General features: G+C 59.1%; 53 protein-coding genes and 3 pseudogenes (1 of these 56 cut by a window edge). 31 read left to right on the top strand and 25 right to left on the bottom strand.

The window, feature by feature from the left end:
* The 5 genes from DVK00_RS14655 to DVK00_RS21395 form a co-directional block, all read left to right on the top strand.
* Positions 1-10, top strand: partial view of a hypothetical protein gene (locus DVK00_RS14655; protein WP_121577928.1) — the 3' portion only. It extends 1367 nt beyond the left edge of the window; the window shows 10 of its 1377 coding nt (coding positions 1368-1377); the start codon falls outside the window, past its left edge; it ends in the stop codon at positions 8-10.
* Positions 11-70: 60 nt separating this feature from the next.
* A complete protein-coding gene (locus DVK00_RS14650) occupies positions 71-292 on the top strand; it encodes a hypothetical protein (RefSeq protein WP_121577927.1) in 222 nt (73 codons plus the stop codon).
* 24 nt (positions 293-316) lie between these two features.
* Positions 317-559, top strand: a complete 243-nt coding sequence (locus DVK00_RS14645) for a hypothetical protein (protein ID WP_121577926.1) — start codon at positions 317-319, stop codon at positions 557-559.
* Between the two features lie 53 nt (positions 560-612).
* Positions 613-1773, top strand: a complete 1161-nt coding sequence (locus tag DVK00_RS14640) for a hypothetical protein (protein ID WP_121577925.1) — start codon at positions 613-615, stop codon at positions 1771-1773.
* Positions 1774-1957: 184 nt separating this feature from the next.
* Positions 1958-2098: a hypothetical protein gene (locus tag DVK00_RS21395; RefSeq protein WP_158598765.1), complete on the top strand. Its 141-nt coding sequence runs from the start codon at positions 1958-1960 to the stop codon at positions 2096-2098.
* Between the two features lie 175 nt (positions 2099-2273).
* Here DVK00_RS21395 and DVK00_RS14635 read toward each other — a convergent pair whose 3' ends face one another.
* Positions 2274-2468 carry a hypothetical protein gene (locus tag DVK00_RS14635; protein WP_232794580.1) on the bottom strand — a complete coding sequence of 65 codons (195 nt, stop codon included), beginning with the start codon at positions 2466-2468 and terminating at the stop codon, positions 2274-2276.
* A gap of 243 nt (positions 2469-2711) precedes the next feature.
* Between DVK00_RS14635 and DVK00_RS14630 the strand changes: the two genes are divergently transcribed.
* Entirely contained in the window at positions 2712-3695 is a 984-nt protein-coding gene (locus DVK00_RS14630; RefSeq protein ID WP_101351627.1) for a DUF3592 domain-containing protein, read from the top strand.
* 805 nt (positions 3696-4500) lie between these two features.
* Here DVK00_RS14630 and DVK00_RS14620 read toward each other — a convergent pair.
* The gene (locus DVK00_RS14620; protein ID WP_101351625.1) at positions 4501-4797 is read right to left on the bottom strand and encodes a hypothetical protein; all 297 of its coding nucleotides are present in this window, start codon (positions 4795-4797) and stop codon (positions 4501-4503) included.
* A 475-nt stretch (positions 4798-5272) separates the two neighbouring features.
* On the opposite strand from DVK00_RS14620, the gene DVK00_RS14615 reads away from it, so the two are divergent.
* The 4 genes from DVK00_RS14615 to DVK00_RS14600 all read left to right on the top strand — a co-directional run bounded on the left by DVK00_RS14615 (position 5273) and on the right by DVK00_RS14600 (position 8821).
* Positions 5273-6082 (top strand): DUF6498-containing protein, encoded by an 810-nt coding sequence (locus DVK00_RS14615; RefSeq protein ID WP_121577924.1) that lies wholly within the window; start codon positions 5273-5275, stop codon positions 6080-6082.
* Positions 6083-6900: 818 nt separating this feature from the next.
* The gene (locus DVK00_RS14610; RefSeq protein WP_101351623.1) at positions 6901-7389 is read left to right on the top strand and encodes a hypothetical protein; all 489 of its coding nucleotides are present in this window, start codon (positions 6901-6903) and stop codon (positions 7387-7389) included.
* A 260-nt stretch (positions 7390-7649) separates the two neighbouring features.
* Entirely contained in the window at positions 7650-8030 is a 381-nt protein-coding gene (locus DVK00_RS14605) for a hypothetical protein (RefSeq protein ID WP_101351622.1), read from the top strand.
* Between the two features lie 329 nt (positions 8031-8359).
* A complete protein-coding gene (locus DVK00_RS14600) occupies positions 8360-8821 on the top strand; it encodes a DUF3592 domain-containing protein (protein ID WP_121577923.1) in 462 nt (153 codons plus the stop codon).
* 733 nt (positions 8822-9554) lie between these two features.
* Here DVK00_RS14600 and DVK00_RS14595 read toward each other — a convergent pair.
* On the bottom strand, positions 9555-9815 hold the full coding sequence (locus DVK00_RS14595; protein WP_101351620.1) for a hypothetical protein: 261 nt from the start codon (positions 9813-9815) through the stop codon (positions 9555-9557).
* Between the two features lie 48 nt (positions 9816-9863).
* Here DVK00_RS14595 and DVK00_RS21390 point away from each other — a divergent pair, with 48 nt between their 5' ends.
* Entirely contained in the window at positions 9864-10037 is a 174-nt protein-coding gene (locus DVK00_RS21390; RefSeq protein WP_158598817.1) for a hypothetical protein, read from the top strand.
* Between the two features lie 154 nt (positions 10038-10191).
* On the opposite strand, the pseudogene DVK00_RS22465 reads toward DVK00_RS21390, so the two are convergent.
* Positions 10192-11832: pseudogene (locus DVK00_RS22465) on the bottom strand (transposase).
* A gap of 64 nt (positions 11833-11896) precedes the next feature.
* Complete coding sequence (locus DVK00_RS14585; protein ID WP_199722335.1) at positions 11897-12727, bottom strand: TrmB family transcriptional regulator; 831 nt, start codon at positions 12725-12727, stop codon at positions 11897-11899.
* 291 nt (positions 12728-13018) lie between these two features.
* Between DVK00_RS14585 and DVK00_RS14580 the strand changes: the two genes are divergently transcribed.
* Together DVK00_RS14580 and DVK00_RS14575 are read left to right on the top strand one after the other, a co-directional pair.
* Positions 13019-13825, top strand: coding sequence for a TrmB family transcriptional regulator (locus tag DVK00_RS14580; RefSeq protein ID WP_101351619.1), 807 nt, complete (start codon positions 13019-13021; stop codon positions 13823-13825).
* 225 nt (positions 13826-14050) lie between these two features.
* A complete protein-coding gene (locus DVK00_RS14575; RefSeq protein WP_233560804.1) occupies positions 14051-14269 on the top strand; it encodes a HalOD1 output domain-containing protein in 219 nt (72 codons plus the stop codon).
* Positions 14270-15248: 979 nt separating this feature from the next.
* Here the strand turns inward: DVK00_RS14575 and DVK00_RS21385 are convergent.
* The 3 genes from DVK00_RS21385 to DVK00_RS14560 form a co-directional block, all read right to left on the bottom strand.
* Positions 15249-15401: a hypothetical protein gene (locus DVK00_RS21385; RefSeq protein WP_157829447.1), complete on the bottom strand. Its 153-nt coding sequence runs from the start codon at positions 15399-15401 to the stop codon at positions 15249-15251.
* A gap of 1701 nt (positions 15402-17102) precedes the next feature.
* Positions 17103-17258, bottom strand: a complete 156-nt coding sequence (locus tag DVK00_RS21380; RefSeq protein ID WP_158598816.1) for a hypothetical protein — start codon at positions 17256-17258, stop codon at positions 17103-17105.
* A gap of 332 nt (positions 17259-17590) precedes the next feature.
* Entirely contained in the window at positions 17591-17782 is a 192-nt protein-coding gene (locus DVK00_RS14560; RefSeq protein WP_121537251.1) for a molybdopterin-dependent oxidoreductase, read from the bottom strand.
* A 147-nt stretch (positions 17783-17929) separates the two neighbouring features.
* Between DVK00_RS14560 and DVK00_RS14555 the strand changes: the two genes are divergently transcribed.
* The 7 genes and pseudogenes from DVK00_RS14555 to DVK00_RS14530 all read left to right on the top strand — a co-directional run bounded on the left by DVK00_RS14555 (position 17930) and on the right by DVK00_RS14530 (position 22734).
* Positions 17930-19024, top strand: a complete 1095-nt coding sequence (locus DVK00_RS14555; protein WP_121577922.1) for a DUF2249 domain-containing protein — start codon at positions 17930-17932, stop codon at positions 19022-19024.
* Positions 19025-19054: 30 nt separating this feature from the next.
* Positions 19055-19207, top strand: coding sequence for a DUF542 domain-containing protein (locus tag DVK00_RS14550; protein WP_101351616.1), 153 nt, complete (start codon positions 19055-19057; stop codon positions 19205-19207).
* A 14-nt stretch (positions 19208-19221) separates the two neighbouring features.
* A pseudogene (locus tag DVK00_RS22395) lies at positions 19222-19536 on the top strand (iron-sulfur cluster repair di-iron protein); the annotation flags it as partial.
* Between the two features lie 24 nt (positions 19537-19560).
* Positions 19561-19776: pseudogene (locus DVK00_RS22390) on the top strand (transposase); the annotation flags it as partial.
* 406 nt (positions 19777-20182) lie between these two features.
* Positions 20183-21394 (top strand): tyrosine-type recombinase/integrase, encoded by a 1212-nt coding sequence (locus DVK00_RS14540; RefSeq protein WP_233560803.1) that lies wholly within the window; start codon positions 20183-20185, stop codon positions 21392-21394.
* Positions 21395-21508: 114 nt separating this feature from the next.
* Complete coding sequence (locus DVK00_RS14535; protein WP_101351613.1) at positions 21509-22354, top strand: ParA family protein; 846 nt, start codon at positions 21509-21511, stop codon at positions 22352-22354.
* Positions 22351-22734 carry a hypothetical protein gene (locus tag DVK00_RS14530; protein ID WP_101351612.1) on the top strand — a complete coding sequence of 128 codons (384 nt, stop codon included), beginning with the start codon at positions 22351-22353 and terminating at the stop codon, positions 22732-22734. Before DVK00_RS14535 ends, DVK00_RS14530 begins: the two co-directional genes overlap by 4 nt.
* A 527-nt stretch (positions 22735-23261) precedes the next feature.
* Here the strand turns inward: DVK00_RS14530 and DVK00_RS14525 are convergent.
* Both DVK00_RS14525 and DVK00_RS14520 read right to left on the bottom strand, forming a co-directional pair.
* Positions 23262-24299 (bottom strand): hypothetical protein, encoded by a 1038-nt coding sequence (locus DVK00_RS14525; protein ID WP_233560802.1) that lies wholly within the window; start codon positions 24297-24299, stop codon positions 23262-23264.
* 263 nt (positions 24300-24562) lie between these two features.
* The gene (locus DVK00_RS14520) at positions 24563-24967 is read right to left on the bottom strand and encodes a DUF4864 domain-containing protein (RefSeq protein WP_121513165.1); all 405 of its coding nucleotides are present in this window, start codon (positions 24965-24967) and stop codon (positions 24563-24565) included.
* Between the two features lie 123 nt (positions 24968-25090).
* On the opposite strand from DVK00_RS14520, the gene DVK00_RS14515 reads away from it, so the two are divergent.
* Positions 25091-25684, top strand: coding sequence for a PAS domain-containing protein (locus tag DVK00_RS14515; RefSeq protein WP_101351609.1), 594 nt, complete (start codon positions 25091-25093; stop codon positions 25682-25684).
* A gap of 12 nt (positions 25685-25696) precedes the next feature.
* On the opposite strand, the gene DVK00_RS14510 is transcribed toward DVK00_RS14515, so the two are convergent.
* From DVK00_RS14510 to DVK00_RS14480, 7 genes are all read right to left on the bottom strand, one after another.
* A complete protein-coding gene (locus tag DVK00_RS14510; protein WP_101351608.1) occupies positions 25697-26689 on the bottom strand; it encodes a DUF3592 domain-containing protein in 993 nt (330 codons plus the stop codon).
* 101 nt (positions 26690-26790) lie between these two features.
* A complete protein-coding gene (locus DVK00_RS14505) occupies positions 26791-28419 on the bottom strand; it encodes a hydantoinase B/oxoprolinase family protein (protein ID WP_121577918.1) in 1629 nt (542 codons plus the stop codon).
* Complete coding sequence (locus DVK00_RS14500; RefSeq protein ID WP_121537241.1) at positions 28416-30410, bottom strand: hydantoinase/oxoprolinase family protein; 1995 nt, start codon at positions 30408-30410, stop codon at positions 28416-28418. The genes DVK00_RS14505 and DVK00_RS14500 overlap by 4 nt, the downstream gene beginning before the upstream one ends.
* Entirely contained in the window at positions 30411-31619 is a 1209-nt protein-coding gene (locus tag DVK00_RS14495; protein ID WP_101351605.1) for an Nramp family divalent metal transporter, read from the bottom strand. It abuts the gene before it with no gap.
* 173 nt (positions 31620-31792) lie between these two features.
* Positions 31793-32338 (bottom strand): ribbon-helix-helix protein, CopG family, encoded by a 546-nt coding sequence (locus DVK00_RS14490; RefSeq protein ID WP_121513163.1) that lies wholly within the window; start codon positions 32336-32338, stop codon positions 31793-31795.
* A 102-nt stretch (positions 32339-32440) separates the two neighbouring features.
* Positions 32441-33694: a Glu/Leu/Phe/Val dehydrogenase gene (locus DVK00_RS14485; RefSeq protein WP_121577917.1), complete on the bottom strand. Its 1254-nt coding sequence runs from the start codon at positions 33692-33694 to the stop codon at positions 32441-32443.
* Positions 33695-33814: 120 nt separating this feature from the next.
* Entirely contained in the window at positions 33815-34096 is a 282-nt protein-coding gene (locus tag DVK00_RS14480) for a hypothetical protein (protein WP_233560801.1), read from the bottom strand.
* 343 nt (positions 34097-34439) lie between these two features.
* On the opposite strand from DVK00_RS14480, the gene DVK00_RS14475 reads away from it, so the two are divergent.
* The 3 genes from DVK00_RS14475 (at position 34440) to gdhB (ending at position 38869) form a co-directional block, all read left to right on the top strand.
* On the top strand, positions 34440-37307 hold the full coding sequence (locus DVK00_RS14475) for a bacterio-opsin activator domain-containing protein (protein WP_121577915.1): 2868 nt from the start codon (positions 34440-34442) through the stop codon (positions 37305-37307).
* A gap of 126 nt (positions 37308-37433) precedes the next feature.
* On the top strand, positions 37434-37577 hold the full coding sequence (locus DVK00_RS14470) for a rubrerythrin-like domain-containing protein (RefSeq protein WP_121513159.1): 144 nt from the start codon (positions 37434-37436) through the stop codon (positions 37575-37577).
* Between the two features lie 2 nt (positions 37578-37579).
* Positions 37580-38869: a glutamate dehydrogenase GdhB gene (gene gdhB / locus DVK00_RS14465; protein WP_101351600.1), complete on the top strand. Its 1290-nt coding sequence runs from the start codon at positions 37580-37582 to the stop codon at positions 38867-38869.
* Between the two features lie 73 nt (positions 38870-38942).
* Here gdhB and DVK00_RS14460 read toward each other — a convergent pair whose 3' ends face one another.
* Entirely contained in the window at positions 38943-42842 is a 3900-nt protein-coding gene (locus DVK00_RS14460; protein WP_121577914.1) for a PAS domain-containing protein, read from the bottom strand.
* A gap of 221 nt (positions 42843-43063) precedes the next feature.
* On the opposite strand from DVK00_RS14460, the gene DVK00_RS14455 reads away from it, so the two are divergent.
* Positions 43064-45010: an ATP-binding protein gene (locus DVK00_RS14455; RefSeq protein ID WP_101351922.1), complete on the top strand. Its 1947-nt coding sequence runs from the start codon at positions 43064-43066 to the stop codon at positions 45008-45010.
* An 890-nt stretch (positions 45011-45900) separates the two neighbouring features.
* Entirely contained in the window at positions 45901-47010 is a 1110-nt protein-coding gene (locus tag DVK00_RS14450; RefSeq protein ID WP_101351598.1) for a guanosine monophosphate reductase, read from the top strand.
* A gap of 120 nt (positions 47011-47130) precedes the next feature.
* On the opposite strand, the gene DVK00_RS14445 is transcribed toward DVK00_RS14450, so the two are convergent.
* Both DVK00_RS14445 and fdhF read right to left on the bottom strand, forming a co-directional pair.
* Positions 47131-47409 carry a hypothetical protein gene (locus DVK00_RS14445; RefSeq protein WP_101351597.1) on the bottom strand — a complete coding sequence of 93 codons (279 nt, stop codon included), beginning with the start codon at positions 47407-47409 and terminating at the stop codon, positions 47131-47133.
* A 155-nt stretch (positions 47410-47564) separates the two neighbouring features.
* Positions 47565-49616 (bottom strand): formate dehydrogenase subunit alpha, encoded by a 2052-nt coding sequence (gene fdhF, locus DVK00_RS14440; protein ID WP_121577913.1) that lies wholly within the window; start codon positions 49614-49616, stop codon positions 47565-47567.
* 201 nt (positions 49617-49817) lie between these two features.
* Between fdhF and DVK00_RS14435 the strand changes: the two genes are divergently transcribed.
* The 3 genes from DVK00_RS14435 to DVK00_RS14425 are packed head-to-tail and all read left to right on the top strand — an operon-like array spanning position 49818 to position 53262.
* Positions 49818-51731 (top strand): NosD domain-containing protein, encoded by a 1914-nt coding sequence (locus tag DVK00_RS14435; protein WP_121577912.1) that lies wholly within the window; start codon positions 49818-49820, stop codon positions 51729-51731.
* Positions 51728-52453 carry an ABC transporter ATP-binding protein gene (locus DVK00_RS14430; RefSeq protein WP_101351594.1) on the top strand — a complete coding sequence of 242 codons (726 nt, stop codon included), beginning with the start codon at positions 51728-51730 and terminating at the stop codon, positions 52451-52453. The genes DVK00_RS14435 and DVK00_RS14430 overlap by 4 nt, the downstream gene beginning before the upstream one ends.
* The gene (locus tag DVK00_RS14425) at positions 52450-53262 is read left to right on the top strand and encodes an ABC transporter permease (protein ID WP_101351593.1); all 813 of its coding nucleotides are present in this window, start codon (positions 52450-52452) and stop codon (positions 53260-53262) included. Before DVK00_RS14430 ends, DVK00_RS14425 begins: the two co-directional genes overlap by 4 nt.
* Before the next feature lie 2 nt (positions 53263-53264).
* Here the strand turns inward: DVK00_RS14425 and DVK00_RS14420 are convergent, their stop codons facing one another.
* The 5 genes from DVK00_RS14420 to DVK00_RS14400 all read right to left on the bottom strand — a co-directional run bounded on the left by DVK00_RS14420 (position 53265) and on the right by DVK00_RS14400 (position 55806).
* Positions 53265-53792 (bottom strand): helix-turn-helix domain-containing protein, encoded by a 528-nt coding sequence (locus DVK00_RS14420; protein WP_121513154.1) that lies wholly within the window; start codon positions 53790-53792, stop codon positions 53265-53267.
* 70 nt (positions 53793-53862) lie between these two features.
* Entirely contained in the window at positions 53863-54429 is a 567-nt protein-coding gene (locus DVK00_RS14415) for a nitrous oxide reductase accessory protein NosL (protein ID WP_101351591.1), read from the bottom strand.
* A 58-nt stretch (positions 54430-54487) separates the two neighbouring features.
* Positions 54488-54808, bottom strand: coding sequence for a hypothetical protein (locus DVK00_RS14410; protein ID WP_101351590.1), 321 nt, complete (start codon positions 54806-54808; stop codon positions 54488-54490).
* A 135-nt stretch (positions 54809-54943) separates the two neighbouring features.
* Positions 54944-55168, bottom strand: coding sequence for a universal stress protein (locus DVK00_RS14405; RefSeq protein WP_232794593.1), 225 nt, complete (start codon positions 55166-55168; stop codon positions 54944-54946).
* A 158-nt stretch (positions 55169-55326) separates the two neighbouring features.
* A complete protein-coding gene (locus tag DVK00_RS14400; RefSeq protein WP_101351589.1) occupies positions 55327-55806 on the bottom strand; it encodes a pyridoxamine 5'-phosphate oxidase family protein in 480 nt (159 codons plus the stop codon).
* A 280-nt stretch (positions 55807-56086) separates the two neighbouring features.
* On the opposite strand from DVK00_RS14400, the gene DVK00_RS14395 reads away from it, so the two are divergent.
* On the top strand, positions 56087-56989 hold the full coding sequence (locus DVK00_RS14395; protein WP_101351588.1) for a universal stress protein: 903 nt from the start codon (positions 56087-56089) through the stop codon (positions 56987-56989).
* 127 nt (positions 56990-57116) lie between these two features.
* Positions 57117-57551, top strand: coding sequence for a pyridoxamine 5'-phosphate oxidase family protein (locus DVK00_RS14390; protein ID WP_101351587.1), 435 nt, complete (start codon positions 57117-57119; stop codon positions 57549-57551).
* Positions 57552-57671 lie beyond the last annotated feature (120 nt).

Genomic DNA, 57671 nt, shown 5'->3' with positions numbered 1-57671 from the left:
GTCCGATTGACTGTATTATTTCACATCCAGATAGGAAATATTAATATGGGAAAGAGAAAAGGTGAATTAGATGGCGGAGTCGGGGCCCGAGCGTCTGGAGGTGGAGTCAACGTACGGCCAGGTGCTGGCTGTACCATTCGTAGCTCCGCTGCTGGTCGTTGACGTCGGGCTTGAGAGCCTCATCCAGTGGATTAATGAGCAACTGTTCAACGCAGTGTTCGAACTCATCGAGATCCTGTTTTCAAGCGTTCTCTCCGAGATGCTGAAGCTAGAGCCGTCGATGCTTGATTAGTTCCAGAGTATGTGGGACCTCTCGATGGTGATCTACTTCTCGTTGTTGACTATTTTCGGCCTGTCCTATCTGGGACTGTTCCAGTTGTTCCCGGACAACGAGAAGATGGACCCGCACCGGTTCATGTCACGCGCGCTGGCAGCGACGCTCTCGCTGTTCATCGTCAATCCGCCTGGAACTGGCACACTGTTCAGTCGCGGGCCTTCGCGTGGGCGTTCTCGATATCCAACGCGAGCATCGATCTGTTCCTCAAAGGCGTCAATCTGAACGCTAGCTTGCCGAGCAATCCCGTCGCACAGACCTCCGTAGGGTCGTTCGTGATGTTGCTGTACGGAATCGGGATTTTGCTCGTCGTGGTGCTCTCTCAGATTGTGCTGTTCGTCGTTCTGGTCGCCCGGCAGGTCCTGGTGTATCTCACATACGGCCTCTTTCCGCTGTTGATCATCTTCTGGGTGGCTGACGTCGGGCCGCTCAAGTACGCCAAAGAACTCGCTGAGCAACTGTTCAAGGCCACGGGAATGTTGATTCCGGGCGGGATACTCGTTGCCGGGATCTTCGCCGTCGGCACGAAGTTCACCACCAGAACGCTCTCGACGTTCAGTGGCGGTGGCACGGGCGGAACGACGACGGCTGTCTTCGCCAGCGGGCCGAACCCACTGATTCAGATGGCAATGCCGGCCATGGCAATCGCTGCGATGTGCCTGCTAAGCAACGTGCAGCTCTTCATGATGTTTGCCGGCTCCCTCGGCGGTGCTGCAGGGGCCGCTGCCGGTAAAGTGTCAAAAGGCCTGTCCGCAGGCAAAAACAAAGTTACCGGTGCAGTCGGCATCGGCGGCATCGGCGGCACCGGCGGCACCGGCGGCACCGGCGGCACCGGCGGTTCAGGCCCGACGCCACCGTCTCAAACGGGCGTTGTCGCATCGACTGTCCCGATGGAGGGCGGTGCTACCGACTCCCAGTCAGGGTCATCCGTGACCGACAACACGGCTCAGGACCTCTCAGCCACGTCGGTGGCGGAATCAGGACAAGCCTCTCTGGAGCAATACGAAGACGGAACGACGCCAGATGCACCGGCAAATCCGACTTCAGACAGCGACAGGTACCAAGAGCCAACGGAGCCCTCGCTCAGTGAACTCGACGACCGCGAGGAGTTTGAGGCCGCAGTCTCCGACGACTGGTCGGACGAGCAAGTCGACGACCTCTGGGAACTCAAGGGCAAACACGAGGACGGCTCTGTGGGCCAGAGTCTGGCGGCTGAAGTGCTCAAATCTGGTGCGGCAAAGACAGTCGGCACAGTCGTTGGCGGCGCCGTTGGCGGGCTTCTAGGCGCGCTCGTTGGCGGCGATTCCTCTGTTCAGCTTCGGCGGCCGCACGACCCTGCTGACGGTATGTCGCCGCCGGGACGAGCTCTACATTGTCGATACTCTCTCCCTCTATCTCTGACGACAACGCGCTCGCACGCTCGCTCACACACTCGATGACTGCTTTGCGTTCGATACCGCGGAGTGCTCGTAGCCGCTCAGTAACGAGCCAAACGTCTGCAAGCGTGGCTATCATCTCCTCGTCGTCAAGATCATCGAAAGCGAGGTCGAACTGCCGGTCGGGGTAGTCAGCGAGGAGGTCAAAATCTGTCATACCGGCCCGAATTCGTTCGCGGATCTGCTGTTGGTCTCGTCGACGCTGGTGTTCGTCCTGCTCGGCAAACGCCATGCAAATCCGGGACCGCTGTGTCTTCGTCAGGAGCGAGGCGGGTTTGGCGACGGCGCTATCGTCATCGACCACGGGTGGACTGGGGACGCCACATAGCTGTGTCACTGTTGGACTGGAATGCCGTCACGGGTGTTTCCAGTTGTTCGACCGGTGGTGTGGTAGACACGATTAGCATCGTTAATTTGTGTCGTCTCAACAGGCAAAAACGACTGCGGGTCGCTCCGGACACGCCATCTTCTGATGAATAGTGTGTGACGGATTCATAATCCGATTAGTCACGCCATTCGTTGATGAATGTTGGGGCGATGACGCCAACGCCGATGAGCACGGCGAAGTGAACCCATTGCTTATCAGTTACAGCTGTTGTGCCGTACACCGATACGAGGCCGAGTATGACGAAGACTGCTGTAATCTTGGTTTCTGTGCTGACCAAGTTATTCGACTTTGTGGAGGGCTGTTCTGACACGTTCAATCGTTCAGCTGCATCGCACATATACTCTTTCTACAATTTCAGAGCCAGCAACTACCGCTGACCGAGCCCGATACAGGAAGCATAACCGTCTACTGAGCAACTGCGAATGATTCTGTGACATGCTCTTGGCGTGCAACAAATTACCCCGAATCCCGGGACAACTGTTAGATTGAGGATCGGGTATACGTGCGATAGACATCACTCTCATACTGTTGGATTGCCATACTCCTGACCGAAATGAAACTCCCCGTGGGAATCACGACCCTCCACCTCTCACGAAAGAGCGTGTACCTGCTGGTCTTGGCGGTCGCCCTCACTGGGGGCGGTGGGTACAGCTACGTCCAGCAGGGACAGGCGGTTAGCGGCGCAGTCACGGTCCAAGCAACGGTCGACAGCGCACAAGTGGAGCGGATAGATAGTCGGCGAAGCATCGATTACGAACCGGAGGTCAAGTACACGTACGAATATCAGGGCGAGACGTACACGAGCGAGCAGGTGTTCCCGGGGCCGACCATTCGAACCTACTCGGATCGGTCGAAAGCGCAGTCCGTCGTTCGGTCGTACGAGCCGGGGACGACAGTCCAAGCGTACGTCCGGCCATCGGCTCCGAGCAACGCGTTCCTGATCAGGGAGCGGACCCCGTGGCCGACGCGAGCGCTCGCCGTCGGGAGCGTCCTGCTCGGCCTCGTCGTGCTCGCCGGACTGGGGGAGAAACGTCCGGGGCGACACGAGCCCCGCCCGGAGCGCGAGGTGCGGTCGCCGCCGTCCCGAACGTGGGTCGAACGCAACGACGAGAGGCTCCGTCGGCTGTCGAAATGGACACTCCTCGTCTGCTTCGTGGCGTTCTGGCTCTCGATGGTCGGGTTGGCGTTCGGCATCCTGAGCCTGAGCGAGGGGTCGGCACAGACGGTCGAGGCCGACCTGCTCGGACCGGTCGGTATCCCGCTGCTCGCGGCGGCCGGCTTCTGGGTCGGCATGATCCTCTCGCTGTGTCTGTACGGTCTCCAGTCGTTCAGTCGGTACCGACGGCTCCGGCGGCGGCTCTCCGAGCCGAGGCCGCCGAGTCCGTTCAAGCACCCGAGTCGGCTCGTCACGATACTCGGGACCGACAGAAACGAGTTATCCGAGTACGGCCAGCGCGTCCGCATAACCGGCTGGGCGTTTGTAATCGCTGCAGGGATGATAGCCATAATCGTACGGCTCCTCTATAGAGCTGTCTGAGGCCTATCTGGAGCCGTCGTGGGACCTGCCGATAGCAGGTCCTAGCACGGGGTCGCGGTCCGTCAGCGGATCAAGTCAGGAGCAACCGCAACCCATGCCGAACAGCCCTGCAAGTCGTAAAAAAGATAGAGGTATCGCTGTCACACTCTGGCTGTCGCCACGACGAGTTGATAGCCGTTCTGGGTGGGCGTCGGCTGCAACGTCAGTCCAACCAGTCCGAACTCCCGGAGCACTCCGGGTGGGACGCCGTCGGTATCTCATAGTTTGGCGTGAGAAACAGCGGGCACTGACTCAATCGCTCGTGGTAGTCTGGTCAGTACGGTTGGCTTGGTCCAAGTCGGCAATAGCTCCTGCCATGCCGAGAAGCATGAGCCCGTACCCAGCAAGCCCCGCCGGGACTGATGTTTGGAGAAGTAGTGACCCAGTGAATGCTCCAAGGCCACCAATAATGGCCCCCAGTTTCCTTGTTGACCGAGTGGGGTTCCGACGAGAAAGAGACACCCACTGCTGCTTATGTGCCAAAATCATTGACGTTACCGCCCCATAGAGTGGGAGGAGCGAGAGCATGATCAGGTGGTCCGCTGTGGCGAACTGTACTGCAAGAGCCGTCACTGCGAGTCCAACGCCTACTGAGATGGTGTATCGGAGGAAAGGGCGCATAGACGAAATTACAGCTACCAGAAACAAGTACGATACGGAATTTGAATACAGGCTTTCCGATCTTACTGAGTTGTTGTTTCATTCCATGCTGATGCCTCAAGAACACACTCGGTCAGCAGCAGTGAGTTCGAATCGATCACCGCTCTTAGTTGATAAGGAGGTTGGGTGTGACAAACAAAATTACGAGCATGCTCACCAGCACGACGAGTGCTGTGACCCGCAAGATGCCAGCTGCCCGTCGTCGAGGTTTCGGCAGGGACTCGGCAATGCCGGAGAGGGCCATCCCAGCGCTCAGACACAGTCCAGCATAGAACGGTGCCGCCCCTTCGACGATGACGTAGTACCCTTGCTGCCCGGCCAGCAAAAGTGCGCCACAGAGGTACACCACTGCAAGCCCTCTGGAGGGCTCGCCGAACACGGTTTCATCGATAATGGAGGGCATCGAGCGTGTCATCTCCCGCGACGGTCAAATGTTGCGGGGATTCGCGTACCCGCCACTAGGCTGAGTCTGGATTTAGCGTGACCTGCTGATAGGGTGCTGGTTCACGTCGGTATCTCTCACGGCTACTCAATCTTTCCTTGAGTCAGGAAGAACACGACTACGCTCAGTCGGAAGCACACAGCATCCTGAACGGCTAACAACCAGCCAGGGCTCTACGAAATCTTCTCCCGCTTGAATGATTCGTCAATACGTTATATATGGATGAACCAAAGCATCCATATCGTCGATTTCAGAAATAAGCAGTCAGGGAGGAGAACGCTACAATGAGCGGTCACCAGTTCCAATAATTCAATATATACTGTGCTGAATTTACCTCTGGTTGCTGATATCACCCTTCTTTACAACGGCACTACCGAAAACGCCGTCGAGCAAGTGTGCTAAGTGAGAGACACATCAAACACATCATCGCAAGATAATGCAACAGCTGTTCCCTCCACGTACATCGCTACCTGATGCAAAGTTATTCTCGGTATTCGTGGTTAACGCCGTGCCTGTAGCCGGGTTACTTCTGTTCGAGACATCAGCGGCAGCACTGTTAGTGTTCTATTGGCTCGAACTCGGCGTGACTATGGTCTGGGCCATTGTACGAGCCATGTTTGCTGGGAAGCTTCCCAGCGAGGAGACTGACCGCGAGCCGTTCAGCGGGTCTCAGTGGGCGACGTTACGGGTTATCTTATCAAGCAGGTTCTTTGACGATAGTGATGCAGACTCAACATCTACCGGCTCCAGTTGGCGAGCGCGCCAGATTCCAATCCCAAGAACCGAGGTTGGTATCTATCTCGGGACCATTCCTGGGCTCATTATCGTTATTTTCTTACTCAGCGTAGTGTGGGCTGGATTCGGTGGGATAGTCGCTGGGCCAGTTGTTGCCGCGGCGAACATGACCGAAACTCCGGCATGGCCACTTACTGGTGCCGGTGTCGTCTTTCTGAGTGAAGGGTGGCAAACAGTTTCAGACTATTTTTACCGCGGCGGCTACCGTGAAAAATCAGTCTGGACAGCAGTCAAGGGGGTGTTTTACAGAGGACTCGTGATCGTTGGTGTTGGATTACTCGTGTTGCTGACTGTCCGTGAATCTATAGAGGGTACGCCAGTCAGTCTTGAGCGTGCGGCCAGTGTCCCACTATTGTTCACTGTTCTCGCCTCCAAGTTCCTGATCGATCTTGTCGCATACTATGTCAACGGGCTTGAGCAGTCATTTCAGGAGCTGCTGTTTCCTGATTGAGCTCGCCCTGTACTGCCCTAACTGGTTTGTTTCTCCCTGTATTGGCCGAACCACAACTTGTAGGGCAAGTCGTTATTCAACTCTCAGAGTTATCTTCTCTGTTGATGAGATGAATAGACTGCTCAGTAGACTCCGAGTTGATCGGTCGGCCAAGGCCAATACTGAGTCCTGAAATCAACGAATTTTTCATTTATATCTTGTATGTTGTTATTGATGTTGGGGCTCACTTTGGCTAGTTATGTGCCTATTTCGCCTCTTAAAATAGGGGCAAGCGACCCCATTGGAATAGTCCTGACTGTTGCTCTCGTGGTGGTTGTAAATCTCATTATTTATGTCCTGAAAAAAGCGTTGAAAACAGTATTATAAAACGACTTTCAGACAAGTGTAGAAAGCCCGAAACCGACGATGGTTCATGTCGAAAACTTCCGGCTCGACAAGCAACGTCGCTTAATACTGCGAGTACAGAGGTGCGAAATGTGTCCCTGGACAGAACTCTTGTGGGTACAGTCCTGTTCGGAGCTCTCACACTGAGTGTTTACGGATCTCTGCCCGGAGTAGCCGGTGGGGCCATCGCGACCGCAATAGGGGTGGCCGCGACGATCCGCGGAGTCGAAAACGTGAGCGATTGGTGGAGATTATTCACCACTGAGTCGGTGCCACTTCGTGAATCTATCACGACTGACGGGTTAGTTCGAGTCCACGGGACCGTTCGCCCGCCTCGATCAGGCGACACCCTCGTATCACCGATTCGGGGAGAAGAGTGCGTAGCATACGAGTATAACATTACCCGTCAAGTGCAGGGGACTGGAGACCCTTCTATGGACGCTGGTATGGAATACAGTCCGTTCATCGTTTCTGACGGGACGGCCGAGATATATGTCAATCCCACCGATGAGAGTCTCTCACTGAACCACGAGATAAACACGGTCACAGGTTCTGAACTGCTGGAACGAGTAGATGAAGCAAGACTCGATCTGGACCCGTCGGCGCACACGGACTCCGGCTTGTTCAATAATCCAGTCGAGTTAGTGGAGGGAACACTCGGTGTCGGCGAGAAAGTACACATCGTCGGGAAAGCACGCACAGCGCCGGAACAAAGGGCCGCAGGTGCAGATGCAGTCATGACACCGAAGGAGGGACACCTGATAGTGGCAAACGATGAGCCACAAAGTGCCGCGTTGAGAACGGGTGCTCGAGGACTCTTTCTGCTAGTTCTCGGCATCTTACTCAGTGGTTTCGGCTTAGTCGCTTTCATGACCAATGTCGGCAGTCTAATTGAGATATTGCAGGTTATCGGTAGTGTTTGAGTTGTGGTATCCTCGGCCCCTTGTGCTGGGTGCAAATGAACGCGTGTTGATCATCAACAGTCACGTCCACGTCGCGACTGTGGCAGTCTTTCTGGTTTTATCAGATCTTCTGAACGTCGTGTAAACTGGAAGGCGTAGGTCGATAAGAATGAGTCCGATTGGATGTGGCTGAAAAAAACACTTGGATGGCTGCGAAGACAGGGCACTTCTCAGCACATACAACAATTAATTAGCCCTCTCGCCCTATATGTCGAGACAGAATGCCAATCTCCAAGGAAGAATTCGAGTCGGGAACAGTAGAAGTGAGTGGTGACGAACCGATTGCCAACGACGAAGAGGGACCAATCGAAACTGAAAAAGACCTCATAACATCGTTCTTAAGCGAGCGCCCGGACAAAGCATTCACTGAACGGGAAATTGCTCTCGGCGTTGATTTTAGCCCTGTATTTATGGATCGGACGCAGAATCCACTTGGGGCGTTCGCTGACGGTCTGATCGACTTCGCCGGTGATGTTGCCGCCACGACAATCGTCGTCAATGATATTGACGAAGCACTCACCGAACTTGTTGAAGAAGGAATCGTGACGACCAAACAAATGGAGACGGAAAGCGGAACTTCAGTCTATTACAAACTGGCATAGCTCACAGTAAGGGCTCACTTGTTGCTGTCGGCCTATATACATCGCATCCACCCGAGCGAGAGTTCTGAGCACTCTCTATATTTGCACAGCATCGAGAAACTGCGGGCATTGAGGCGGTTGTTTGTGGTAATCTGGTCAGTACAGAGGTTGTATATGTCACTCTGTGAAGCTGTATGACGATCTGGATATTGAACCAGCCCGGGAGCGGGTGAAGGAGACAGACGACTTCCCGCCGCTGTCGCGGGTGGCCCAACCTCCCCGTGGATTAGTGCATTGCGCAGTGAGAACACACCGAAATCGGTATTTAGTATTCCTAAATAATTACAGATGTGTCAAAGCTGTCTCTGATAAGTATAACACTGGGGGTTATGCTGCTCGGAGCTGCTGGATATATCGCATACTCCCAACAGCAAAGCCTCTCATCCGGAGTACAGATTGAAGCCACCGTAGAGAGCAAAGATATCACCTATTCCTCAGACAATGGAGGTAGGTACACACCCCACGTTACGTACAGCTACACGTACAACGGAACCCAGTACACTTCTGAGAACATCAGACCGGGGATAGGAACAAAAACGTCCAACACAAGGACTGCCGCCGAAAACAGAATCAACCAGTATAATGTCGGGGAGACAACCACGGCCTATGTTGTGCGAGGCTCGCCCTCGAAATCGTATCTCAAAAAGAAGAGTAACCCGCTTCCACTTATGACTAACCCTCTGCCCGCTATAATCGGCGTTTTAGGCTTGGCCTTTGTCGGATTACCAGTCTACAAATCCGCGGCTTCTTAATTGCGAACTGCTCTGTCGAGGCGACACCCATCCACTCGGATACTGAATCTATGCTCTGTGCTCTGCTCTACGTCTCAAATGTCATTCGGAACGAGGTTATCACATCTTGAGGTCGGGCTCACATATGAGTGGCACGTATCGACCCATTTGAGCGGCACTGACTCCCACACCTTGCGATGGCTGATGCGCGCTCTGTATCCAGCAAGTTATGATGAACATCAATGCAATCTGTCAGAAATGTCAGCTGTCATTCGCAGGCCTACTGACCAGCCAATCCACGATCAATAGTTCTGCAATCAGCACCCTGTTGAGCGGTCCTACGCCCCCTTTCGACTAACCAACACTGGACCACTTCTGCCACCAAGTGTTGGTTAGCGGACCACCACCCCGGAAGTACAAGCTATCTTTATTACACCCTATCACAGGCCGCCAGAGTATCGCCTCCACAGCCACTCAAGTGCCCGAACTGCAAATCACACCCATCTCGATCCTCCAGAGCAAGCCCACTCAAACACGCATATTCTCGCACTACTCGTCCCCTCCCGGAAGTACAAGGGGGCTTTACATACAACTCGCCCGTCAGCCACAGATACGTACTCGCGCCGTTGTGGGGCCTGCCTCACCAGGCCCCGGCGCGGGGTCGCGAGCTGTCAGGAGTCGTCTCGGAAGCCATCGCAACCCATGCCAAATAGCTACGCAAGTCGTCAAAAAGACAGAGGTATCGCTGTCGCGCTCAGGCCGTCGCCACGACGTGTTGATGCTCGTTCTGGGCGGGTGTCGGTTGGAGCGTCAGCCCAGCCAGCGCCAGCTCCCGAAGCACCTCGGGCGGGACACCCTCAGTCTCGGGAAGCACGGCATCGAGCGTCCAGGCGTTGTGTTCCGAACGCACCGGCGGCGTCGTCTCGACCAGCACGGTCGGCACGGTCTCCCGCAGCGCCCGGGCAGCACGCTGGATACGCTTCCGGTTCTCGACCGTACAGCGGACCGAACTCATGCTTCCACCGCCCGGACGAGATCGTCGACAGACCTCGGACCCTCGTCGATGGACGACGTCGACGACGGCCCGGTCCCGATCCCCGAGGCCGCCGACGTCGACTCACGTCTCGATGTCCGGCTCGAAGAGTTCAGTGAGCTCAAGACCAACCAACAATCGGCGCTGCTTCGGTATCTGCGCCGTCTTACTCCTGAGGCTACAGTGGGTTTAGCGGGTCTGTGATGGGTGGTTTCGGGCGAGTTTTCGAGGCGAAGCTGCTTCGGATCTACTCTCGATAGTCTTTTTATGTCGTACTACTAACCAGACCGGTGAATTTCTAAGATCCCCGGCAGCGTTGCCACTCAGGAATCCGTATTGCCCCGGACAGAGTATCTCTCTATCCGATTCCGGTCTCCTTCTTCAGCAGCGTGAGCGTATTGTCACCCGTCAACTCGACCTAGAGAGCAAATCGACCGCTCGCCAAATCGAGTACAGGAGGCACGCGAACGCGAAGTCGAAGAACCGTAGCCCGAAATCATCTGAGGTGGTGGCAGCCATGAACCGTTTGATCGACCTGTACCCACTCTTGATCTCCCAGCGATAGCCGTACTCCGTGAGGTGACCACTCCCGCAATTCGTCATGAACACCGAGTACTGCCGGTGATCGTCGTGTTCGAAGTCTTCTTTTCGACGATAGATCAGTGTCGTCTTGTGCCACTCACTCTTCTCGAGATGGAGTTTGCGGTCAGTCTCGTACCGGTCCTGGTCACGCTGGAGCAATCGCTTCGCCTGAGCCTTCTCGCTGGTCTGCATTCGCTTGGGAACGACGTAGGAAAGGCCGCGCTGGCCGATCATCTCTAAGACGTGCTGGCTATCGAACTCCCGGTCCGTCAGCACGTTATCGACGTGAACGAGACCCTCAGCCGAATCGAGCAAGTCATCGACGATCTCCAGTCGTGTCTCCCCCTTTTGCACCGGCCGCGCGTCCAGCACAATCGGGACGGCATTGCCGACCAACTGCACCGTCGCCCGCTGGTAAGCGATTCGTCGGTCTTCTCCTTCGTCCCGATGATCTCGTCTTCGTAGCCCGTTCTATCGCCCGTGAATGGGTCAGCTTCGGTAATGTCGAGTGCGACGATCCCTGCTCGAAAGAACTGCTCTGTCTCGGCAACTTCGTTCAGGAGCCGAGTGATGGCCTGTCGGTACATCTCTCGCACTTGGTCAATCGAGCGGTCCCGAATCTGCTCCCGATGGGTGTGGCCCAGCGGCGTCCGATCCCGAGTCGACTCGTAGACGAAACTGCGAGCTCCCTCGTTCGCAGCCAGCCGTTCGCGAAGTCCGAGACATGTCTGCAGGCCCCAGTAGGCGTTCTCGTGGATCTCACACCCTCGCCACGGTCCAGCGAGAATGCTGGGAAGACGACGCGGCTGATGTGACCGCTGATCTTCGCTGCTTCTTCTAAAACAGTCTGGTCGTCTGGATCGGTCGCCCCAGACTCGTCGTTATGATACTGGAGGTTCCGTTCCGGGTCACGAGGAGCCGCAATACGGCATTCTGTGCGTTGATGAGGAGCGTCCGAGCCGTTCTCTCAACTGTCTCACGGAGGTCGGCACTGAAGCGCTTGTTCCAGCTGCGCCAGAGTGTCGACTGATCGGGCACGGAGTCGAACTCGAGCGAGCGACGGGTACCTGAGTGCTGCCGAAGACACTCGACGAGCGCTGTTTCGTGGTCCCAGCCGTACACCTCTTTCAGCAGGAACGCTCTGAAGAGCTGTGGCATCTCATATCGGGTCGGACCGGAGTACTGGTTGTGGGGATTGAAACCCACGTAGGAAAGTGGATACTGACAGACGAACGCCTTGACCGAGTCGTGGGCGTTTTGCTCGAACCAGATCCCAGAGCGGTCCGGAAATCCTCATGAGCGCCGTCAGTGAACGCTGGTCGTACAGTGGTGTCGAGTCGTAGGCCGGCCAGTCGAGATACTGTGTTGTCGCTATGGAACGGAAGATCTCCCGCCGAGAGACGGCAATCGGTGCCATCCGGGACATGTCTGCCGGTCTGGGCTTATTATCTGAGGTTCTCTCCGACGCTCACGAGCGGGACTCAGGTCTCCTCAGCTTCGGGATCGTTCACAGACAGCAATCCCGTCGCCATCAGCCGTCGCGTGATTGCGACCAGCCCGTTGTCGAATCCGCGGCCGAAGACGCCTTGTTCGTGCTCACGGCCGTCTGCCCCCGTTTCGGTGAACGAACTCACCAGAATCGCCTCGCGGTCGGCCAGTAACAGGCGACTGATTTCGGTATCGTCGCCTGGAAGCGGTGATCGGCTCAACCAATCCAATTCCGAGACGAACACTTTGACACTAGAGAGGGCATCTTGAACCGTGGCCTGGAGCTCTTCATCGACCGTCCCGATGATGACGTTCACACCTCGTTCCTGAGCCGACTGTAGTTGTTCGGCCAGCTGGTCGGTGAAAATACTCTTGTGGCCGACCACGAGGAGCAACTCCTCTGTCGCTCCCTCGACCAACTGCCGTGTCCGGCTCGTAATGCCCCGATTCCCTGAGATAGACCACACCTCGTGGGTAGCCTCTGTCGAGTCTCCCTCGTCAGCTGGGTCGAGTCCGCTCAGGGCGCTCCGGAGTGACTCGGTCCGCTCGGCGTACTTCGACTGGAGAGTGTTGACAGCCTCGTCGATGGAGACCGCTCGAAACACCTGCGGGTTCGAGTGCTGGGTCTCGACTAGTCCCTTCGATTCCAGGACGCGAATCGCGTCGTAGACGCGGGTCCGGGGCACCTCGGAGGTCTCGCTGATGTCCTTGGCCGTCCCACGCTGGCGACGTGCGAGCGCCACGAACGACTTGGCCTCGTACTCTTTGAGCCCGAGTTGCTGGAGCAATTCGATCGCTTGGTCTTGGTTTGAAACATCGTCCATTGGTCCCAACCTCGATTGCTACCTTCTGGTTCGTGCCCTGGGTGTTTAGTACGTCGCACGAGAGATACCGATGTCACTCAGATCCTCACAGAATATCCTCGTCTTTGAATGTTTTGCGCGTCTCAGAACCGGTACTATTCAGACATTCACTCAGTTAATCACAGTACTTCTTTGTGCGGGTAGCACGAGAGGTAGAGTGGCGTGTAGGCACAGATTTGGTCCCAACCTCTCTGTCGCTACACGTCAGAAACCACCATACCCGGTGGTTTTCACGTGATTGGTGACGAGCTAATGTCCGGCGACCCATCCGACCACGCACGATCCACGGCCGTCAAGCAGCTCAAAGCGCTTGGCCTCAGTACCTACGCCGCCCGGACATTCGTCGCCCTGGTCAGTCTGGGCGAAGGGACTGCACAGGACGTGAGCGACGTCGCTGACGTCCCCCGAACACGTGTCTACGACGCAGCTGACGAGCTTCATGACCGCGGTCTCGTCGACGTGAAACAGTCGAGTCCCAAGCGATATTGGGCCATTTCGACGGAGACGGCCGGCCGTCACTTCGAACAGGAATACGACCATCGAGTGATGGTCCTGACAGACGCGCTCGACCAGCTTGCATCAGCGAATCACAGCACTGAACAGCAGGGTGTCTGGACGGTAACCGGCCGGGATACCGTGACCGAACGCATCCTGGATTTCATCTCGTCCGCTGATGATGAGGTCGTGTATATGACTGCCGAGGAGCTACTGACCGACGAAATCACTGAGTGCCTCTCGACCGCCAGCGACCGTGAGGTCTCGATTCGGCTCGCAGAGATGTCACAATCCGTCGAATCCCGACTCGAAGGGAACGTACCTGACGCGCAACTGTTCGAATCGGTGTGGAACTGGTCGGATACGCCTGCTGGTCGCCTCCTCATGGTGGACCAGGAAAAGACGCTCGTGAGTGTGCTCGTCGACGGTAACGGTGAACACCCACCCGAACCGCGTGACGAAACTGCTATCTGGGGCGCAGGTCAGACGAATAGCCTCGTCATCGTGCTGAAGGCACTGTTCACCTGGCAACTCGACGACGACCGCGGGGCGGCCAATAGATAGTCACTCAGATTCTCACACCAATGTTATACGGACCCAGATAGTAGGGATGTAAACGGACGCCATAGCGGTTTCTCCGCTAATACTTCGTCCGACGACGACCGGTGACGGAAAATGCACGACAATACAGACGAGGGAGGTGACTCGGATCCGACCAACCACCCCGAAAGCACAGATACAAGCCCCACTACGGTTCGTCATAACTGGAGGAAATCGGGCTGCCCCAGTGTGGCGATTGTTGAAGCAGTTGCGGCGGCCACCAACCAGGAAACGACTGACCTGCCACCGTTACAGGAGGCGATCGAAGCCGATGCACTCGATACGCTGCTCGATGGCCGGTCGTCGTCGGTCGCAACCTCATTCCAGTACGCCGATACTGACGTCTCTGTGACCGGGGACGGCAGCATCGAAGTCCGAGTTGATGGACTCCCTCGGGAATCGGAGTGATACTCACAACTACCGAGTGATCGATTGGTGTGGTAATTTTGTAGAAACTACATTACATTAACTCGGCTATGATATCAAAACACCCACAACCCTATTCCTCTGGGGACCCTATCCATAGTACGGAACACAACATACACTGTGCGTTTAGCCCACTGTGAGGGCTACTTGAAACGGGAGTACCCGTCCACAGTTATCCATTTCTCTTCGCGGATCGGTTGCGCGGAACGCATCACCAAGTGAGGCGTTTCGCAACGAGAGCTATCAGTAAAAGTCGAGCAAAAAAAGAAGAGTCTGGCGGCACACTGAATGAACTGTTCGAAATACTCAGCCACGAGTACCGGCGTCGCATTCTCCTGGCCGTTGCCCAACAGAACCCGCGGGACGAGGACGACATCACATCGGAGACAGTCGCGGGAGAGCACGATGGCGACGCGCTCGAACATGTAAAGACGGGACTTCGATGGTCCCGACCAGCAACTCAAGAACACTCGAAATGGGGGGTGACACCTCGTCACCGAGGGCACTGACGAGCGACTGGAGGGCTTCGATGTCTGTTCTTGGCCGATGTCCATGCCGAGTTCGTCGATGAAGGCTATGTCGGTGCTGTGCTGTCGGTCTCGCTGTCGTCGGTGGGGTTCTCGTGGCATCGTGACTATAGCGTCTGTCCCCGGAATCGAGCCGGGCAGTGCTGACCACAGCACGGGCTATCGGCGACGTAATGAGAGCTATCTGGACGCGGTAGGTGGCTCGTGGCAACTCCGGGCCGTCCGGTGGCTTTGCCCCGTGGCAACAGACTGGATGGGACCATCAGCACTCTTCGGACACTGCTCCCGGGACCAGCGTGGTCAGGCTCTCACGGAGGCATCCTGTCCCAACCGACTGTCAGCTTCGCAGTCCTCCGGATTGACGCCGTAGGGGGTGCGTGGCCGGTCATCCTTTGATCACCGCTCGACGTTCGATGACAACGTCATGCGCGTAGTCACCGCGGCGGTACTGGTCGTAGTAGCTCTCGATGGTGGGGAACTCTGCCGTCCACTCGGTGTAATTCGTGGCAGTGAGAGACCAGCAACAGCGATTCGCTGTCGGTGGTCGTGATGGCGACGATCTCGCCGACTGCCGGGTGGGTAGTCATTGGTCCGCCTCCCTGCCAAACGGGCAATCGATGGAATGTTGATATCTACTTGGTAGTGTATCACCAGATAAATGACGGCCAAAACGACTTTTACGGATACTTAACAATGGCTGTGATGAGTTCCAGAGGCCGGAGTGACTATCAGTGAGCCTACTCAGGGGCAGTAGTTGATCCGGACCCGGAACTCGATTTGAGATTGACGATATCGGATGGTGGCGGAAGCGCTAACTGCAGCACGGCTGTCCCCCGGCTGGCCACCATTCTGTTGCCGGGCCGCCTGTGGCTGTGTCGTACCCGATGAGGGAACAAACCATGAGTCTAAGTCACAACTGTTTTTGATACTAAGTGTATACCGTTCGGTTGGGTTCTGGTCCCCGCTCCATCTCCCCCCAATCCACTCCGGATTCATCGATTGGTCTGGGTCCAGAACCCGTCGTCGTGGATGACGACTTCGGGTGGTGCGTTGCACACCACTTCCTACACCCCCAGCAGCCCACCACCTTTATACACCGACTCACACCCCCGGCGAGTCGGCTGTCTACGTGGCACTGAGACCGGTCGCTGTTGTTCTTGGGACTGGTCGAAGCACGATTCCAGCGCTTGCTTGCGGTTCGACGGAAACCGCAACCGATTTTATTCCGACTCCTGCTATCTTCAGCTGGGTTCTGGTCCCCGCTCAGCACCCCCATAGGACCGATCTGATTCAGCGAGTAGTTCGGGTCCAGAACCCGTCGTCGATTCAGTCGACGCTGGATGGGCTATGATACGTCGTTTCTCCGAGACCGTCCCTCATCTGTTCTCTGCGCTGACTGGGGTCTGTGTGTAGTCTGGGTCTCATCTGCAGAACTACGTCTGTGAGTGCGGTCATCGCTGGCGTCTGAGCGGGCAGCGAACCCGGTCGCTGGAGGCCTGAAACTGGATGACAGGGGCGAATGAAAATTAATTAGAGGGAATGCATAGCGTAGCCACGGGTTCTGATCCCCGCTACAGACTGGCGTCTAGGATGGTTTCGGTTGAGCCGTGCCGTGTGCGGGGTTCAGAACCCGCCCGTGCCTCTGACAGAGGAGTGGCAAGTTCTGTGCCCGTTGCCACCGACCTCCGCTTTCTGGCAAGCGGTCAAAAACCGCGTGGTATCTTGCTGACTTTGGGTGTCTGTAACGGCTGTCAGTGCCGTTGCCCTCCAGCAACGCGACGGTGGATTACACAGGCATGGGTCTGGCACCTTTCCCCAGCCTCTCCGTTGTTTCAGTCCTAGAGTCCGTTTTCTGAGGCACTTCGTGATATATTCTGCTTCTAACGTGAGTCGCAAATTACATTTACAATTACTGCATACAGAGTGAACGCCAGCACGAAGCAAACCGCTTTGTACTGGATACTTGTCAGAGGCACGAAAACTGGTCCGTCGTCGCATCCGGCGACGGGCCGTCTCGCGGCTCGGATGCCGGAATACCCTCGAACAGTAATGATTATTTATTGGGTCTACGTATATTCCGATAGGGTACCAGTCGGTCATCACCTGCCCAGTGATCACGTGCCTCTGACTACACCGACCGACTGGGTCCCCACTTCTGACCGCCGTTCGCCGTCGCTATGTGGGTTATAGGGGCATTATTGTGGACCCCCATCAGCACAGGTTGCGGTAGATCACACAGGCCTCTGAGCGTTCGGCCTGCCGTTGGAGGAGGTGTCTACCGGCGTCAGTTAGTGTATGCACGTTGATACGGGCGTCGATGGCTCGCTTGACGACATCTGTATATCCCAGGTTCGGGAGTCGCCGTTGACGACGAGGACGTCACCCACCTCGATGCGCTGGATCGTGTCGACAAGCGGTGGGTCAACGCCAGTGTCGACAGTCATCACAGCATTTCAGGGTGATATAACCAGCGCCACCAACGTTGCGCACCGGGCTGACCCGTGGGGAGAGAGCATGCCACTGAAACCGGCAGGCAATGACTCGCCCGGGATGGGAGAGCCTGTGACAGCACCACGACCTCGTGTGAGATGGCGGAGCCGTCTCGTGATCACGAGAGACGCGGCGCGTCTTTCGAACGACACCGTGAGACGAGCGAGAAACACTCGCAAATGACTCTTTCGGCGTTCCACGGGTCGGAACCCTCTACCAGCGATAGCCGCACTTAGCTGGTATTCCCCATGCGTGGGAAGCCGCGCCGTTCACGGCGCGGAGCATATCACTCGAGCGAAAGGTCCTTTGCCTGCCACCCTTCGACACAGGTGAAATCGTCCGTTATCTCGCCAGCAGGGAGTGCCAGCAACTCGTCCTGTGTGAACTGTACCGCTTCGGCGACGGCACCGGTAACCTCGAGTCGCCATCTCTCTGGATCAACGGTGTTTGGAACCGCATGCGATTCGAGTATGTCCATTGTTAGTAAGTCCCCGCTAGTACTTACTTAGCGGAGGGGAGACACGCCCAGCACTAACTTCTGTTGGGAACAGATTCGGCTCGGTAGCCCAAGTTCCCCGAACGCCTTCGACATAAGTCCCATCCGTCCAGTCAGGGACCATCAAGTATGGTGACGGAAACGGAACTCGACTTGCGGGCTTTGGCCGGAGACAGACTCCATGAGCACCTATTTGAGGCCCTAAACGATGCAGCAGCCGGTGACAAACTCGGTATCGTCACGGATCGAGATATCGATCCCGAGTTAGTTCGCTACCAGATTGCACAGGAACGGGTAATCGATTGGGAGTACGCGGATCCCGATGCAGTCCCCCGAGAGTTGACCCTGACTGTTGGTGGCCGATTCGACGATGAGGACTCCGCGACCATTGATGTACGTGATCTGAAACCACAGCGCCGTCACGAGGTACTACTAACGATCTTCGAGGAATTGGACGCGGATGAAGGGTTCGTACTCGTAAACGACCACGATCCAAAGCCGCTGTATCACGAGCTACGATCGATGCACGGCGACATAATCGAATGGGAGTACGTGAGTCGCGGCGACGACGGGTGGCGCGTCGAAATTTACAAGACTGCGGACTCCGAGACCGTCGACGAGGCCATCGTTACCCGGTACGATGTTCGCGAAATCCCGAAACAGGAACGCCACCCTACCATCCACCACCGCTACGGAATGATTCCCGACGGCGGAACGATGGAAATCATTGCTCCCCACGAGCCTCGGCCGCTGCACCAGGAGTTCCGCCAGCAATATGCTGACTCCTTCGAATGGGAGGTTGTTGAATCAGCACCCGGGCGCTGTCGTGTGCACATTACGAAAGGCGGTAGCCACGACGGTGCAAAAGACGTGGGCCAGTCTGACGATATGCAGGAGAATGCGACGTCGACGACAGTTGCTGAAGACAGAGAGATTACGCGAGAACTCGACGTTCGAGATTTGCCTCCTGCCCAGCGCCACGAGCAAATCTTCGAAGCCTACGCCAAACTCGACACTGGGGAAGCATTCATGCTCGTGAACGACCACGACCCCAAGCCGCTGTACCACCAGTTCGACGCTGAGGCGGGATCGGAGTTCCGCTGGGAGTACCGCCAGAAGGAGCCCGGCGAGTTCCGGGTACTGATCGGTAAGTCCGAGGCTGGCGACTCCAGCTTGGTTGTCGGACAGGGAGCCCCCGATGAGACGCCCGACGCGCCGTTCTGACTGACCCAGAGAGGCCATCGACTCCAACGTATGACTGACACTGATCCCGACCGAACACTTGCATCGCTCGTTGAGGAGGTGCCCACCTACGCCCGGGTGTTCGAGTCCCTCGGGCTGGACTACTGTTGTGACGGCGACCGGACGCTGGCGACGACTACGACTGGAGTGGACTCGCGGACCTAGCTGACCACGTCGTCGAGACCCACCACGACTATCTCCGTGAGGAACTGCCCGCGCTTGAGACCCTCGTGGCGAAGGTGAACCGGGTCCACGGGGAGACCCACCCCGAGCTGGCGGCGGTCGAATCGACGTTCCCCGACCTCGCGGCGGAGATGCACGAGCACACCGAAGAAGAGAAAGACGAGTTGTTCCCTGTCGTTGGGAAACTTGATCGCTCGGAGTCGCTTTCCGACGACGAAGCAGCCCGGCTCCGCGAAGCGATCCGGGGCTTCGAGGACGACCTCGCCGGAACGGCCGTCCGCCTCGACCGGATCGCCGAGCTGACCGGCGGCTACGACGTTCCCGAAGACGCCTGTGCGAGCTACCGGAGCATCAAGCGATTCATAGCAGCGACAACATCGAAGAATTTGCTCCTTCGGTTCTTTTAGTTCGCATTCGCCCGTCTGCTGTACTCGATTTGGCGGGTCGATCTCTTAGTCTAGGTCGAGTTGACGGGTAAGTACGGGCATTCCCCGATCGTGACTGCGGATACTACGCTCACATTGTTGAAGAAGGAGACTGGGATCGGGTAGTCACGGTCCAAGACGACAGAGGTAGAGTGGTGGTGAGTGGCAGCACTGGCCTGATTTCTTTAAATACACAAATCGAGTTGGGTTCCTAACTTGAAGCGGTGTCCTGACCCGAGTGTGTCGAGTTCGGTGGTTCAGCTGATATCGTGCATCCTGGCGGTGCTATAGTCCTGTAGTTCATCTTCTGGGGACAAATTTAGTATAGCTATATGCAGTTTATATTATTTCCGTCTCCAGATCCCGGTATCTGTCTTGTTATGGGTTTCTGCATGAGAAAACAACACAAGACAAATTATTAGTACTGCGACTGAAATACGATACATACGAAATTCCGGCGGCTCAGAGTACCCAGTAGGGACAGCACACTGCCCACCCACTCAGACCAATGACCGAAGTTCGCTATTCAACGATGGACTTGGCCGATTGCAAATCATTCTATCGTGAGGCCGTTGTGCCGGCGATGAAAGAGGATGGCTTCAATCCAACAGCTGAAACCCCCACATACGCATGGCTAAACCGACAGTTTCCGGGATTCATCAAGCACCTCCAGCGCCGGTTTGACCTATCTCCGGGGCAGTTCTACGATGAAATTGGGGTGCCGGAAGCACCGATTGAATCGGGGTCATTCGAGTTCCTGGCTGACAATACACAGCGAGCCGTCGAGGAATACCTCGCTGAACTTTCGACTCGACGAGGGCGCGCTGATGCGACAATCGAGACACGTCGGTCGATTTTGCGACGCTACATGAAAGTATATACCAATATCCACGATACAAAAGATCTGCTCGCACCGCTGGAGAATCCCGATGAACGTGTTGCAGAAATGGATAGGGTTGCAGCGACGTTTGACGCACTTGACCAACTAGATGAGGCTCTGACGACGCTCGCATCACGCCGTAAATACGTTCAGGACACACGGCAGTTCTACAAGCACTTGGTGATGTTCGGCACTGCCGCGTACAACCCGCTCGCTGACCTCGAAATCCGGTTTGGGTGGGATACGACTCCATCATGGGATAACCAAGCACTCGATAGAGACGCTGTCCAGCGCCTATATACAGCGGCGTCTGAGTTACGCGACCGATTCATTGTGGTTGCATGTTGCGGATGGGGGCTGCGGCCGAGTGAAGTCGCATCGCTCCACATCCGACAGCTCAACCTCGATCCGGATGATGACTCCCATCCGTACATAGAGTTCGGTGATGGCGAGCGGAAAAACGGCCCCGGGACGGTGGCTCTGCTGGCCGGTCTGGAGACCGTAGAGCGACGTATAGAGGCGCTTGCTGATCCAGAGTGGTCTGGATATCTTCTGCCCTCTCCATCCGCGGCTAGTGGTCATTTAACTGCTGAAACCGTCCGTCGTCGGTTCAAGTCAGTGGCTGAGGCCGCAGACATCACCGTTGATGGCGCCACGCCGACGCCGAAAACGGGTCGTCGATTCTGGTATACCACATACGGTGCTGCTGTCAGACGAGTTGCGGATCGGTTCGAAGATGTTGCGGCTGAGCAGGGTTCGGCATCCGCACAGGTCGTCCTTGATAACTATCTTTCCGAGTCTGAGGCCCGATCTCACCGGCGAGCAGAGATGCACGAGACACTCGCAGGGTTATTCACTGAGTAACCGCTCGCGGGAACGGAACAGTTGTGTGGAAGCAGAAAGGTACCTTCCGTAGCTATACCATATAGCTATACCGTCTGACTAATCTTTATATCTGTGCGGCGAATCCGATATAGTATGCTGACCTACACCGTGTACAGCGAGGCCGGCGGTGTCGGCAAGACAACGATGGCGGCGAACCTCGCTGTCGCCGACGCTCGCGCTGGTCACGACGTACTGGCAATAGATATGGATCCACAGGAGGGGAGCCTTTCATTCCTGTTCGATGTCGCGGACCGCCGAACGGACTCAGAGGCCGACAGTTTAGTTCGACACCTCGTCGAACGGCCACGGGGGCCGTTCGCTGATCTCATTGAAAGTTCCGAGGGCGTCGACGTCCTCCCTGCACACAACTCCCTGGAGGTCCTCTCAAAACATCTGCGGCGGCGCGAAGAAGAGGCAGCGGATTTCGGCGAAAACTGGAACCCGAACGTCCAACTGCTTCGTGTGCTAAAAGACGCGGGCGTTCCGTCCGAGTATGATACTGTTATTATCGACCCGCCTGCGACTGCGGATGTGAAACTGTACAACGCGTTGCACGCCACGCGGAATCTGGTCATCCCGTTCGAACCGAGCGGGAAGGGCCAGCAGTCTGTCGAGGGCCTTGCAGACCTCGTTACTGGACTCGAAGACACGTTAGATATCAACGTGGGCGTGCTAGCTGCTGTGCCGAATCGATTCAAAGGTACGAACGATCAGGAAGAGATGCTCAAACGGCTCCGGGCTGAGTCGTATGACATTCCGGTCGTGTTCCGCGAGCGGACGTCCCTGCTTGAGGGATGTTGGCGAAAACAGTGTTCGGCGTTCAAATACATCGAAGAACACCGGAGCCGGGAACGTGACTATGAAATCGAAACGTTAGAGCAGTTCGAAAAGCTGGCTGCACGCCTCCGACAGACCCGAGAGCAGGAGGCAACAGCATGAAATCCGGCTCAGGTGACGATCCGTTCGCAGAGGCGGACACAGATACAGAGCCGGAAGCGGATGACCAGCAGGATGAGGTGCCAGCTACCGAAACCGAATCTCCTGCCGTCGAAACTACGACCCAGCCAGACATCCCATACAAATTCCGGCGTGATTCAGTCAAGCAAGACCGCAAGCAACGGCCGATTTTTATTCGGCCTGAGGTCGAGGAGCGGGAGTCCACCTTCCTCCGGAATCTAGAAGATGCAGTCGGCGAGGATGTATACAAGACTGACGCGCTGGAGGCTGCCCTTGTCGTCGCTATGGACAATCCGGACCTTGTCGCGGAAAAGCTCCGCGAGTGGGGGTACGACTGGGAGCAGTCAGCCCCCTCTCGCTAATGTCTTATCGGTTCTTCTATACTGAGTAGAACTACGACCGCTCTTTGCCCTCTACAGGTGACCTGTTTGCTGTACTTGACTCTATCTCTGCGTGGGCAAACTATCGCACAGGGCCAGCACTAGTAGCTGCATCTACTGGCTATTCTTCCCCGCTGACTTATCCGAACTTCTTTGCTAGCTACAATTTCTAGCTATACTACTTAGATATGCTGTATAGCTGTTCCAACTGGATACATTACTTGACTATAAAAGGTAGCTATATTTAATAGATATGGTGTCGGATTAGCCTTCATAGCTGGTGTGGCGAGCTGGGACGGACTATCTCTATCTGTGCTACGCTGACTGCTCAGGCAGTCGCCGCTGATTAGTCGTGAGACAGATTATCACTCCTCAGACAGACAAGAGCAGAGTATCGGTAGCGAATAAGACTTACCTATAAATTAAGCGACACTATGTACCAAGTCTCTACGCCTCCCGACCGAACACCGCTCTCTGGCCGACTGCGTGTCTAACAGTGATTGGTGGCTCTATATGAAGGTTCGAACAGCGCCCAGAATATCTGCTGGCTGCTGCGGTTCAAAGCTCTCCTGATACTCGATGTCCGACTTTGCCAACCGAGCTATTCCGTCTAACCCGATGGTGTGATGGATGGGTGAAGCCACACCAGTAACTGCTTTCGTCCAGAAGTTCTGGCACAACAACCTGCGTTTATACGAATTCCCTTGCACGAAGGACCGCACAGCAGCTCGGCCGGACTGTGCCGCATGTATCATTCCGAAGCCCGTCAGGCGGTTTGCCAATCCGATGGCGTCACCCGCGATATGCACTGTGCAGTCGTTGAGCTCGTACGAACAGTGTGAGAGACTCCGCAACCCGTTTGAGACATCAGTGCCGCCGTACAGGGCCTCACGCTCTGGGGGCTCGATATCGATTTCTGCAAGCAACTGTCGCATATCTTCGTACAGCTCGGCAGGGGGCTTGTCCTCTCGACAGCCGAGGCCGACAGTTGCCTCCTCCGGTGACTGTGGCACGATCCAGAGGAAGTAATTCTCGTACGCAAGTGCTCTTGGCTCAGGATACAGATGGGAGAAGTCAGCCTCTATACTCCCGCTCAGCGTCGGACACGCTACGTCATACGACAGGGACGTAAACCGGCGTGAGATCGGGAACTGACCAGTGGCATCAATCAGTAAATCCGACTCCGCAGATAGCCTCCGAAACTCTGCTTCGTCGACTTCTGCGTTCTCTACAATCTCTGTCCGTTCGAGCGTGCCTGCCCAGTGTTTCTCTAACTCTCCTCTGTTCAAAATAACGCCATCAGGAACAGTTACAGCTGTTTTCCCACTGGAACCGACAAATATCCCGGTATTAGCCTCTCTAACGTACCCTGGCACATGTCGATCTAGAGGGAGCCGCGAGTAGTCCCAGACCATCTCCCCCCAAGCCCCTCTTCGATCACCGCTGTATGCGCCCTTATCGTAGAGCTGTACGTCCGACGTAACCCCTTCAGCCAGTTGCGCTGCTGCCAGCCCTGCGAATCCCCCTCCGACGATAGAAATCCTCATACCGTACCCTTTGACGGTAACCATTTCAAATATACCCTATTGCTCGCCTGTGTTTGACGCGGCTCTGCGGTGGCTGTTCCAACCGAAGGAAAGTACCCATGTCACTGCTCTGTGGCTGGCAGGCAGACACCTGTAGCGCGTTCTCTGAGGAAAAGCGTATGAGATAGATCGAAAGAACATTCGAGCGGGCGAAACTGGTCGTAGCTTTTGCAGCCCCGCTCACAAACGTTACAGGTCACTGACTCAGTTGCCGCTGCCACCGATCAGACCACGACAACACGGTCGGTTTGCCAGCACCCTCGGAACTCACCGACGGACTGCACTGACAGACCGAACTCGTAGGTGGTTGTCCGTCCATCCGGTCCCGTAATCGTCACCCGCTGCTCAGCGTAGTTCTCGTCTTGCTCGATGGGGCCTCGCACGGCCTCCTCGAAGTCGATCATCGGGCGGTACTGCGGTGACTGGACCATGGCTATGAACCGGTCGAGGGGACCAGTCGAGCGGCGGTTAGCCGGGGAGGCGAAATTGTACGCCGTCATGATCCCCGCGTTGTCACATGGCTCGTCGTTCGTTTCCAGCGCATCGAGTTGGAGGGCAACAGCATCGCTGGGGCCGTATGTCTCGCTGGGTGTCGGGAGGCCGACCACCGGGTACTCGCGTTCAGACATTGTAGAGGCAAGCGCGTATCTGTAACAGGTGCTGCATCAGCATGAATGGCAGGTCCGAGCAGCCATTGGCAGGATACCGACGGGAGTTTGTGCCCCCGAAAGCTAGAACTGGCAACTGCGAACATGGCCCCACTCAGGGACGCACTTATCGAAACCATGCTGCTCGACGAGGAGCAGTTTCGCCGGCGGCTTCCGGACCTTGTCGAAACACACCAGCTCCGGACTGTCGGTCCGGACCACGCCGAGGACTCGCCGGCAGACATCATTCGGTCCCTCGATGGGTTCGAGACTAGCTCTGTGACGTCTTTCGAGCGAGAATACATCGCGAAAATGGTTCGACTCGGGACGGGTCCTCTTGGGCTGACGCTCACTGGCCCGGCGTATCAGGACAATCCAGTCCGATATGCGACACAGACGTTCCAGGAGATGACCGGGTACTCGCTGGCAACGCTTCGCGGCGAGAACCTTCGATTGCTGCAGGGACCAGCGACGGATCCCGAGGCGGTCGCAACGCTTCAGGAGGGGGTCGACATCTGGGAACGGCGAACCGTCGAACTATGGAACTATCGCGCGGACGGCACACGCTTCAGAAACCGGGTGACGATAGTGCCACTCAGTGGTCCCGACGGCTCTATCACGAACTGGCTCGGTGTGCAGAAAGCCATTGACACAGCAGATGGCTCATTGCTGGTGGCACAATCGGCCGATACGTCCTAGGCCGGGACTCGGTTAGCTTGCAGTAAAGAGTATATATGCCAGTGTCGCCGCCATCCCGACAGCAACCAGCACTGCCCATCCAGTCAGCCGGATACGCTGTCCGTACTCGCTCAAACCGCCGTCTTCGGTTCCGAGTATCGTGACGAGCCGACTCGGATGCCTGAACGGACGTGGCGGCTTCGGGTTCGGGAGTCGCCGCCGGAGCTGCTGGTACTCGGTGAACGACCAGACGGCGTACAGACACAGTGAGAGGATCATTCCGATCCAGAAGCAGACCCCTGCGATCATCGGGAGGCCGACCGGACCCAGAAGGTCCACCTGCACCTCCTGTGGCGGCCCTCCAAATTCACCGGGGGTGTTGAGAAGGCCGAACACCAGCGTGACCATCGAGAGCCAGAACCCGACGAAGCAGGCCCCGAGAAGCTGTTTCGATAGCCGGTGGAGAGCCTTGCCGTGGCGGACAACCCATGACTCGCGAGGCGCTGGCTGGCTCTCACTCGCCGGACGTAGCTCCTGTTGACCCGGGTTCTTGGCTCCCAGTCCGGACAGCACGCCGATGGCAGCGAGAACGCCGCCTGCAGCGATGGCTCGCAGTGGGAACGGCGTCCGCTCTCGAATGAGGAACGCGCCGTCTGGATCGGCCGGTGACACGTACGCGCGGGTGGTTGTACCCGGCTCGTATGAGTCGACCACCGACTCCGCCCTCGATCGGTCGGAGTACGTCCGTACGCCCGTACTCGGGAACACCTGCTCGCTGGTGTATGTCTCGCCCTGATACTGGTACGTGTAGTGAATCTCCGGCTCGTAGTCGATTCCTCGTCCGCCGTCCATTCGATCGACACGAGCGTCGGTGATGGTCGCCTGGACGGCTACAGCGTTGCCGACCGCCTGTGACTGCTGGACGTAGTCGTACCCGCCGAACCCGAGAAGGCCGGTGGCAAGGAGCAACAGAAGCGCACTCCTCTGTGAGAGGTGGAGGGTCGTGATTCCGACCGGGACCTTCATTTCAGTACACAGTATCGTGTTGCCCTCGTATGAGAGTCACGCTCGAAACAAAACGCTTCGTGGCTCGGTCGCACTTTATCTGGGACAACTGAACCCGCACGTCACCGGTCGGCTACCTTTCCATCGCGTCGGTCACGTTCCCTGGCTTCCGGGTCACGCTCTGCTGGGTTGCCGTGTCCGCCGCCGCCGGGTGTTCTGACGGAGATGGTCGACCCGGCCTCGACATCAACGGACGCCTTCGCGGGCACTGGCTCGCCGTCGACAAGATTCTCTCCTGTCGCGCCGTCTTTGCCGCCGTCGATTCCATCGGGGGCCGTTCGTCGGCGCTCAGTCAGCAGTGACACGGTTGCGTCGGTCTCGACGGTGACCGTGCGTTCGAGGCCCAGTCCGCCACGGTATCGGCCGTCGCCGCCACTCGACGGACGCAGCGCGTACCGCTCGACCCGGAGCGGATACTCGGTCTCCATCGCTTCGACAGGCGTGTTGAGCGTGTTCGTCATACCGACCTGCACGCCGTCCATCCCGTCCTTTTCGGGCCGGGCACCGAACCCGCCGCCGATCGTCTCGTAATACGTGAAATCGCCGGTTCGGTCGCCGATGATGAGGTTGTTCATCGTCCCCTGTCCACCGGCGGGAACCCTGTCGGGGACGGCCGTGGCGAGCGCCGCCAGCGTGACATCCATGACGCGCTGGCTCGTCTCGACGTTGCCGCCGACGACCGCTGCTGGCGCGTCCGGGTTGAGCACTGACCCTTCTGGTGCGGACACGGACACCGGCTCGTAACAGCCGTGGTTCGGGGGAATCTCCGGGTCGGTTATGGCCCGGACGACGAAGTAGACCGCACTCTTTGCGACCGAGAGTGGCGCGTTCAGGTTGCCCGCCACCTGCTCGGCAGTCCCGGCGAAGTCGACGGAAATCGAGGCCTCATCGATCGTGACGGCCACCTCGACCGGGATGTCATCGTCGGTCACGCCGTCGCCTTCGAGGATATCCTGCGCTCGATACGTCCCGTCCGGGAGCGCGTCGAGTTCCGACTCGACCCGCTCTCGGGAGTACTCGATGACGGCATCGAACGCATCAAGCAGGATCGACCCGTGTTCTTCGAGAAGTTCACCGATGCGCTCCTCGGCTCGTTCGTTCGCAGCGCGCTGAGCACGGAGGTCCGCCTCGCGCTCGTCAGGCGTTCGGACGTTGGCACGGATGAGGTCGTGAACCGCCGCGTTGGGTTCGCCGCCGTCGACGAGTCGGACGGCAGGCAGGCGGAGCCCTTCCTCGTAAATCTCCTGTGCGCCCGGCGGCATGCTCCCCGGCGAACTCCCGCCAACGTCGGCGTGATGGGCTCGCGAGACGGCATACCCAATCACTTCGTCGTTGGGTGCTATCGTCGAGACGAGCGTGATATCCGGCAGGTGTGTCCCGCCGGCGAACGGGTCGTTAACGATGAACACGTCACCCGGCTTCGGGTCCTTCTGGAGGACAACATCCACCGCATCGGGCATTGCGCCGAGATGTACCGGGATGTGTTCCGCCTGTGCGACCATCCGACCCGACGCGTCGAAAAGCGCCGTCGAGCAGTCCTGGCGCTCCTTGATGTTCGGCGAGTACGCACCGCGGATGAGCACGTGACCCATCTCGGTTGCAACACTCTCAAGCTGGTTCCTGAGTATTTCCAGCGTTACAGGGTCGATTGCTTCCTGTTCGTCACTCGGTGTTGTGGCTTCGTCGTTCATGTGTCGCTCACCGCCGCAATCAGCGTCCCGTCATCGCGGACCCGGACGTTCCAGGCCGGCGGGACGACAATTGTACTCTCATCGCCCTCGATAATCGCGGGACCGTCGATTCTATCCTGAGGTGGCAGTTGCGCCCGCCCGTAGACCGGCGTTTCGCGGACCTCGTCGGCGAACACCGCCTCTCGGGACCCCTTCTGTGGGTCGCCCTCGGCGGCGTACTCGACCGGCGGCGCGCTTCGTTCGACGGTCGTCGTCACGCGACAGTTCACCAGTTCGACCGACTCGTCCGCTCGATACCCGTACGCGGACTCGTGGGCTGTGCCGAACCGCTCGCGTGCGTCCGCGGTGGCGAACGGCCGGTCGACATCCACGGTCAGTTCGAAACTCTGGCCGGCGTATCGGAGGTCGGCGGAGTAACGCACTGTCGCCGCCTCGCGGTCGCTGACCTCGGCTAACAGTTCTTCGGCCAGCGCCTCGTAGACTGCATCGACATCGTCGGGGTCGACAGCGTCGAGCGAGCGCTGATACGTCCGTACGGCGTCGCGCTTCTCGTCGGCGGCGAGCAGGCCGTACGCTGATAGCACGCCGGAGGCGCGTGGAATCACCACCCGATCCATATCGAGGCTAGCTGCGATGGAGGCCGCGTGCATCGGCCCAGCACCTCCGAACGCAGCCAGCCCGAACTTCCGCGGGTCGTACCCGCGCTCGACGGTCACGGAGCGAATGGCTCTGGTCATGTTCGCATTGGCAACGCGATAGACGCCACGAGCGGCGTCGAGGGGACCGTCGAGGCCCGCTTCGTCGGCGAGGTCGGTAAGCGCGTCATGGGCGGCATCGGCATCGAGTGATAGTTCGCCACCCAGACTAGTGCTTTCGCCGATGTAGCCCAGCACGAGGTTCGCGTCGGTGACGGTCGGCTCAGTCCCGCCCTTCCCGTAGCAGGCGGGGCCGGGGTCTGCCCCAGCGGAACGTGGTCCAATCCGGAGTGCCCCCCCGGCGTCAACCCAGGCAATGGACCCGCCGCCGGCTCCGACTGTTTCGACGTCGACCATTGGCGTCTTGATCGGCCGCTCGTTGATGACGCCCTCCGTCGTCCGTTCCGCTTCGCCATCACGGACGAGACTCACGTCGCTAGAGGTCCCACCCATATCGAACGTGACCAGCCCGTCCTGTTCGTCGGCCGCCATCGAACCTGCCCCTACGACGCCGGCGGCAGGGCCCGAGAGAACAGTCGTCACAGCGTTCCGCCGGACGGTATCAGCGTCGGTGATGCCGCCGTTGGCCTGCATGATCCGTGGCTGTGGGACCCCGAGGTCCCGAGCACGGTCGGTGAGGTGACTGACGTAGTGGTCAATCGCCGGTCGTACGTACGCGTCGACGGCCGTCGTCGAGGTTCGTTCGTACTCGCGGAACTCGGCGAGGACTTCGTGTGAGGCTGAGACGGGCACGTCGAGCTCATCCCGCAGGATGTCTGCGACGCGCGTTTCGTTTTCGGGATGCGCGTACGCGTGCAGCAGTGAGACGGCAACGGACTCGACAGCCATCTCGCGCAATTGCTCGGCGATTGCCCGCACTTCGCTCTCGTCGACGGGCTGTTCGATACCGTCGGTGGTCGTTCGTTCGGCCACTTCGAAGCGTCGGCGTCTGGGAACCAGCGGTGTCGGCTTTTCGGCGGACAGGTCGTACAGCGACGGGCGATCCTGGCGGCCGATTTCCAGAACGTCTCGGAACCCGTCGGTCGTGACGAGCGCGGTCTTTGCGCCGTCCTCTTCGAGCAGCGCGTTGACCGAGACGGTCATCGCATGAGAGAACTCGCTTACGGTCTCAGGGTCGATTGCAGCCGCTTCGCAGGCCTTCTCGATCCCGGCGATGACGCCCTCGCTCTGGTCTTCGGTACTCGGGACTTTTGCGGTCACGAGTTCGCCGTCGAGCGACAGCGTCACGTCAGTGAAAGTGCCACCGACGTCGACACCGATCCGCCGGCCGCCCATCTACAGCACCCCCGCGACGCTGAGCAGCGTCCGAACCCCGAGCCACACGACGATGAGCGTCACAATCGCGCCGAGGGCGTTCGCTATCGACCCGTTCGTGTACTCGCCGAGGAGGTCCCGCTGGTTCATCGCGTATATCAAGAACACCGCGACAATGGGCAATAAAATCCCGTTAACAACCTGTGCGAACACGATAATCTGGACGGGACTGCCACCCAGCAACACCGAAAGCACCCCGACACTGAGGATGGTCCCCCAGACAGCGCGGAACTGTGTGCTCTGCATGTCTGAATCCCAGCCGAGTGCACCTGTGGTCGCCCACGCACCCGCAAGCGGCGCTGTCGTCGCGCTCGTGAATCCGGCGGCGAAGATGCCGATGCTGAAGAACAGTTCTGCGTACGGTCCCGCGATGGGTCGCAGTTGTTCGGCCATCTGACCGATATCGCTGATCTGGGTGCCGGGCTCGAATGCTGCGGCCGCGGTCACCATGATCGTAATCGTGATCACGCCGCCCGCAACGATTGACAGCACTGTGTCGATGCGCGAGTGACCGATATCGTCGGGACCGCTCCACCGCTCCTGGACGTTACTCGCGTGCAGGAACAGGTTGTACCCGACGATGGTTGTTCCGATGAGGCCGGTGATGAGATACAGCGACCCCGAGGGGATACCGGGGACGAACCCCATCGCAATCGCACCCGGGTCAGGACCAATAAGGATGGCCGATGCTACGAACGAGAACGCCATCACGGCGACCAGCCCGATGAGCGCTCGCTCGATCAGTTTGTAGCGCCCAGTGTAGAGCAGGAGTCCGGCCACGAGTCCCATCACGACTCCCCACACTGTCGAGTCGATACCTGTGATCGTCGCGAGCCCTGCGGCACCGCCGAGGATATTCCCGGCCTCGTAGGCGGCGGTTCCGACGCCGATGGCGCCGACAACGAGGAATATACTCACGTACTCGACGATTTGATTGTCGAACCGCTCTCGAAGTGCTTCGCCGAGCCCCTCCCCCGAGACAAGGCCCAGCCGCGCGCTCATTTCCTGGAGAACAATCGTTGCAGCGATTGAGAAGACCATTGTCCACAGGAGCGCGTAGCCAAACTCTGCCCCGGTGACGCTCGCAGTCGTGACCGTGCCTGGGCCGATGAACGCGGCGGCGACCATCGCTCCCGGGCCGACGGCTTTGAGTCGTTTTGTAATGCTCATGATTGTTGGTTTTGATAGCCACTGTCACGGTCCCGGCAGGTAAGCAAAAACATTGTTAAGACCTGTGTGTGTCCGGAACATCGGTCGTATGAACTCTGTAGCACCCGGTGAGAAACTAGTACGAAACATTCACTCCCCGGATACGAGTCTATCCGGGTCCAGAGCGGGGGTACTCACGGCTTCCGTTCTCTTAACAGTACTTTGGAAACACTCTCTTCGATTTCAATTTCGAACGGGAGGGCAGTAATGCTACCACGGATGAACCGGATTATCAACCACCGCACCGACTCAGATGGGAACACCACGTGGAAACTTCCCTTTTCGTCGCGGCGAACGGTCAGGAACCCACACAGTGAGAGCCATTCCAGAACGTCTTCGAGCGAATCGAACCGCTCGGCGTACTCCTGTGCGTGGTACTGCGCCACCTGATCGACCATGTCCAGAACCTCCTCATCACGTTCGTCCGGGTCGGTAAACTGACTCAGGAGTGCGTGCAGCAAGTCGATGTCCAGCAGGACGTGCTCGCCCGTCGAAAGCATCTCGTAGTACGTCTGAAGGTGGTCGCTGTCACTCGCATGGGCTGAGTCGAAGTTTGCCGCGTAGAACGCGATCGACTCGCGGATCAGTTGGCTCTGGCTCTCCCCAGTTCGGTCGGCGAGACTTTCTAACGTCTCTTTGGTCTCCTCGTCGAGAGAGACTGTGACCCGGTCGGTTGGCATAGTTGCCTTCGTCACTGGATGGCCTTAATATCGTGTCGTTTGGTGACAGAGCGCTCCCAAATACAGTAACGGGCGCGGCGGCCAGATGTGGTCCGGAACCCGTTACGGCCAGGTTCCGTTCTGCTCGCTGGCGTTCATGACCCGTTGGAGTGCGACGACGTATGCGCCGGTTCGGAGGGACGGGAGGTTTCGCTCCTCGTAGGCATCGACGAGGTTCTCGAACTGCTCGACGATAATCGAATCTAGTTCTTCGTTCACGCGCTCTTCGGACCAGTAGAAGCGCTGCCTGTTCTGGACCCACTCGAAGTACGAGACGATGACGCCGCCCGCGTTCGCGAGGATATCTGGAATGACCAGCGTCTCGCGGTCGCTGAGAACGTCGTCCGCTGCGGGGGTAATCGGGCCGTTTGCGGCCTCAGAGATGACGTCGGCGGAGATGTCCTGTGCCAGAGACTCGTCGATGGCGTTCTCAAGGGCGGCCGGGATCAACAGATCGACATCGAGTGTGAGCAATTCATCGTTCGTTAATTCCGCCGCTGCGTCCGGATAGCCGATGACACTCCCGGTTTCACGTTTGTAGTCCTTGACTGCGACGGGGTCGAACGACGATTCGCTGTAGATCGCCCCGCTCGAATCGGACACGGCGACGACATTGGCCCCCATCTCGTAGATGAGTTTCGCCGCGATCCAGCCGGCGTTCCCGTAGCCCTGGACCGCCACCGTCGCGCCTTTGAGGTCCTTGCCGAGATACTCGAAGGCTTCACGCGCCGCGACGACTGTCGACCGTCCGGTCGCTTCGACGCGGCCTTCGCTGCCGCCGCTTGCGAGGTCCTTTCCGGTGATGACGCCGGGCTCGGTCGTGTGTTCCAGTGTCTCGTAGGTGTCCTTGATCCAGTTCATCTCGCGCTGGCCCGTGTTAACGTCAGGGGCAGGCACGTCGCGGTCGGCTCCAATCAGTGGCGTCAGCTCCTTCGCGAACGAGCGCGTGACCCGTTCGAGTTCGCTCTCGGAATAGTTGCTCGGATCGATGACGATGCCGCCTTTCCCACCGCCGAGCGGGATGTCGCTCGTCGCCGTCTTGTACACCATCCACCCCGAAAGCGCCTTGACCTCGTCGCGGTCTACTTGTGGGTGATAGCGGATTCCGCCCTTGTACGGGCCACGGTCACCATTGAACTGCGACCGATACGCACGGAACACCTCGACTGACCCGTCGTCCATCTCGACAGAGAGGTTCGTTTCCAGTATCCGCTCGGGTGCTTTCAGCCGTTCCAGTTGTCCCTCTGAGATGTCCACGTATTGTGCTGCTGCATCGATCTGCGTCCGCAGGCTCTGGTACGGATTTACATCAGACATGTGTCCATGAGACCAATCGAGATACCAAAAGCTATCCATTTTTACCAGAAAATAATCATATATTTGGTTATAGATAAGGCTAACAGAACGGCTTACAACGGCGCTTTAGCTCAGCGAATCTTATCCTATCTTCAAACTACTATCAAATTTTGTTACTACTATATTTCCTGTTTTATCTGTTATCCGAACAGTGGTGTCCGTTTCGAGTGCCACAGCATCTGCAACCTGTTCCGTTCCGCGCACTGGAACATCGACCCGGTCGACATCCGGAATCAGGCAGTCACGATGCCCGGTACGTTCGAGCAGAGCGTCTCCGCTGGGGAAGTGCCAGATCCGGGTCACGGATTGGAACACTGGTACCGACATCGGTGCCTCGATGTGCCTGATAGCTCTCTTTTCCATCAAGCGACGTTGTACGTCCATCATAGCTGATCTGGGACGGGAGCCGCTGGACCTCTGGACGACGAGCGAGGACCGCCTGTGTTAGTCCATGTGCTGTCCGTCATGTCTCTCCGTGCGGTCCGGTCGTTGACCCATGGCACTCTATCGGAACGACCGCAGGAATGAGGAAATAATAAATTGTTTAGCAACGAAGTATATCGGACATCAGGTGTTTATTATTGAACCCCACATCCACATTCCGGCGACTGAACCCCTTCGTTTCCGACAGGTGGCGGCATCACGAACGAGTGTCCACTCACCGCGACAGTGGTCTCAGTGATAGCTCCGTGCCCGGGAGAGGCAGATGAGTGACGCCGGGAATCCGCTCGACACGGCACAGGTACTCGTGGTCGGTTCTACGAACTGGTGCGAGCAGTTCTCGGATGCGCTTGCATCGAGTACTGGGGCCACTATCCTCACCGCCGGGACAACACCGGCCGCTCTGGACATAGCGCGTCAGCGCTCAGTCGACTGCATGGTCACGGCAGCGACACTTAGCGACGGGAGTGGCACTGATTTGGTCCGACAGCTCCGGGACTCGGCTCCGGACCCTCCAGTCGTTCTCGGGGCAACGGACGGCAGTGAGGCCCTGGCGAGTGAGGCAATCGAGGCCGGCGTTTCCGACTACGTACCCCTTGCGGAGACAGACGGCCTGCAAATAGACGACTTGGTCGAACGAACCGAGAAGGTGCTCCGATCCACGCGGCGAGCGACCATGCAGCGCGAACGGGCACGGCAGTTCGACGCCGTCTTTCACGACACACAGACGGCCACGTGGGTCCTTGACCCGGATGGCTCGCTCGCCCGTGTGAATCAGACGGGACGGGCGATGATTGACGAGGACGTGGACGCGGTCATCGGTGACCCGTTCTGGACGCTGCCGTGGTGGTCCAGATCCGAGGCAACTGAACGCGACATCCGGCAACTCGTAGAAGCCGCACGCGACGGGCAGTTCGGGAACGTGGTCGTCCACCAGCCGACCACAGCCACAGACCGCGTTATCGAGCTCTCAGTTCGGCCGGTCGAGAACGACTTCGGCGACGTAACCTCGATTGTGATCGAAGGAATCGACATCACGGAGCAGGTCACCCTCGACCGCGACCTCCGCCAGTCCGAGGAGCTCCACCGAGTTACGCTCAGCAATATGACCGACACCGTTCTCATGACGAACGAGGACGGAGAGTACACCTACGTCTGCCCGAACGTCCACTTCATCTTCGGCTACACCGACGACGAGATCCGCGAGCAGGAAACGATCGATACGCTCCTCGGTGAGGACCTGTTCGACCGAGCGGAACTCGCCGAGAAGGGCGTTCTCAAGAACATCGAGTGTACCGTCACCGACAAAGCGGGTCACGAGCACACGCTGCTGGTCAACGTCCGCGAAGTCTCGATTCAGGACGGAACGCTACTGTATAGCTGCCGAGACATCACGAAACGGAAACAGCGCGAGGAAGCACTGACGACGCTGCAGGAGACCGCACGGAAGTTCCTCTACACAGAGACCAATCAGGAAATCGCCCAGCATATCGTCGATGACGTGCTCAGTGTGTTCGATGTCTCTGCGAGTGCAATCTATCTGCACGACGCCGAGACGAACGAACTCCAGCCAGTGGCACAGTCCCAGGCGATGACCGAACACCACGGGCCGCTGCCGGCCGTCCGCACGAACGACGACACGCTCCCGAGCCACAGCTTCGTCAACGACGAGACACTCGTGTTCGACGACGTCCATACGTCGGATCGGCTGGAAAACCGGGCGACCGACCTCCGGAGCGTGATGTTCATTCCGCTCGGCAATCACGGCGTGTTCGTCACCGGGTCGACTGCGGTCGGGGTGTTCGACGACGTGACACAGGAACTCACCGACCTGCTCGCAGCGACCGCCGAAGCCGCCCTTGACCGGGTCGTCCGGGAATCCCAGCTCCGGGAACAGGACCGCGAACTCCAGCGGCAAAACGAGCAACTGACCGCCCTGAATCACATCAACAACACGATTCGGGAGATAGACCAGACAATCGTCAGCGCCGAAACCCAGGACGAGATCAACCACACTGTCTGTGAACGGCTGACTGACACGGACCGATTCAAGTTTGCGTGGATCGGGAGTGTCGACCCGGGAGGTAGTACCGTCGAACCGCGAGCGTGGGCCGGCACCGAACAGGGGTATCTCGACAGTCAGCAAGTCACCGTCGCGCCCTCTGAGACCGAGCCCGCAGGCCAGACGGCTGCGACCGGCGACGTGACGATGATTCCCAACGTCGCCGCCGACCTCCGAAACGCGCCGTGGCGGTCGGACGCACTCACGCGCGATTTCCTCTCTGTGTTGAGTATCCCACTCGTGTACAACGACCTCAGGCACGGGATTCTCACCATCTATGCGGACACGAAAGACGCGTTCGACGAGACAACGCGCACTGTGTTGCACGAACTCGGCGAAACGATTGCCTCGGCACTCAGCGCCATCGAACGGAAACACGCGCTGCTTACGACCTCGGTGACCCGCGTCGAGTTCGCCATCGATGACGAGCGGTTCCTCCTGTCGCGACTGGCCCGGTCTGTGGGGTGTACGCTTTCCTACGAGGGTGGCATCCAACACGCGCCGGCCGGCAACAGCGTGTTCGTTACAGTCGAAGATGCTGACGTGCAAACAGTCGCGGCAGCCGCGGCCGATATGACGACGATTGACGACGTGACAGAGATAAGCGACGATGACACTGACACCGGCGTCCTGCGACTGGAGCTGTCACAGCCGTTCCTCGCAATAGAACTCGCCGACCACGGCGCTATCTTCCGGGAAGCGACCGCAGACTCGGCGGGAACGACACTCGTCGTTGATGTGCCACAGAGCGTCGACGTTCGAAATATCGCGCAACTGGTCGATAGTACCTTCTCTGGCGTCGAACTCAAGCGCAAGGAGACGCTCGAACGGGGTGTCGAGCAGGACCGGGGTTCGGAGTTCCTCACGGACCTCACGGAGCGGCAACTCGAAGTGATCCAGACCGCCTACTACAGCGGCTACTTCGAGTCACCGCGCACGAAGTCCGGCGAAGACATCGCGACGATGCTCGAAATCTCCCCACCGGCGTTCTACCAGCATGTCCGGACTGCCCAGCGGAAACTGTTCACCACACTGTTCGAAGAGCGGAGCGTCCCGGGTCTTGAGTCGTGAAGGGGGTTCAATAATAAACAAGCCAATCTCACCCTACTTCTTTGTTTAACCTCTGAATATTCCTTTGATGTCCTTCTATTCCTTAGTCGAGTGCTGGCGGTCGGACACCGTCACTCGTGAATACACATGAGAGATGTAGAGCAAGACCACGACGAGAAGACACCGTACGAGTGCTTTGCGTGTGGCACAGTCATCACTGCAGAGAGCCAACCGGAGAACTGTCGGGACTGCGGCGGCGAAATGCGCAACCGACTGACACCGCTGGAATAACGATGGGACCGGAACTGACCTCCGCCTCTCCGTCGGGTGAGTCGTCGTCAGGGTCGGAAACGGCGCTCGAAACAGCCCGGCTGCAGCTCCACAGAGCCGCGGACCACCTCGATATCGACCCGAACATCGTCGAACGGCTGAACCACCCGAAAAACGTCCACGAGGTCACCGTCCCGATTGAGCGGGACGATGGCACGGTGGAAGTGTTCACCGGGTTTCGAGCACAGCACGATAGCGTCCGAGGGCCGTACAAAGGTGGCCTCCGCTATCATCCCGACGTGACGAGGGATGAGTGCGTCGGACTCGGGATCTGGATGACCTGGAAGTGCGCGGTGATGGACCTCCCCTTCGGCGGCGCGAAAGGCGGTATCGCGGTCAATCCGAAAACGCTGAGCCGAGACGAGAAAGAACGGCTCACCCGCCGGTTCGCACAGGAACTCCGCGAGGTCATCGGTCCGAACCGAGACATACCAGCCCCGGACATGGGAACGGACCCACAGACGATGGCCTGGCTAATGGACGCTTACTCCATGCAAGAGGGCGAGACGATACCGGGCGTCGTCACCGGCAAGCCGCCTATCGTCGGTGGGAGCAAGGGGCGTGAAGACGCGCCCGGCCGGAGCGTCGCGATTATCACACAGCAGGTCTGTGAGTACTACGACCAGCCACTGTCGGACACCACTGTTGCGGTACAGGGTTACGGCAGCGTCGGTGCGAACGCAGCACGGTTACTCGACGAACAGGGTGCGACTGTCGTCGCGATCAGCGACGTGAACGGGGCGATGTACGACCCCGGCGGAATCGATACCGCGACAGTCCCGTCACACGACGAGGAACCGGAAGCGGTCACCGAGTACGCCGACACCGTGATTTCGAACGACGAACTGCTGACGCTGGACGTCGACGTTCTCATTCCGGCAGCACTCGGCAACGTCATCACCGAGGCGAACGCGGACGACATCGCCGCGGATTTCGTCGTTGAGGGGGCGAACGGGCCGACTACGTCCACTGCTGACTCAATTCTCGCTGACCGCGATGTCGTCGTGATTCCGGATATTCTGGCGAACGCCGGCGGCGTCACGGTGAGCTACTTCGAGTGGCTACAGGACATCAACCGTCGGTCATGGTCGCTTGAGCGCGTAAACGATGAACTCGACGAAGAGATGCGAGCGGCCTGGGACGCCGTTCGGACGGAGTTCGAAAAGCGCGACATCACGTGGCGTGATGCGGCATACATCGTCGCCCTTTCGCGCATTGCTGAGGCCCACGAAGCGCGCGGGCTCTGGCCGTAGCTCTGTTTCTGCCGGTCCCGGAACGGGTTCCACGCCTGCGTCCCAGCGCCGAGAAGTCGCTACTGTGCTTCTCTCAGTAGCAGAACTCGAACCGCGCCCCGCCAGCAGAGCCGTCTGTCACACGGACGCTCCAGCCGTGCGCATTGGCGATGTCTTCGACGATTGAGAGTCCGAAGCCAGTACCCCCTTTGGTAGACGTGACGCCGTGTTCGAGCACCTCCTCACGCTTCTCCGGAGGAATCCCGTCACCGTCGTCTTCGACGTAAAACCCGTCGCCGCCGTCTAACTGCCCGACAGTGACGGTGACGGTGTCCCCGCCGTGCTCGATAGCGTTTCTGAAGAGGTTCTCGAATAGCTGCGTCAACCGCCCGGCGTCACCAGCCACTGTCGGGACCGTGTCAGCAACCGTCAGCGTCGCTTCAGCGGTGTCGACGTATCCCCAGGCCTCCGTCGTCACAGCCTTGAGGTCGATCTGTTTCGCATCCGTAACTGTGGTCTCACCGCGCGATAGCGTCAGGAGGTCGTCGATCAGCCGCTCCATGCGATCATGTGCCGCCTCGATCCGGTCTACGTGACTGAGGTCGCCTGTCTCCTCGACGATGTCGAGAAACCCGATGGCGATGGATAGCGGATTCCGGAGGTCGTGGGCGACGACACTGGCGAACTCATCGAGCCGTTCGTTCTGCCGCTGGAGTTCGGCCTCGCGGCTTGCACGGGTGAATGCCGCCTCGACAGTCGCACCCAGTATCTGGAACAGATCCACGTCTGTATCAGAGAACGTCTGTTCCTGTGTCGTTCCGACGCCGATAAGCCCAAACTCGCCCAGCGGAACGAACAGACCGCTTCTGAGAGCCGTGCCGGTTTCGCCGAACGATGTCACGGACTGGATGTCATCGTATCGACGCACTTCTGAGGCCTGGAACGCCTCCCAGACAAACGCCGAATCGGACTGCACACGTGGCAGCTCACCGAACCGATCCCTCGTGGCTGCACTCGCCGACAGCGGAACAAGCTCGTCGGTCCGGTCGGCGTACTCCCAGATACCGGTGAGTTCGAACCCGAGAATCTCGACGGCAGCCTCGATCGCGATGTCTCCGATCTCGTCATTCGACCGTGCGCCACTGAGCCGCTGTGCTGTTTCCTGCAGCGACCGGAGTTTCGCCTCTAACTGTTTCTGCTCAGTGATGTCCTCTAACACGGCCAGTATGCTCACTATCTCTCCGTCAGGAGCAGTGATTGGGACAGCCGACAGGAGCAGATCTAGTTCCTCACCGGCTTTCGTCTTCCGTCGTACCTCCTTGCCCCGAATCGGCTCGCCGCTCAACACGCGCTCCCGGTGAGAGGCGAACTCAGCCTGGTGCTCGTCTGGGACCATCGGATTGAATTCGCCAAGCACCTCTTCGCTCGACCAGCCGAACATATTCTCGGCTCCATCGTTCCAGCGGGTGACCGTCCCGTCCGTGTCGATTTCCATGACAGTGAGCGGCGTCGCCTCGATGAGTGACTCCAGTCGCTGGTTCGTCGCTTCGAGTTTGCGTTCCCGCTCGACCTGCTCAGTCACGTTGCGGGCGATGCCGACGATCCGGACGATCTCGTCACCCACAATAACCGGCGCGAGGCTCGTGTCCCAGAACCGTGCGTCGTCAGCGATGTCCAGTTCTTCACGATACGATATCGGCGCACGCTGCTCGTAGCAACGAGTGTAGTTCGCCGCGAGTTCGGCACCGCGTTCGGCACCGAAGACCTGCCGCGGTGTTTGCCCTCGAACGTCCTCGGTCGTGAGTCCCGTCTGCGACTCGTAGCCGGGGCTGAGTCGCGCAAACTCGAACGCTGGCTCGCCACCGGCTGTCTCGACATCGAGCATGAATATGGCGTCACCGGAGGTGTTGAGCAGTGCCTCGTATTCCTCTGCAAGCTCTCGGTGCGCGCGCTCCTCGGCTCTTCGCTCGGTGATATCCTGGAAAACACCCCGAAGCACGGGCTCGTTGTCCTGCGAACCGTCGACGCGCTCCCCCCATGCCCGAACATCGCGTACCTCACCGTCTGTCCGAACGATTCGGAGATCGAGATCGTACGACTCCCGGGCCTCGATTGCCCGCTCGACGGCCTTCGTAATCGTCCCCCTGTCCTCAGGATGGTAGAACTCGACAGCGTCGTCGATAATCGGTTCGTAATCGTCGTCGACCCCGTGAATCCGACGCACTCCAGCGGACCAGTCGAGGTCGCCTGTAGACGGGTAGTACTCCCAGACACCGATATCAGCGATGGCTTGCACTCGTTCGAACAGGAACTCCTGTCGCTGGAGCTCCGCCCGGTCTTGTCTACGCGATATTTCGGCGCTCACGAGCTCTGAGAGTAGCTTCACGAACGTCCGCTCGAGCGCTCCAAAGGGAGCGACCCGCGTTGTGGGACTCGAAAAATTGACCGTCCCGTACCGACTCCCGTCAACGACCAATGGGACGCCGATGTACGATTCTAACTCGAACTCACGATATGCTGGGTGGGTTTCTCTCCCGTCGGCCACCGCATCGGTAAACGAACAGAGGGAATCTGTGCCCACGACTTCTTCGCAGTACGTCGATCCGATATCGAACTGATCCCCGGATTCGATTTCGGCAGTCGGCGCGTGCACTGCCGTGACCGTGTACTCATCCCCCTGAATGTGTGAGACGATGCCGATGTCGAGACCGAGCGTTTGACACCCCAGTTCGAGAAGTTCGTGAAGGCGTGTTTCGACCGAGACATCGCTGCTTGCCATGATATTCTGGAGTTCCCGGAGCGCGTCGCGCTCTCGCTCCAACTGTCGCTTGGCTTCGCTCTGTTCCGTGATGTCCCGAGCAACGACAAGCGCTTGACTGCTCTTGTTGCTCTGGAACGGTGTCACTCGGACATCAAGTGTGCGTTTATTGCCACCGGTCGTGATATCAAGCTGTAAGTCCGCGTCGTACAACCCCGTGACGCCACCGTCGCCCTCTATGTCATTGAGCGTCGAGCGGACCGCAGATGTAAACTGCTCCGCATCAGACGTGGAAACGCGGTCACCCACGACTGTCTCTAACTGCTGCCCCGCGACCTGCGTTGCCCGTTCCCCGGCAATCAGCCGTTTCGACGCCGCGTTCGCGAATTCGATCGTCCCCTCATCGTTCAGGACGAACACGGCGTCGTGGATGGTTTCGAGGATCGCTTCACTGCGCTCCAGTTCCAGTTCGCGCTCCCGCTCGGCCGTCGTTTCACGTGAAAAGACGGTGAGCCCGTCATCGTCCGGGAATACCCGCACTTCGACCCAGTACTCAAAGGGTTCGCCAAGGTACTGTTCGAACGACACCGGGTCACCGGTTTCCATTGCCGTTCGGTATTTGTCTTCGAGTTCCGTCCCAACTACCGAGGGGAACTCTTCCCAGATGACCGTACCGACGATAGCCTTGGGGTCGCGGCCGACCCGGTTAGCCATCTTCTCGTTTACGTATTCGATTCGCCATTGGCTGTCGACGGCATAAATCCCGTCAGTCGCCCGCTCTAAGGTTCGTTGGAAGCGGTCGGATAGCCGCTCGGCGGCCGCCTGTTTGCGAGCGGCATCGGTGAGCGTCTGGATGCGGCCCGCGAGCACCTCGAAACTGTTCTGGCCCGCGCGGATCGGAATGTAGTCGGAAACACCCGCCTGTGTCGCTTCGCTCGCAATTCGCTCGCTCCCGCGGCCGGTAAATAGAATCGTCGGTAGTTCGTACTCGCCAGCCCGGAGCCGATTCAGGAGGTCGATCCCCGTCCCGTCCGGCAGTGAATACGAGGTGACCACACAATCGATAGTCGATGTTTCGAGCGAGTCGAGAGCAGCCTCCACAGTCCCGACAGCTGTCATGTCAAAATCCGATGAGAGATGTGCGAGTTTCGTCTGTGTTAGCTCAGCAAACTCACCATCGTTGTTTACATACAGAACCTGAATGGAATCGGGAGTCCTGTCACCTGTGTAGGCCATTGGAACTACTACGTAGTGGGCTTTTATCAGTCGAGTGGCCCGGTTTTTATCTGTGATACTATTACGACCCGCCGAAATCAGAAATAACGGGTGTCAGGTGATTCAGTGCTGAAAATTTCCGCTATTGACACATACCACGTCCAAGATTAGAGTATAGGTTCTGATACTCGGGTCAGCAACTTTATCCTCCGAAGTTCGGTACAGTCGGTATCGTGTCAGAGATGTCGAGTATCGCTGTGCTTCATATCGATGATGAACCGGACTTTTTAGATGTGGCATCAGAAATACTCACACAGCAATCAGATAAACTCACTGTCGTCCCTGCGACGAGTGCTGCTGAAGGGCTCGACAGACTCGCGACGCGGTCTATTGACTGTATTGTCAGCGATTACCGGATGCCCGAGACGGACGGCATCGAACTCCTCGAAACCGTCCGTACGGAGTACCCTGATCTCCCGTTTATTCTTTTTACCGGAGAGGGGAGCGAAGCGGTCGCCAGCGATGCTATTGCCGCCGGTGCAACCGACTATCTGCGGAAAGGGCACGGCACGGAACGATACGAACTCCTCGCAAATCGTATCGAAAACGCCGTCGACCAGTACCGCACCAATCAGCGCGCTGCTGAACTTGAACGGGTTCGCGCTCTCGTAAGCAGTATCGACCAGGCTCTCATCCGGGCGAGTTCGCTCTCGGAGATCAAAACGCGTGTCTGTGAGATTATTAGCGACTCTGAACCCTACCGTTTTGCTTGGATCGGCGAGCCCAATCCTGAGACAGACCGAATCGAGCCACAGGCCTGGGCCGGCGTCGAAGACGAGTATCTCGATACGATTGTTGTCACGGCGGACGACTCTCCGACCGGACAGGGCCCCGCGGGCAGGGCCGTCCAGCACCGACGCATTGCTACGTCGCAGAACATTCAGGCTGACCCGGCGTTCGAGGTCTGGCGAGAGGAAGCACTCGACCGCGACTATCGGAGCAGTGCTGCGGTTCCGCTAGAATACAATGACACGCTTTATGGCCTTCTGTGCGTCTATTCGTCCCGTCCGTTCGCTTTCGCAGAGGACGAACAGGAGCTACTCACCGAACTCGGGAACAGCATCTCGCACGCCATACACTCGCTAAAGATCCGAAACGAACTCCGGACAGAACGGACTTTTATCGATCAGGCGCTCGATTCACTTGCCGATATATTCTACGTGCTTGATTCCGAAGGCAACGTCCAGCGCTGTAACGAACACTTCGAAAAGCTGGCCGGGTGCACCGACGAAGAGATGACGGACCTTGACGTACGCAGTCTTTTTCCGGAAGAGGAACGGGAGGCAGTCTCTAAGGCGATTGAGGAGGCGCTCACAACGGGGCACTCGACCATCGAAGCGGATTTCCGTACCGCAGAGGGGAACCGCGTTCCCTACGAGTTCACTGCTGACCGACTAACTGACGCCGACGGTACCATGATAGGGCTTGTCGGCACCGGTCGAAACATAGCCGAACGTACGAGGCGTGAACGGGAACTGCAGGATCAAAAAGAACAGCTGGAGCAGTTTGCCGCAACTGTCAGCCACGACCTGCGGAACCCGCTCAACGTCATACAGGGTCGGCTTGGACTCGTCCAAGCCGAACAGTCGAGCGATCATCTCGATGTGATCGAGACCGCGACTGATCGGATGGAACGCATTGTCGAGGACCTCCTCTGGCTCGCGCGGGAGCAACAAGAGATCGGGTCACTGGAACCTGTCGCAATCGACGCAGTCGCTGCGGCTGCGTGGAAGCTTGTCTCTGACCCTGCAGACGAGGCCGAGCTGTACTGTGATTGTGGGGCCGATGCACAGCCAGTGATAAAAGCTGACCCCGACCAACTCCGGCACCTGCTCGAAAACCTGTTCCGGAACACGATTGATCACGCAGGTCTAGACGTTACTGTGGTAGTCGGCGAGATTTTCGGAGACGCCAACGGATTCTACATCGAAGACGACGGTCCAGGCATCCCCGACGAGGACCGGGAAAAAGTGTTCGAGGCCGGCTACTCGACTTCCGAATCGGGGACTGGTCTGGGTCTCAACATCGTCAAACGAGTCGTTGACGCTCATGGCTGGGAGATTCACGCAACTGAGAGCTCGATGGGTGGGACACGATTCGAGATTACAGGTCTCGAAGCCGTGGAATAACCCCGGCTGACAAGCGGGTGCGCGCTCATCGCGACTGCCCATGCTGCGATTGCGGACGCTCAGTAACCACAGAGCCAATAAAATGAACTAAAACGTCACAGTCGTTATTCCCAAGTAACCCTGTTATCTCTAATAGGGTTCTGGTTCCCGCGCCACCTCTCCCCCACTGAATCCGGGCACCCTCAGCAAACGGCCCGGGCCCAGAACCCGTCGTCGTGGATGACGACCGTGAATGGTGCGGTGCACACTCCCCCCGGCTGCCCACCATTCCGTCGCTGGTAGCATTCGGGTGTATTGCTGACGCGACCGGACGGGAGTAACGCCCGTGAGAACTGTGCGACTTGCGGTCAAACCAACAGACAGCGAACGGATCCCGCAAGCATTTTATATATACTGGTAGCGGAGCTAGATGGGTTCTGAGCCTGTCCAATCGCGCTGGCTTTTCCCACACGATTGCCCGGGCCGGACCCCATCGTCAGTTTCGACGACTTCCGATGGTGCGTTGCACCCACCTCTCCCACCCCACAGCAACGTACCATTCGTTCGTGTGATCGGCAGAGCTGCGCGTTCCGGTGCTGACTGGATTGTGCAGACCTGCAACTGTGTTAAGGCTTACCACAAAAGATATGACCAACGGCGGCTTACGTAAACACGGGTTCTGGCTCCCGCTCTGGGCTTCTTCATACTTTGAGCCCACGCGTTTCACCCCATGCCTCGGATTCAGAACCCGATCGTGCCTCTGACTGCAGTGGGTGGCACACACGGTGCCCACCGCCACCCGTCATCCGCTTCCTTGCTGGAGCGCAACCTCTGTTTCGGCCACTCACGTTTCCGGGGGAACTCTCCAATCCGACCTACTTTTGTTCTAGGCGGTACACTAGCAGCGGGGCATGAACGAGTTACGTACTGGATTGAGTTATGGCGACGTTCTTCTCGTCCCGAAACGATCACCGGTCGACAGTCGGAGCGACATCGACCTCTCGACGCCCCTTACTCCAACCGTTGAACTAGACACGCCGCTCGTCTCGGCCGCGATGGACACTGTCACAGAGGCAGCACTGGCAATCGAGCTTTCGCGTTCAGGCGGGTTTGGGGTGTTGCATCGCTTCTTGACGCCGGACGAACAGGCCGAACAGGTCACGCAAGTGAAGACCGCGGACGAACGGGTCGGTGCTGCCGTCGGTATAAATGAGGATTACGTGGCGCGGAGCGCGGCCGTCATTGCGGCCGGCGTTGATGCGCTCGTCGTCGACGTAGCCCATGGTCATCTTGAGCGGGCGCTTGATGCCGTCGAGACGCTCGCTGACGAGTTTCCCGACACTGACCTCATCGCCGGCAACGTTGCGACGCCCGCAGGTGTTGAAGACCTTGCCGCCGCCGGAGCCGACTGTGTCAAAGTCGGCATCGGACCGGGGTCACACTGTACCACCCGGAAGGTCGCGGGTGCCGGCGTCCCACAGCTGACCGCTGTCGATGACTGCGCCACAGCCGCTGCGGATCTTGACATCACCCTCTGTGCGGATGGCGGGATTCGCACGTCTGGTGATGCGGTGAAAGCCCTCATGGCCGGTGCCGATACCGTGATGCTCGGCAGCCTCTTTGCCGGCACGGAGGAGGCTCCCGGTGCGATCGTCGAAGTCGACGGGACGCAGTACAAGCGGTCGCGGGGGATGGCGACCACCGCCGCGGCCGAAGACCGTGACGACAAACAGAACAACGTCAGCGCTGACGAGGGAGTCGAAGCACTGACTCCGTACAAAGGCTCGGTCGCTGCTGTGGCTGAGGAATTCTGTGCCGGCATTCGCTCCGGACTCTCCTACTGTGGCGGACAGACCATCGCTACGGCCCGTGATAAGGCGGAGTTCATCCGTGTCGCCCAGAGCGCGAAAGAACGCGAGGGGTACCACACGGACCACGACTGGGAAGGCGTTAACGTGGAGAGTGAAGCCACACAGGTCCGTACCGCCGGCACCGAGGCGACAGTCGACAGCGACGACTGAACCGGCTTCAGTGTGTTCGAGAAAGGTGCCCGCGTGATGAACTTCAACCCCACCGGTCCGCGCCACTCTCGCTGATGAAGGAGTTGGGAGACTGGAGTTCCGGCGATGTTGTTGCCTTCGCTATTCGCCGTCCCCGTCAGCCGCGGGCAGGTCGTCGTCTGTCTCTCCAGCGCTCTGCAACAGGAGATCCGTACCGGCTGCGGCAACCATACCAACGCCGACTGCGCGCAACTGCCGGCGATACGCTGGCTTCACCTGCAACTCCGACGCATTGTCGAAGTTCTTTCCGATCATGGATTTGATGAACTTGACACTTATCTGCGGGAAGAGCGCAGTCACGACCCCCTGGAAGAGGACGACTGCTGCACTGAGCTTACGACTTTTTCGACTATCCAACATACATTCATCTACGCGTCCGACAGGAATTACTATTGCGACTAATCCACTGCAGTGAGAACCGTAGAAACTGTTTTATTGGTGACTGGAGCGCGTCGCCCAGGCCTCGCACGCCGTTCGAATCGGCCGCCTGTACGCCCAGTCCCCCGCCGGCTCTGCTACCCTGCCTTCCGCACCGTCACCGCCGAATGCTTGTACTCGGGAATCTCGGCGACCGGGTCGAGTGAGTCACCGGTTAGGGCGTTTGCGAGCGGGTCCAGATAGTGGAACGTGCAGAATACGACACCGGGCCGAATGGCCGCCGTCACAGCCGCCGACACTGTCACGCTGCCCCGGCCGTTCTCCACGACGACAGCATCGCCGTCCTCGATACCGCGAGCGGCAGCGTCGTCTGGATGGATTTCGAGCACGTCCTCTCCGCGCATTCGCATGAGTGTCTCCGACCGGCGAGTGAGCGCGCCGCTGTTGAAGTGCTGGAGCGCGCGTCCCGTCGTGAGCACGAGCTGGTCCCCGGAGACGGCATCGGCTGGCGGTGTCGGCGAGACTGGGCGTAGCGGCGCCGTTTGTTCGCCCGAGGCGAACGTCTCCGTGTGGAGCACGTCGGTTCCGGAATCGGCGTCTGCCGGGAACGGCCAGCGCTGGTAGCCCTCACCGATGCCGTCGTAACTCATACCGGCGTACAGCGGAGTGACCCGCGTTAGCTCCTCGAACACCGCTTCAGGCCCGTCGTAGTCGAACGCGTCTGGCTGGTCGACCAACCGATGACCGAGGTCTGTGAGGATATCGAGGTCCCGGCGGGCGTTTCCGGGCAGATCGGCGTTCGGCCGCATCCGCATCACCCGCCGGTCCGTGTTGGTCACGGTCCCCGCTTTCTCCGCCCAGCTGCTTCCCGGCAGCACGACATCGGCGTGGTCGACGGTCGCTGTCTCGAAGAGGTCGATGACGACGCAGAAATCGAGGTCGTCAAAGCCGGCCCTGACAGAACTGGCGTTCGGTTCCGTGACGGCCGGGTTCTCGCCGAACACCACCGCAGCCTTGACCGCGTCGCCGAACTGATGTGTCGCAGTCGTCTCCGTCAGGCCGGGTTCGCTCGGCGGCTCGACACCCCACTCGTCGGCGACACGCTGTCGAGCATCCGGGTCCGTAACGGGTTCGTAGCCGGGGAGCACGCTGGGAAGCGCGCCAACGTCGCCGGCCCCCTGGACGTTGTTCTGGCCACGGAGGGGGTTCACACCCGTGCCCGGGCGACCGACGTTGCCGGTCAACAGCGCGAGGTTCAACAGCGCGTGGACGTTGTCGGTCCCGCACGTGTGCTGGCTCATTCCCATCCCGGTGACGATTGCCGCTGTATCGGCCTCGGCGTATGCTCGGGCTGCCTCCCGAACGGTTTCCGGGTCGACGCCGGCTACGTCGGCATCCGATCCGACGTCGACGTTGTCGAGATGTGCCGTCAAGTCTGAATAGCCGGTTGTACGTTCCTCGACAAAGGACTCGTCGACGAGGTCCTCGTCGAGAACGACTTTCGCCATCGAATTGAGGAGTTCGATATCGTATCCGGGGCGAACATCGAGGTGGATGTCGGCGGCATCGGTCGTGTCCGTCTCGCGCGGGTCGATATGGATGAGCGTGGCCCCGTTCCGAATCGCCGGCAGGAAATACGACCGGAAAATGACGGGGTGCTGTTCGGCCGGATTCGCGCCGGTGACGAGCAGACAGTCGGTTTCCGCGAGGTCATCGAGCGTGTTCGTCATCGCTCCGGCACCGAACCGCTCGCTCATCGCGGCGACCGTCGACGAATGACAGAGGCGAGCGCAGTTGTCGACGTTGTTGGTGCCGAGCATCCGCGCAATCTTCTGAAAGACGTAGTTTTCCTCGTTCGTGCAGTTCGAGGACGCGAAGAACTCGACGGCGTCCGGCCCGTGCTGGTCGACGATGTCATTGAGCCGGTCGGCCACGCGAGCCATGGCGGTTTCCCAGGGCGCAGTGGCGAACTGCCCGTTCTCACGGACGAGTGGCTCGGTCAGTCGGTCCCCGTGTTCGACCACGTCGTACGCGGCTCCACCCTTCGGACAGATCTCTCCTTTCGTGTTCACTGGCCCCGCTGTGCCGGTCGCCTTTCCGTTGTCCGCGTACTGTATCGTACAGCCGACGCCGCAGTACGGACAGACTGTCTGCTCGGCCCGGGGATTTCGGTTCTGGTCGGTGCCCATTTCTACGCTGAGTAATGGGAGTGCAGCTACAAGTAGCCGACCGGTAAAACGTAGGCGATTTTATCAGGGTAGCAAAACGACGCCACTTGAACGCCCTAGAACTGTGCTCCGGTCTGGTGTGGGTGACCGTGTGCGGGTGCGCTGCCAGTTTCGAGAGCCACACCACATACTGTAATGGGGCCTCACTCGTAGTACCGGCAGATGCGACTAGCCCTGTCGACTGTGCAACTCGTCGCGCTCCTTGCGGTAGTTCTTGGCACACTGATCGTTGCGATGTCGTTTGCCGTCGATACAACCAGCGCCCGTCCTGAACCAGTCCCGTTTGATAACACTGTCCAGCGTGGGATCACGATGGCCGACGAACAGATCGCCCGGAATCGGAGCATCAGCGTTCCGCGGGCGCAAGTCTTCTACTCACAGTACCACTACGTTGTCGGCTACGTCGGCATCGATCAGGCTGTGACCGCGCTCACGGAACCGGGGCACGAGCAGCAGTTCGGCTATCCACTTGCGGTGTACGTTTCTGACTACAGTGACCGGCCAGTCAGGTGCGGTGACGACGGCTCGCTCCGGACCGCAACGCCGCCGGACTGGGTCGAAGCTAATCAGGCCTACTACGTCGTCGACGGGTCGGCGCGGGTCCCGTCCGGGTCGGCAGTTGTGCCGTTCGCCGACCGGGACGACGCCGAAGCGTTCACCGATAGCTGTGGCGGTCGAATCGTCGACTGGGAGGCCCTCAAGACACACTCGTTCGACCTCCAGCAGGCGGCGGCAGTCCGAAAACAGGTCGGTCCGCGGCGAAATGATGCGAACGCAATCGTACAGGCAACACGACAGCGTCGAGACCGACCTGTCTCTGTCGAAGTCGGAACCGATGCCCCAACGGTGCAGGCGGCCGTCGATGCGGCCCCGCCGAACACGACGGTCGTTGTCCCGACCGGGACGTACAACGAGCAGGTGACGATAGACAAACCACTCACACTCCGCGGTTCCGGAGCGACGCTCGACGGTGGTGGGAACGGTACTGTCGTGACAGTGACCGCCGACCGGGTCGGCGTCACCGGGTTCGAAATCGTCGGCGTCGGCAACAGGACAGTCGGCGACCCAGCGACGGCCAACGACAGCGCCTGGGACGCGACCGTCACGACCGCCTACGGCAACAGCGACGCCGCCGTGACCGGTCGCAACGTTTCAGGACTGTACGTCGCGAATCTCACCGCCGAGACGCCCGCAAGCGGCGTCGTTCTGCGACAGGCATCCGGCTCGGTCGTCGAGAACGTCACGGTCAACGGGACGGCAGACTGGCAGGACGGGTTTATGGGCGTTATCGGGATGCATGGGCCGATTGTCGTGCAGGACTCGGTGTTCAACGGCGGGCGTGACGGCGTGTATCTCCACCGGGCCGACGGGACCGTCATCCGGAACAACACCTTCCGGGACAACCGCTTCGGCGTCCACCTGATGTACACCTCCCGGTCGCTCGTTGCCGACAACGTCGCCCGGGGACAGGAGTACGCTGGTGTCGTCGTCATGACGAACCCCGTGGCGAACGCCATCGTCGGGAACGACGTGCGCCACTCCGGGAGTGGCGTCATGTTAGCCGGCTCCCGGAGCTATATTGCGCACAACGTGGTGGTCGACACTACGCAGGCGATGTCGACCAACGCCGACCAGTCCCTGTACGAGCACAACGTCCTGTACGGGAACGACATCGGTGTGAGAGCGTCGACAGTCGTCCCGTCGAACATCGTCACCGAGAACGATTTCATCGCAAACGACCGCCACGCCGTCTCCGGGCCGGGGCCGCTACGCGTGTACACACACGACGGCAGAGGGAACTACTGGAGCGGCGCGTACGACCTCACTGGCAGAACTGGCCCGGTGCTGGCCCAGTCCTACTCACCCACCGATTCCGTCGACCGTCGGCTCCATCAGACTGACGCCGCCATCGCCCTCAGGTCGGCCCCGAGCGTCCGGGGTCTCCGAGCGCTTCGCGGCACCACACCCGGCTTTCGCCGGGGAAGCATCGTCGACAGGGCACCTCTGTCGGACCCTGCGAATCCCGAGACCGTCAGGCGACTTCGAAACGAGACAGCCATGGAGGACCCAGCATGACCGGCGAGACGTACCTCACGGCGTCGGATGTCACGAAATCGTACGGTGATGTGACGGCCGTCTCAGAAGTATCACTCGACATCCCGTCCAACGCCGTCACCGGATTCATCGGTCCGAACGGGTCCGGGAAAACGACGCTCCTGCGCATGCTTCTGGGCGTCGAGCGACCCACAAGCGGCACCGTCTCGTACAGCGGGCCTGACGCCGAACGGCAACTGGGCTACCTGCCACAGCGGCCGACCTTCCGGCCGGGGTTCAGCGTCCGGGAGACGGCCGGATTCTACGCGGACCTCGTCGACGACGATCCGGACCGACTGCTTGAACGTGTCGGCCTCGAAGAAGTGGCCAGCCGCCCCGTCTCAGGACTCTCCGGGGGAATGACGCGCCTGCTGGGAATCGCGCAGGCACTGGCCGGCGACCCGCCGATTGTGATGCTCGACGAGCCAGCGAGCGGGCTCGACCCGGCGATGAGCCGTCTGATATTCGACATCGTCGAATCGATTGCCGACGCCGGTCGCGCCGTGGTTCTGTGCTCGCACGAACTGCCACTCGTCGAGGAAACGGCTGACCGACTGGTTGTGCTCGAGTCCGGTCGCCTTGTCCGAACCGGGTCGGTTGCATCTCTGCGGGAACAGACCGGCGGGCCGCTCCACGAGACGTTTACAGCGCTTCTCGAACAGGACAGAACCACTATCGCTGCGCCGGGGGGAGAGAAGCCATGACAGCGGGCGGTCGCTTCTGGACGGTCTTCGTCCGAGAGGTCCGGAGCGCAGTCAGGACACGCACATATATCGCCCTCGGTGTGGTCACGGGGGTTGTTCTGTTCGGCCTCGCCCACGCCGGCGGTGGCCCAGCCGGCGGCTACGTTCCAACCGTCGTTGATACGCTCGTCGCCGTCGAAGTACTCGTGCCGACGCTTGCCTTTGCCGTCGGCTATCGCGCGATTGCTGACCCCGCCGTCCGGGGCGAACTCGACATCCTCGACACCTATCCGCTGTCGACGTGGGCGTACGTCGGCGGAGTGTACGCGGGCCGCGCCCTGCTGTTGCTCACTATTGTCGTCGGTCCGTTGCTGGCGCTGGGCATCAACGTGGCGACGACTGCAGGACCGGAGACGACGGTGTTTGCGAGCCATCGCGGCGTCGACTCACCGTTCCTGTTCATCCGGTTTATCGCGCTGACCGTCCTGTATGCGCTCTCCTCGCTGACTATCGCGTTCCTGCTGTCAGCGCTCGCCGGCAGCCGGGGCCGGGCGCTTGTGCTCGCACTCGCCGGGCTGCTCGTCCTCACTGTCGGAAGTGATCTGGCGGTATTCGCAGCGCTTGACACCGGTGTTACCACGGACACCCTCGGCGGCGCGCTCGCCATGACCCCGGCGGGAGCCTACCGCGGACTCGTGTTCGATCAGGTCCTGTACGTCGCTGTTCCGGGCCGGTCGGCGTTCGTCCCGACGTGGGTCGCCTCCCTTTCGTTGCTGTTCTGGTGGGGACTCACGTTTGTGGGGGCGATGCTCGCGACGGATGCGGCCTGAGTTCAGCCGTCGTCTGCCGCGGCCGCGAGCCCTTCGTCGACCAGCCGCGTGAACCGGTCGATAAGACGATCTGTAAGCGACGGACGAACCGCCGCAAGCAGCCGCTGTGTCTCGTCCGGGTCAGTCAGGGTCACGACGACACGACCCCGGTCACCGTACGACTTCTCGAGTATCTCTGCGTCGGCCAGTGCCGAAACGTGCCAGGAAACCGTACTCCGGGCGACGCCCAGCCGGTCGGTCAGTTCGTCTGCTGACAGGGACTCCGCTTCCAGAAGATGCAAGAGAATCGTCCGCGCAGTCTCCCGCCGGGCAAAGGCGAGTACACGCCGCTCCCAGGGGTCGTACTCCCGGCTGTAATAGTGCGTTTTACCCTGAATCTCTTCGGCGACGATATCGCCGGCACGGCGCAGTTTCCGCAGGTGATACTGTGCCTGGCCAGTCGCGATATCGAGATCTGCTGCAAGCGCGTTGAAATGAACTCCCGGTTTGGACTCGACGTGGGAACGCACTTGCTCAGTAACCGTGGACATTGTCTTCAAGACAGCGTTCTATCCACCGAAACAACAGGGTATCGAACGTTCTCACCGCGTGGGAACTCGCCTACATTCCGCCGACTAGTTCCCGCGATATCTCCTCTGCGGGGAGCGTCTGACCGCCGTGTTCTTCGGCAAACGACTCGGCGTCCCCGCTGTCGCTAAACGGAACGATAGCGGTCCCCATCGCACCCTCTACCTCGGAGTTCGCGACGACAGTGAGGCGTTCCGTCGAAGCGAAGGCTTCTCGCCCCAGATGGCGAGAGATAATTGTCTTGCCCCCGTCGGTCTGGGTCTCGTAGTCGCGTGTACTGTAGTCGGTGAGGAACGTTTCCGCGGGCGTCCACCCCGATTGTTCTTTGGCGAATCGGTGGCGATACGTGCAGGTCGTACTGCAGAACCGTGCCGGCGGGTCGTGGCCCTCGGGCGAATTGTTCTGATAGTACGTTTGGCCGGCTGGCCCCGGGTGCTGGTCGATAACCATTCCACACTGGTCACAGTTCTGGCCGCTTTCGATGCTGACCGGGTCCATCTCCTCACTGGTTCCCAGACACCCCGAAAGCGAGACGACGGCCACAGTCCCAGCCCCGGCCAAGAAGCATCGCCGTGTGAACCCTGTTGTGTGTTTGGACATACGAGGTAGTACACTGAACGACATCAAATGGTTCATGGTGCGACCGTCGAAACGCCGGTCAGTCGGGGACGCTCGGCGGTGCGACCGAATAGATCGCACTCAGTACCAGCAGCGCGATCAGGAAGTCGAACCCGTGCTCAGTGAGGTGGTGTACGACCATCGGGACGACACCGAGAACGGTCCCGATACCGACCACGGACCGCACGACCAGTAACCCGATAGCGACGGTCAACAGCACGTACGGGCGTGACCGGCGCCGGCGTGTACTGACCGCTGCGACGACAAACAGCGCCACCGTTCCGAGTGTAGCGAGGCCTAGTACGGCGATCAACACTGCGGATTGACCGGGACCGATCCAGTCAGCCGTCGGTTGGAGCATCTCTCAATAGTCTGTTTCGAACAGTAGCACTGGAATCGGTTTCGGTCGCCGTCGCTGCCGCCGCTGAATCACAGACGGATGTACTCAGACACACCTCCACCGGCGAACCCCTGCTCGAACGGATCTGTCGCCCTCTCAGGTAGCCACCAGCACTGGCCGCCCCGCGTTCTGGACAACCCGGTCTGTCACACTGCCGATCTGGTTGCCTTTGCTGTGAGAATGGCCGTGGTAGCCGAGCACGACCAGATCGGCGTCGACCTCGTCTGTATAGCTGATAATTTCCAGGTACGGGTTCCCGTGACAGCATCGAGTGGTGACCTCGACGTCAACGGCGTCGCCTCTCTCGGCGACTTCTGCCAGCGCAGGCTCCCATCCTATTTCAATCTACTTACAATCCTCACTTAGTTGCACCTTATTACACGTAGCGCCCGCCAACAGCGGAATCTGCCAGCTTCTACTGGCGCAGGAGTATCGTCATTTCAGTAATGTCGTCCGGTTGTACCACGAGCAACCGACAGTCACGGTTCGATGTTCTCCCGAAAGTCGGGAGCCAGTCCGGTCTGCTTGATTCCGGTGAGATCCGTTATCTCGAATTCGTAAAGCGCGACTCCGCCGGACGTGGTGGCCGTCTGGAGCGTGTTGGGTCGCCAGGCGTTTTGTGTCATCGCCGTAATCTCTGCCCACTCGTCTTCTGGGACACTGTTGATATCCCCGGCAAGCATCACGCTCTGCCACTCAAACGCGGTGTCAATCTCGTAAACGAGAAACCGGCCGCGGCCGGCCCGCTCAGTTAGGTCCGCTTTCTGACTTGACTCGCCCAGCAGGTACGTGAAATAGAGACACGCCCCATCGTCGAAGCCGTACGAGAGCGGCAGCAGATACGGAACATCTGTTGTCGGAAGCCCGAGGACGCCGGTTGAGTGTGTGGCGAGGAACTCCTGTATCTCCTCGTCGTCCATCCGCTCAAGTCCGTACGCCTCTAATTCATCGATTGTCATAGCTCGCGTCTGATCATCCAGTTACGTATCCTGAATGTGACCCCACGGTAAAAAAAGTAGAGCGCGCTCCTCAGGGAGAGGCCGCCTGCTGTGTGGCACAGATACTGCGCCATCTCCGAACGGACCCGGTACTCGTTATATTCCCGGGACACATCCCGCCGAGAACTCGTGATAATCCCGGTAAAACAGTTGGGTGCCACACCCACCTACCGGATTTCTAATAACGTGAGAACCACGACTGCAGTTTATTGACTGACAGCAACGAGCTGTAAACGCAGCAATGTTCGATTCAATCCTGGTTCCGACCGACGGCAGCGAGCACGCAACCCGGGCCGCTGAACACGGGGCAGCGCTTGCGCGTGCGTTCAGCGGGACTCTGCACGTCATGGCTGTCATCGATACGCGAACGGCGGGCGGACCATTCAGCAGTGGTGAACTCGACGACGAGACACGCGACCGCATGAGGGCCGACGCCGACGCAGCAGTCACGGCCATCACAGACGCGGTGGACGCCGCTGGAGCGATACAGACGACTATCCGCACGGGCAATCCTGTCGACGAGATTTGCGCATACCGCGACGACCACGATATCGACCTGATTGCGATGGGAACGCACGGTCGTACCGGTGTCGGGCGATATCTCGCCGGAAGCGTGACAGAGAGCGTCGTCCGGCAGGCTGATGTCCCCGTTTTTACCGTCCGCGCAACCGAACAGAGTCGCGAGACCGACTCCTACGACGACATTCTCATCCCGACGGACGGAAGCACGTCTGCAACGGCTGCTGTCGAACCGGCATGCGAGATTGCAGCGCAGTTCGATTCTCGCGTTCACGTTCTGAACGTCGTCAACCTCGGCGACGTGGCGACCGGTTCGGAATACACGCTGCCGAAAGACTTGATCGATACTCTGGAATCACAAGGTAAGAAGGTGACCGAGCGGATTGCAGCGCAAGCACGCGAGTCCGGCGTGGACGCTGTCACGCAGGTCGTCGATGGATTCCCGGCGGCAGATATTCTCGATTACGCTGAGGAGAACGATGTCGATCTGATTGCGATGGGGACGGCCGGCCGGACTGGGCTCAATCGGTTCCTCATGGGAAGCACGACAGAACGGGTCATCAGACACGCTGACATGCCTGTGCTGGCAGTCAATGCCCGAGACCAGCATGGCGACAAAGCCTGAAAACAGCGTCACGCGTTTCTGTCTGCCAGCGTCTGACTGCGGACGGCGTCGGCCATGTCCCCAGCGAGCCAGCAGTCAGATGCGGCTCGACCGTGCACTTATTGCTGTTCCTGTTGTGACAGTAACTATGTCCGCGGACAACCCGATTACGATGACGGACGAGGAACGGGACGCGCTTCTGGGCAACGGGGGGACGGGCGTCCTCTCGCTGGCTGCCGGCGACGCACCGCCACACTCGGTTCCGGTATCATACGGGTACGACGCGCCGACTACTACCTTCTATTTCCGGCTGGCTGTCGGCGCTGAGAAGTCGAAGGGCGAACTCAGCGACCGCTCGGCGACGTTCGTGACCTATCGCGAGACAGAGACTGGGTGGCAGAGTGTGGCCGCCAGCGGTCGACTTGAAGATGTCGAACGGGAGGGAATTGAGACGGACACGCTAGCGGGACTCGAACACGTCGACATTCCGCTGGTCGACATCTTCGAACGCCCGCTCCGCGAGGTGACATTCGAATTTTACCGCCTCGTGCCGGATGACCTGACGGGACGAACCGAACTCTAACACGAGACGGCTCTCAGCAGTACCGGCGAGTGCGAGTATGGATATCATACAATTGATGCGTCCATTCCCCGTCGAAACCAGCGTCTCAAAGAAGCACTGCCGTACTACGGAGGTAAACTC

Origin of the sequence: Haloarcula sp. Atlit-47R, assembly GCF_003665985.1 — an archaeon.
GTDB classification, from domain to species: Archaea; Halobacteriota; Halobacteria; order Halobacteriales; family Haloarculaceae; genus Haloarcula; species Haloarcula taiwanensis.
The sequence above is the reverse complement of the archived record's forward strand: the minus strand, read 5'-3'. Positions and strand labels throughout refer to the sequence as shown.

What these genes read in the sequence shown, in the direction of transcription:
- DVK00_RS14650 (WP_121577927.1), top strand. Translation starts at nt 71, where the DNA reads ATGGCGGAGTCGGGGCCCGAGCGTCTGGAGGTGGAGTCAACGTACGGC.
- DVK00_RS14645 (WP_121577926.1), top strand. Translation starts at nt 317, where the DNA reads ATGGTGATCTACTTCTCGTTGTTGACTATTTTCGGCCTGTCCTATCTG.
- DVK00_RS14640 (WP_121577925.1), top strand. Translation starts at nt 613, where the DNA reads ATGTTGCTGTACGGAATCGGGATTTTGCTCGTCGTGGTGCTCTCTCAG.
- DVK00_RS14630 (WP_101351627.1), top strand. Translation starts at nt 2,712, where the DNA reads ATGAAACTCCCCGTGGGAATCACGACCCTCCACCTCTCACGAAAGAGC.
- DVK00_RS14620 (WP_101351625.1), bottom strand. Translation starts at nt 4,797, where the DNA reads ATGCCCTCCATTATCGATGAAACCGTGTTCGGCGAGCCCTCCAGAGGG.
- DVK00_RS14615 (WP_121577924.1), top strand. Translation starts at nt 5,273, where the DNA reads ATGCAACAGCTGTTCCCTCCACGTACATCGCTACCTGATGCAAAGTTA.
- DVK00_RS14610 (WP_101351623.1), top strand. Translation starts at nt 6,901, where the DNA reads ATGGACGCTGGTATGGAATACAGTCCGTTCATCGTTTCTGACGGGACG.
- DVK00_RS14605 (WP_101351622.1), top strand. Translation starts at nt 7,650, where the DNA reads ATGCCAATCTCCAAGGAAGAATTCGAGTCGGGAACAGTAGAAGTGAGT.
- DVK00_RS14595 (WP_101351620.1), bottom strand. Translation starts at nt 9,815, where the DNA reads ATGAGTTCGGTCCGCTGTACGGTCGAGAACCGGAAGCGTATCCAGCGT.
- DVK00_RS21390 (WP_158598817.1), top strand. Translation starts at nt 9,864, where the DNA reads ATGGACGACGTCGACGACGGCCCGGTCCCGATCCCCGAGGCCGCCGAC.
- DVK00_RS14585 (WP_199722335.1), bottom strand. Translation starts at nt 12,727, where the DNA reads ATGGACGATGTTTCAAACCAAGACCAAGCGATCGAATTGCTCCAGCAA.
- DVK00_RS14580 (WP_101351619.1), top strand. Translation starts at nt 13,019, where the DNA reads ATGTCCGGCGACCCATCCGACCACGCACGATCCACGGCCGTCAAGCAG.
- DVK00_RS21385 (WP_157829447.1), bottom strand. Translation starts at nt 15,401, where the DNA reads ATGACTACCCACCCGGCAGTCGGCGAGATCGTCGCCATCACGACCACC.
- DVK00_RS21380 (WP_158598816.1), bottom strand. Translation starts at nt 17,258, where the DNA reads ATGACTGTCGACACTGGCGTTGACCCACCGCTTGTCGACACGATCCAG.
- DVK00_RS14560 (WP_121537251.1), bottom strand. Translation starts at nt 17,782, where the DNA reads ATGGACATACTCGAATCGCATGCGGTTCCAAACACCGTTGATCCAGAG.
- DVK00_RS14555 (WP_121577922.1), top strand. Translation starts at nt 17,930, where the DNA reads ATGGTGACGGAAACGGAACTCGACTTGCGGGCTTTGGCCGGAGACAGA.
- DVK00_RS14550 (WP_101351616.1), top strand. Translation starts at nt 19,055, where the DNA reads ATGACTGACACTGATCCCGACCGAACACTTGCATCGCTCGTTGAGGAG.
- DVK00_RS14540 (WP_233560803.1), top strand. Translation starts at nt 20,183, where the DNA reads ATGGACTTGGCCGATTGCAAATCATTCTATCGTGAGGCCGTTGTGCCG.
- DVK00_RS14535 (WP_101351613.1), top strand. Translation starts at nt 21,509, where the DNA reads ATGCTGACCTACACCGTGTACAGCGAGGCCGGCGGTGTCGGCAAGACA.
- DVK00_RS14530 (WP_101351612.1), top strand. Translation starts at nt 22,351, where the DNA reads ATGAAATCCGGCTCAGGTGACGATCCGTTCGCAGAGGCGGACACAGAT.
- DVK00_RS14525 (WP_233560802.1), bottom strand. Translation starts at nt 24,299, where the DNA reads ATGAGGATTTCTATCGTCGGAGGGGGATTCGCAGGGCTGGCAGCAGCG.
- DVK00_RS14520 (WP_121513165.1), bottom strand. Translation starts at nt 24,967, where the DNA reads ATGTCTGAACGCGAGTACCCGGTGGTCGGCCTCCCGACACCCAGCGAG.
- DVK00_RS14515 (WP_101351609.1), top strand. Translation starts at nt 25,091, where the DNA reads ATGGCCCCACTCAGGGACGCACTTATCGAAACCATGCTGCTCGACGAG.
- DVK00_RS14510 (WP_101351608.1), bottom strand. Translation starts at nt 26,689, where the DNA reads ATGAAGGTCCCGGTCGGAATCACGACCCTCCACCTCTCACAGAGGAGT.
- DVK00_RS14505 (WP_121577918.1), bottom strand. Translation starts at nt 28,419, where the DNA reads ATGAACGACGAAGCCACAACACCGAGTGACGAACAGGAAGCAATCGAC.
- DVK00_RS14500 (WP_121537241.1), bottom strand. Translation starts at nt 30,410, where the DNA reads ATGGGCGGCCGGCGGATCGGTGTCGACGTCGGTGGCACTTTCACTGAC.
- DVK00_RS14495 (WP_101351605.1), bottom strand. Translation starts at nt 31,619, where the DNA reads ATGAGCATTACAAAACGACTCAAAGCCGTCGGCCCGGGAGCGATGGTC.
- DVK00_RS14490 (WP_121513163.1), bottom strand. Translation starts at nt 32,338, where the DNA reads ATGCCAACCGACCGGGTCACAGTCTCTCTCGACGAGGAGACCAAAGAG.
- DVK00_RS14485 (WP_121577917.1), bottom strand. Translation starts at nt 33,694, where the DNA reads ATGTCTGATGTAAATCCGTACCAGAGCCTGCGGACGCAGATCGATGCA.
- DVK00_RS14480 (WP_233560801.1), bottom strand. Translation starts at nt 34,096, where the DNA reads ATGGAAAAGAGAGCTATCAGGCACATCGAGGCACCGATGTCGGTACCA.
- DVK00_RS14475 (WP_121577915.1), top strand. Translation starts at nt 34,440, where the DNA reads ATGAGTGACGCCGGGAATCCGCTCGACACGGCACAGGTACTCGTGGTC.
- DVK00_RS14470 (WP_121513159.1), top strand. Translation starts at nt 37,434, where the DNA reads ATGAGAGATGTAGAGCAAGACCACGACGAGAAGACACCGTACGAGTGC.
- gdhB (WP_101351600.1), top strand. Translation starts at nt 37,580, where the DNA reads ATGGGACCGGAACTGACCTCCGCCTCTCCGTCGGGTGAGTCGTCGTCA.
- DVK00_RS14460 (WP_121577914.1), bottom strand. Translation starts at nt 42,842, where the DNA reads ATGGCCTACACAGGTGACAGGACTCCCGATTCCATTCAGGTTCTGTAT.
- DVK00_RS14455 (WP_101351922.1), top strand. Translation starts at nt 43,064, where the DNA reads ATGTCGAGTATCGCTGTGCTTCATATCGATGATGAACCGGACTTTTTA.
- DVK00_RS14450 (WP_101351598.1), top strand. Translation starts at nt 45,901, where the DNA reads ATGAACGAGTTACGTACTGGATTGAGTTATGGCGACGTTCTTCTCGTC.
- DVK00_RS14445 (WP_101351597.1), bottom strand. Translation starts at nt 47,409, where the DNA reads ATGTTGGATAGTCGAAAAAGTCGTAAGCTCAGTGCAGCAGTCGTCCTC.
- fdhF (WP_121577913.1), bottom strand. Translation starts at nt 49,616, where the DNA reads ATGGGCACCGACCAGAACCGAAATCCCCGGGCCGAGCAGACAGTCTGT.
- DVK00_RS14435 (WP_121577912.1), top strand. Translation starts at nt 49,818, where the DNA reads ATGCGACTAGCCCTGTCGACTGTGCAACTCGTCGCGCTCCTTGCGGTA.
- DVK00_RS14430 (WP_101351594.1), top strand. Translation starts at nt 51,728, where the DNA reads ATGACCGGCGAGACGTACCTCACGGCGTCGGATGTCACGAAATCGTAC.
- DVK00_RS14425 (WP_101351593.1), top strand. Translation starts at nt 52,450, where the DNA reads ATGACAGCGGGCGGTCGCTTCTGGACGGTCTTCGTCCGAGAGGTCCGG.
- DVK00_RS14420 (WP_121513154.1), bottom strand. Translation starts at nt 53,792, where the DNA reads ATGTCCACGGTTACTGAGCAAGTGCGTTCCCACGTCGAGTCCAAACCG.
- DVK00_RS14415 (WP_101351591.1), bottom strand. Translation starts at nt 54,429, where the DNA reads ATGTCCAAACACACAACAGGGTTCACACGGCGATGCTTCTTGGCCGGG.
- DVK00_RS14410 (WP_101351590.1), bottom strand. Translation starts at nt 54,808, where the DNA reads ATGCTCCAACCGACGGCTGACTGGATCGGTCCCGGTCAATCCGCAGTG.
- DVK00_RS14400 (WP_101351589.1), bottom strand. Translation starts at nt 55,806, where the DNA reads ATGACAATCGATGAATTAGAGGCGTACGGACTTGAGCGGATGGACGAC.
- DVK00_RS14395 (WP_101351588.1), top strand. Translation starts at nt 56,087, where the DNA reads ATGTTCGATTCAATCCTGGTTCCGACCGACGGCAGCGAGCACGCAACC.
- DVK00_RS14390 (WP_101351587.1), top strand. Translation starts at nt 57,117, where the DNA reads ATGTCCGCGGACAACCCGATTACGATGACGGACGAGGAACGGGACGCG.